General features: G+C 42.3%; 55 protein-coding genes (2 of these 55 cut by a window edge). 44 read left to right on the top strand and 11 right to left on the bottom strand.

The window, feature by feature from the left end:
- Positions 1-397: the 3' portion of a DUF3114 domain-containing protein gene (locus SM123_RS09720; protein ID WP_320909519.1), read on the top strand. 629 nt of this gene lie to the left of the window's left edge; only the last 397 of its 1,026 coding nucleotides appear in the window; its start codon lies beyond the left edge, outside the window; the stop codon is at positions 395-397.
- Positions 398-719: 322 nt separating this feature from the next.
- Here the strand turns inward: SM123_RS09720 and tpx are convergent, their stop codons facing one another.
- The 4 genes from tpx to SM123_RS09700 form a co-directional block, all read right to left on the bottom strand.
- Positions 720-1,214, bottom strand: coding sequence for a thiol peroxidase (gene tpx, locus SM123_RS09715; RefSeq protein WP_003014215.1), 495 nt, complete (start codon positions 1,212-1,214; stop codon positions 720-722).
- Between the two features lie 79 nt (positions 1,215-1,293).
- A complete protein-coding gene (gene fimA / locus SM123_RS09710) occupies positions 1,294-2,223 on the bottom strand; it encodes a metal ABC transporter substrate-binding lipoprotein/fibrin-binding adhesin FimA (protein ID WP_320909518.1) in 930 nt (309 codons plus the stop codon).
- Between the two features lie 11 nt (positions 2,224-2,234).
- Positions 2,235-3,077, bottom strand: a complete 843-nt coding sequence (locus SM123_RS09705; protein ID WP_320909517.1) for a metal ABC transporter permease — start codon at positions 3,075-3,077, stop codon at positions 2,235-2,237.
- Positions 3,074-3,796, bottom strand: a complete 723-nt coding sequence (locus SM123_RS09700; protein ID WP_195487389.1) for a metal ABC transporter ATP-binding protein — start codon at positions 3,794-3,796, stop codon at positions 3,074-3,076. The genes SM123_RS09705 and SM123_RS09700 overlap by 4 nt, the downstream gene beginning before the upstream one ends.
- A 148-nt stretch (positions 3,797-3,944) precedes the next feature.
- Here SM123_RS09700 and SM123_RS09695 point away from each other — a divergent pair, with 148 nt between their 5' ends.
- Positions 3,945-5,840, top strand: coding sequence for a M13 family metallopeptidase (locus SM123_RS09695; RefSeq protein WP_320909516.1), 1,896 nt, complete (start codon positions 3,945-3,947; stop codon positions 5,838-5,840).
- A 166-nt stretch (positions 5,841-6,006) separates the two neighbouring features.
- Here SM123_RS09695 and SM123_RS09690 read toward each other — a convergent pair whose 3' ends face one another.
- The gene (locus tag SM123_RS09690; RefSeq protein WP_048691616.1) at positions 6,007-6,783 is read right to left on the bottom strand and encodes a glycyl-radical enzyme activating protein; all 777 of its coding nucleotides are present in this window, start codon (positions 6,781-6,783) and stop codon (positions 6,007-6,009) included.
- A gap of 130 nt (positions 6,784-6,913) precedes the next feature.
- Between SM123_RS09690 and SM123_RS09685 the strand changes: the two genes are divergently transcribed.
- From SM123_RS09685 to SM123_RS09650, 8 genes are all read left to right on the top strand, one after another.
- Positions 6,914-7,657: a DeoR/GlpR family DNA-binding transcription regulator gene (locus SM123_RS09685; protein WP_048717589.1), complete on the top strand. Its 744-nt coding sequence runs from the start codon at positions 6,914-6,916 to the stop codon at positions 7,655-7,657.
- Between the two features lie 14 nt (positions 7,658-7,671).
- Positions 7,672-8,643 (top strand): sugar-binding transcriptional regulator, encoded by a 972-nt coding sequence (locus tag SM123_RS09680; RefSeq protein ID WP_049486456.1) that lies wholly within the window; start codon positions 7,672-7,674, stop codon positions 8,641-8,643.
- A gap of 166 nt (positions 8,644-8,809) precedes the next feature.
- On the top strand, positions 8,810-9,133 hold the full coding sequence (locus tag SM123_RS09675) for a PTS lactose/cellobiose transporter subunit IIA (RefSeq protein ID WP_049486455.1): 324 nt from the start codon (positions 8,810-8,812) through the stop codon (positions 9,131-9,133).
- Between the two features lie 13 nt (positions 9,134-9,146).
- Positions 9,147-9,455 (top strand): PTS sugar transporter subunit IIB, encoded by a 309-nt coding sequence (locus SM123_RS09670; RefSeq protein WP_013904534.1) that lies wholly within the window; start codon positions 9,147-9,149, stop codon positions 9,453-9,455.
- A gap of 11 nt (positions 9,456-9,466) precedes the next feature.
- Entirely contained in the window at positions 9,467-10,768 is a 1,302-nt protein-coding gene (locus SM123_RS09665; protein WP_320909515.1) for a PTS sugar transporter subunit IIC, read from the top strand.
- A 141-nt stretch (positions 10,769-10,909) separates the two neighbouring features.
- Positions 10,910-13,348 carry a glycyl radical protein gene (locus SM123_RS09660; protein ID WP_023027619.1) on the top strand — a complete coding sequence of 813 codons (2,439 nt, stop codon included), beginning with the start codon at positions 10,910-10,912 and terminating at the stop codon, positions 13,346-13,348.
- A gap of 15 nt (positions 13,349-13,363) precedes the next feature.
- A complete protein-coding gene (locus SM123_RS09655; protein ID WP_049486453.1) occupies positions 13,364-14,032 on the top strand; it encodes a fructose-6-phosphate aldolase in 669 nt (222 codons plus the stop codon).
- A gap of 14 nt (positions 14,033-14,046) precedes the next feature.
- The gene (locus tag SM123_RS09650; RefSeq protein ID WP_320909514.1) at positions 14,047-15,138 is read left to right on the top strand and encodes a glycerol dehydrogenase; all 1,092 of its coding nucleotides are present in this window, start codon (positions 14,047-14,049) and stop codon (positions 15,136-15,138) included.
- A gap of 58 nt (positions 15,139-15,196) precedes the next feature.
- Here the strand turns inward: SM123_RS09650 and SM123_RS09645 are convergent, their stop codons facing one another.
- Complete coding sequence (locus SM123_RS09645) at positions 15,197-16,519, bottom strand: DUF1958 domain-containing protein (protein ID WP_320909513.1); 1,323 nt, start codon at positions 16,517-16,519, stop codon at positions 15,197-15,199.
- A gap of 165 nt (positions 16,520-16,684) precedes the next feature.
- Between SM123_RS09645 and SM123_RS09640 the strand changes: the two genes are divergently transcribed.
- The 3 genes from SM123_RS09640 (at position 16,685) to SM123_RS09630 (ending at position 21,874) form a co-directional block, all read left to right on the top strand.
- Positions 16,685-18,661 carry a peptide ABC transporter substrate-binding protein gene (locus SM123_RS09640; protein WP_320909512.1) on the top strand — a complete coding sequence of 659 codons (1,977 nt, stop codon included), beginning with the start codon at positions 16,685-16,687 and terminating at the stop codon, positions 18,659-18,661.
- 123 nt (positions 18,662-18,784) lie between these two features.
- Positions 18,785-21,286 carry a leucine--tRNA ligase gene (gene leuS, locus SM123_RS09635; RefSeq protein ID WP_320909511.1) on the top strand — a complete coding sequence of 834 codons (2,502 nt, stop codon included), beginning with the start codon at positions 18,785-18,787 and terminating at the stop codon, positions 21,284-21,286.
- A 174-nt stretch (positions 21,287-21,460) separates the two neighbouring features.
- Positions 21,461-21,874 (top strand): YjdF family protein, encoded by a 414-nt coding sequence (locus tag SM123_RS09630; RefSeq protein WP_320909510.1) that lies wholly within the window; start codon positions 21,461-21,463, stop codon positions 21,872-21,874.
- Between the two features lie 55 nt (positions 21,875-21,929).
- Here SM123_RS09630 and SM123_RS09625 read toward each other — a convergent pair whose 3' ends face one another.
- From SM123_RS09625 to cbiM, 3 genes are read right to left on the bottom strand one after another with little or no spacing between them, the layout of a single operon-like run.
- On the bottom strand, positions 21,930-22,655 hold the full coding sequence (locus tag SM123_RS09625; protein ID WP_049473104.1) for an energy-coupling factor ABC transporter ATP-binding protein: 726 nt from the start codon (positions 22,653-22,655) through the stop codon (positions 21,930-21,932).
- A gap of 13 nt (positions 22,656-22,668) precedes the next feature.
- Positions 22,669-23,457, bottom strand: coding sequence for an energy-coupling factor transporter transmembrane component T (locus tag SM123_RS09620; RefSeq protein ID WP_214259377.1), 789 nt, complete (start codon positions 23,455-23,457; stop codon positions 22,669-22,671).
- Positions 23,450-24,433: a cobalt transporter CbiM gene (gene cbiM, locus SM123_RS09615; protein ID WP_320909509.1), complete on the bottom strand. Its 984-nt coding sequence runs from the start codon at positions 24,431-24,433 to the stop codon at positions 23,450-23,452. The genes SM123_RS09620 and cbiM overlap by 8 nt, the downstream gene beginning before the upstream one ends.
- 295 nt (positions 24,434-24,728) lie before the next feature.
- On the opposite strand from cbiM, the gene SM123_RS09610 reads away from it, so the two are divergent.
- From SM123_RS09610 to glmS, 7 genes are all read left to right on the top strand, one after another.
- Positions 24,729-25,178: a MarR family winged helix-turn-helix transcriptional regulator gene (locus SM123_RS09610; RefSeq protein WP_320909508.1), complete on the top strand. Its 450-nt coding sequence runs from the start codon at positions 24,729-24,731 to the stop codon at positions 25,176-25,178.
- A gap of 18 nt (positions 25,179-25,196) precedes the next feature.
- Entirely contained in the window at positions 25,197-26,051 is an 855-nt protein-coding gene (locus SM123_RS09605; protein ID WP_320909507.1) for an SDR family oxidoreductase, read from the top strand.
- On the top strand, positions 26,044-26,772 hold the full coding sequence (locus SM123_RS09600) for an ABC transporter ATP-binding protein (protein ID WP_320909506.1): 729 nt from the start codon (positions 26,044-26,046) through the stop codon (positions 26,770-26,772). The genes SM123_RS09605 and SM123_RS09600 overlap by 8 nt, the downstream gene beginning before the upstream one ends.
- A complete protein-coding gene (locus SM123_RS09595; protein WP_320909505.1) occupies positions 26,765-28,285 on the top strand; it encodes an ABC transporter permease/substrate-binding protein in 1,521 nt (506 codons plus the stop codon). Before SM123_RS09600 ends, SM123_RS09595 begins: the two co-directional genes overlap by 8 nt.
- A gap of 177 nt (positions 28,286-28,462) precedes the next feature.
- A complete protein-coding gene (locus tag SM123_RS09590; RefSeq protein ID WP_320909504.1) occupies positions 28,463-29,158 on the top strand; it encodes a gamma-glutamyl-gamma-aminobutyrate hydrolase family protein in 696 nt (231 codons plus the stop codon).
- Between the two features lie 134 nt (positions 29,159-29,292).
- Positions 29,293-30,678 (top strand): glycoside hydrolase family 1 protein, encoded by a 1,386-nt coding sequence (locus SM123_RS09585; RefSeq protein WP_320909503.1) that lies wholly within the window; start codon positions 29,293-29,295, stop codon positions 30,676-30,678.
- 373 nt (positions 30,679-31,051) lie between these two features.
- Positions 31,052-32,860, top strand: coding sequence for a glutamine--fructose-6-phosphate transaminase (isomerizing) (gene glmS / locus SM123_RS09580; protein WP_320909502.1), 1,809 nt, complete (start codon positions 31,052-31,054; stop codon positions 32,858-32,860).
- A gap of 58 nt (positions 32,861-32,918) precedes the next feature.
- Here glmS and SM123_RS09575 read toward each other — a convergent pair whose 3' ends face one another.
- The gene (locus SM123_RS09575) at positions 32,919-33,776 is read right to left on the bottom strand and encodes a 5'-nucleotidase, lipoprotein e(P4) family (RefSeq protein WP_320909501.1); all 858 of its coding nucleotides are present in this window, start codon (positions 33,774-33,776) and stop codon (positions 32,919-32,921) included.
- A 428-nt stretch (positions 33,777-34,204) separates the two neighbouring features.
- Between SM123_RS09575 and SM123_RS09570 the strand changes: the two genes are divergently transcribed.
- The 19 genes from SM123_RS09570 to SM123_RS09480 all read left to right on the top strand — a co-directional run bounded on the left by SM123_RS09570 (position 34,205) and on the right by SM123_RS09480 (position 51,335).
- On the top strand, positions 34,205-35,215 hold the full coding sequence (locus SM123_RS09570; protein WP_407073123.1) for a uroporphyrinogen decarboxylase family protein: 1,011 nt from the start codon (positions 34,205-34,207) through the stop codon (positions 35,213-35,215).
- A 17-nt stretch (positions 35,216-35,232) separates the two neighbouring features.
- Entirely contained in the window at positions 35,233-35,433 is a 201-nt protein-coding gene (locus tag SM123_RS09565) for a hypothetical protein (RefSeq protein WP_070590392.1), read from the top strand.
- Positions 35,434-35,531: 98 nt separating this feature from the next.
- A complete protein-coding gene (locus SM123_RS09560; RefSeq protein ID WP_070590395.1) occupies positions 35,532-36,533 on the top strand; it encodes a uroporphyrinogen decarboxylase family protein in 1,002 nt (333 codons plus the stop codon).
- Between the two features lie 27 nt (positions 36,534-36,560).
- Positions 36,561-37,439: a transporter substrate-binding domain-containing protein gene (locus SM123_RS09555; protein ID WP_003004175.1), complete on the top strand. Its 879-nt coding sequence runs from the start codon at positions 36,561-36,563 to the stop codon at positions 37,437-37,439.
- 66 nt (positions 37,440-37,505) lie between these two features.
- Positions 37,506-38,198: an amino acid ABC transporter permease gene (locus SM123_RS09550; RefSeq protein ID WP_003004525.1), complete on the top strand. Its 693-nt coding sequence runs from the start codon at positions 37,506-37,508 to the stop codon at positions 38,196-38,198.
- A gap of 3 nt (positions 38,199-38,201) precedes the next feature.
- Complete coding sequence (locus SM123_RS09545; RefSeq protein ID WP_049489359.1) at positions 38,202-38,888, top strand: amino acid ABC transporter permease; 687 nt, start codon at positions 38,202-38,204, stop codon at positions 38,886-38,888.
- A 19-nt stretch (positions 38,889-38,907) separates the two neighbouring features.
- The gene (locus tag SM123_RS09540; RefSeq protein ID WP_320909499.1) at positions 38,908-39,672 is read left to right on the top strand and encodes an amino acid ABC transporter ATP-binding protein; all 765 of its coding nucleotides are present in this window, start codon (positions 38,908-38,910) and stop codon (positions 39,670-39,672) included.
- Between the two features lie 108 nt (positions 39,673-39,780).
- Positions 39,781-40,170 carry a DUF1310 family protein gene (locus SM123_RS09535; RefSeq protein WP_070660953.1) on the top strand — a complete coding sequence of 130 codons (390 nt, stop codon included), beginning with the start codon at positions 39,781-39,783 and terminating at the stop codon, positions 40,168-40,170.
- A 166-nt stretch (positions 40,171-40,336) separates the two neighbouring features.
- A complete protein-coding gene (locus SM123_RS09530) occupies positions 40,337-40,723 on the top strand; it encodes a DUF1310 family protein (protein ID WP_118228553.1) in 387 nt (128 codons plus the stop codon).
- A gap of 2 nt (positions 40,724-40,725) precedes the next feature.
- Positions 40,726-42,342 carry a lipase family protein gene (locus tag SM123_RS09525; protein ID WP_320909498.1) on the top strand — a complete coding sequence of 539 codons (1,617 nt, stop codon included), beginning with the start codon at positions 40,726-40,728 and terminating at the stop codon, positions 42,340-42,342.
- On the top strand, positions 42,321-42,701 hold the full coding sequence (locus tag SM123_RS09520; protein ID WP_118397299.1) for a type III secretion protein: 381 nt from the start codon (positions 42,321-42,323) through the stop codon (positions 42,699-42,701). Before SM123_RS09525 ends, SM123_RS09520 begins: the two co-directional genes overlap by 22 nt.
- 18 nt (positions 42,702-42,719) lie before the next feature.
- A complete protein-coding gene (locus tag SM123_RS09515) occupies positions 42,720-43,019 on the top strand; it encodes a hypothetical protein (protein WP_320909497.1) in 300 nt (99 codons plus the stop codon).
- A gap of 353 nt (positions 43,020-43,372) precedes the next feature.
- Positions 43,373-45,502 (top strand): ATP-dependent Clp protease ATP-binding subunit, encoded by a 2,130-nt coding sequence (locus tag SM123_RS09510; protein WP_320909496.1) that lies wholly within the window; start codon positions 43,373-43,375, stop codon positions 45,500-45,502.
- 225 nt (positions 45,503-45,727) lie between these two features.
- Complete coding sequence (locus SM123_RS09505; protein ID WP_003009969.1) at positions 45,728-45,973, top strand: hypothetical protein; 246 nt, start codon at positions 45,728-45,730, stop codon at positions 45,971-45,973.
- 156 nt (positions 45,974-46,129) lie between these two features.
- Positions 46,130-46,456: a preprotein translocase subunit YajC gene (gene yajC, locus SM123_RS09500; protein WP_003004444.1), complete on the top strand. Its 327-nt coding sequence runs from the start codon at positions 46,130-46,132 to the stop codon at positions 46,454-46,456.
- Between the two features lie 154 nt (positions 46,457-46,610).
- The gene (locus SM123_RS09495; protein ID WP_049474435.1) at positions 46,611-47,360 is read left to right on the top strand and encodes an undecaprenyl pyrophosphate synthase; all 750 of its coding nucleotides are present in this window, start codon (positions 46,611-46,613) and stop codon (positions 47,358-47,360) included.
- Positions 47,361-47,369: 9 nt separating this feature from the next.
- On the top strand, positions 47,370-48,173 hold the full coding sequence (locus SM123_RS09490; RefSeq protein WP_320909495.1) for a phosphatidate cytidylyltransferase: 804 nt from the start codon (positions 47,370-47,372) through the stop codon (positions 48,171-48,173).
- Between the two features lie 36 nt (positions 48,174-48,209).
- Positions 48,210-49,469: an RIP metalloprotease RseP gene (gene rseP, locus SM123_RS09485; RefSeq protein WP_049482393.1), complete on the top strand. Its 1,260-nt coding sequence runs from the start codon at positions 48,210-48,212 to the stop codon at positions 49,467-49,469.
- 15 nt (positions 49,470-49,484) lie between these two features.
- A complete protein-coding gene (locus SM123_RS09480; protein ID WP_227038366.1) occupies positions 49,485-51,335 on the top strand; it encodes a proline--tRNA ligase in 1,851 nt (616 codons plus the stop codon).
- A gap of 54 nt (positions 51,336-51,389) precedes the next feature.
- Here the strand turns inward: SM123_RS09480 and SM123_RS09475 are convergent, their stop codons facing one another.
- The gene (locus SM123_RS09475) at positions 51,390-51,941 is read right to left on the bottom strand and encodes a hypothetical protein (protein WP_023919523.1); all 552 of its coding nucleotides are present in this window, start codon (positions 51,939-51,941) and stop codon (positions 51,390-51,392) included.
- A gap of 477 nt (positions 51,942-52,418) precedes the next feature.
- Here SM123_RS09475 and SM123_RS09470 point away from each other — a divergent pair, with 477 nt between their 5' ends.
- The 5 genes from SM123_RS09470 to essB all read left to right on the top strand — a co-directional run.
- Entirely contained in the window at positions 52,419-52,706 is a 288-nt protein-coding gene (locus SM123_RS09470; protein WP_003016069.1) for a WXG100 family type VII secretion target, read from the top strand.
- Positions 52,707-52,846: 140 nt separating this feature from the next.
- Positions 52,847-55,870: a type VII secretion protein EsaA gene (gene esaA / locus SM123_RS09465; protein WP_320909494.1), complete on the top strand. Its 3,024-nt coding sequence runs from the start codon at positions 52,847-52,849 to the stop codon at positions 55,868-55,870.
- A complete protein-coding gene (gene essA, locus SM123_RS09460; RefSeq protein WP_024054630.1) occupies positions 55,867-56,322 on the top strand; it encodes a type VII secretion protein EssA in 456 nt (151 codons plus the stop codon). The genes esaA and essA overlap by 4 nt, the downstream gene beginning before the upstream one ends.
- Positions 56,323-56,565 carry an EsaB/YukD family protein gene (locus tag SM123_RS09455; protein WP_003013697.1) on the top strand — a complete coding sequence of 81 codons (243 nt, stop codon included), beginning with the start codon at positions 56,323-56,325 and terminating at the stop codon, positions 56,563-56,565.
- Between the two features lies 1 nt (position 56,566).
- On the top strand, positions 56,567-57,671 hold the 5' portion of the coding sequence (gene essB, locus SM123_RS09450) for a type VII secretion protein EssB (protein WP_320909493.1). 185 nt of this gene lie beyond the right edge of the window; 1,105 of the gene's 1,290 nt are visible here — the first part of the coding sequence; the start codon lies at positions 56,567-56,569; its stop codon lies beyond the right edge, outside the window.

The raw sequence follows: 57,671 nt of genomic DNA, 5'->3' as shown, positions 1-57,671 counted from the left end.
CTTGTTAAATTTTCATACGGAGTATATTCTCGATCAAGCTGGGCATTTTCTCAATGAAGTTGATCCAATAGAAGTTTCTGAAAATGGCATTGTCAATGGTGCCAGTTTTAACTACGGCTTGGCTAGGGGCCGGACCCATAAGGACTTGGATATTGCCCCCGTCAAAGCGTGGGATCCAGCCTTTCGCAAGCGGATCCTCTATCAGCAAGGTGTTCGCTATCTAGCTCCGAAGAATGACCGCGGAGAGCAAGGTTATTGGAGTCGAAAAGGAGTTTTTGCACAGGGAGGTAAGAGCTACAAGCAACAAGTAGCAAAGCGCGTGCGAAGTTTCCTCAGAGGCATCCCTCGCTTACGCTGGCGACTTTTACTCAAGAATGGACTCCACCGGATTTTATAGTAGTCCTCTTTCGGATTGAAGAAATAGGACTCTTAGAAACTTTCCTTAGGTGAGTATGGACGTTAGGTGAAATTATCCAGTGGATGATTTCAGCAATCCACGAAGTTCCATGACTTAGTTTTGAACCTAAAGTTTCAAAACTCCCGAGTGCTAGAAACAATCATGTTTCTAGCACTTTTCTCACGGCGGAAAGTTTCAGTATATGTTGAATGAGCCTAATAGTGTCTACCTCATTTTATTTTTTTTTCTGCATCATTTAGGTTCTTTTACGTAAAAGTAGTTTGTTTATATTAAAAAAAGAGGTCGCAGACCTCTTTTTCGTTTACCCAAGTGCCTTGACGGCTTCGATTGCAGCGTCGTAATTGGGTTCGCTGTTGATGTTGTCGAGGTACTCAACGTAAGTCACCTTGTTGTCTGCATCTAAGACCAAGACAGCACGCGCAAGCAAATGCCATTCATTGATCAAGAGGCCGTAGGCTTTCCCGAAGGAATGGTCGAAGTAGTCTGAGAGCATGATGGCATTTTCGATCCCTTCAGCAGCACACCATTTGCCTTGGGCGAAAGGAAGGTCGACGGAAACCGTCAAGACCACAGTGTCCTCCATGTCAGAGAGGGCCTGGTTGAAGTGACGTGTTTGAGTGGAACAGATACCTGTATCAATAGAAGGGATCACACTGAGAACTTTTTTCTTCCCAGCAAAATCAGCTAAAGATTTCTTTTCAAGAGCTGGAGTGATCAATGAAAAATCATGAGCCATTTCCCCTACTTGAAGTTGAGATCCGGTAAAGGTAACAGGGTTTCCTAAAAATGTTGCCATAAAAAGACTCCTTTTTTTGTTTTTATTGTACCGCAATACCGGAGGAGGGGCCACTGATTTGTTTAGAAATCTAAAGGGTCTACTGACTCAATCCTTCTGCGATCTTGTCTAAGTTCCATTTCATCATGCTGTAGTAGCTATCGCCCTTTTCTCCTTCTTTGGCAATGGAATCAGTGAAGATCTTTGCATAGATTGGGATGTCGGTATCTTTAGACACAGTTTTCATAGGACGTTCATCGACACTGGATTCAACAAAGAGGGCCGGCACCTTGGTTTGACGGAGCTTTTCTACCAGCGTTTTGATTTGGTCAGGTGTGCCTTCTTCTTCCGTATTGATTTCCCAGATATAGGCAGATGGGACGCCATAGGCTTTGGAGAAGTACTTGAAGCAGCCTTCGCTGGTTACGATCATCTTCTTGTCTGCTGGGATGTTATTGAATGCTTGCTTGGCTTCTTGGTCTAGCTTGTTGAGTTTTTCAGTGTAGGCTGCTAGATTTTTTTCGTAGAAGTCCTTATTTTTTGGATCTTTTGCGATTAATTGTTTGGCAATGTTTTTAGCGTAGATGATTCCATTTTCGAGATTGAGCCAAGCGTGAGGGTCTTCTTTTCCAGCTTGGTTTTGGCCTTCTAGGTAGATGACATCGACTCCCTCGCTAACTGCGAAATAGTCCTTGTTTTCTACTTTATTGGCATTTTTGACCAATTTAGTGAACCAAGCATTGCCACCGGTTTCAAGGTTGATCCCGTTGTAGAAGATCAGGTCTGCTTGCGAAGTTTTTTTGACATCTTCTGGTAGTGGTTCGTATTCGTGGGGATCTTTGCCGACGGGAACGATACTGTGCAGTTCGATCTTATCCCCAGCAATATTTTTGGTCATATCTGCAAGGATCGAATTGGTGGTGACCACTTTCAATTTACCAGAAGCTCCAGAAGAAGAACCCTTGCTACAGGCTAGAAGGCCAAATAAGAGCGCTACAAAGAGGGCGAGGACAGAAGCGATTTTTTTCATGTGTTTCTCCTTTAATGAGATGAAAGAGCGTGCTTGTTCTTTCTCTGCTTAGGAGCGATAAAAAAGCTGATGAGAAAGAAGACGGCAGAAGTGAGGACAATACAAGACCCAACGGCGATGTTCAAACTATAGCCAATAAAGAGTCCCAGAACGGATGCAAGAGCGCCTAGGCTAGAGGACAGGAGCATCATGGACCAGAGGCTATTGGCATAGAGATAGGCTGTCGCAGCAGGTGTGATGAGCATGGCGACGATGAGAATGGTTCCGACACTTTGCATAGCAGTAACAGAAACCAATGTCAAAAGCACCATAAGGAGGTAGTGGTAGACCTTGACCCGGACGCCCATGGATTGAGCCAAAACCGGATCAAATGAAGTGAGAAGCAAGGGGCGAAAAAGCAGGACAATCACCAGCAAGACTGACACCCCAACACCGATGGTCATCCACATATCTTGGTCTTGCACGGCCAGGATATTCCCAAAGAGGATGTGGAAGAGGTCGGTGGAACTTTTTGCGACTCCAATCAGGATGACTCCTAAGGCAAGGAAAGAAGAAAAGGTAATCCCTATCGCTGTGTCGCTCTTGATGATGGAGTTACTCTTGATATAGGTGATAAGGATGGAAGCTAGAAGCCCAAAGACAATGGCGCCAATAAAGAAATTGATGCCAAGGATAAAGGACAGGGCCACCCCTGGAAGGACTGCGTGCGAGATAGCATCTCCCATGAGAGACATGCCTCGCAAAATAATGAAGCATCCGACAGCTCCAGCGACAATACCAATGGCAATGGCTGTGATCAGGGCATTCTGTAAGAAGTGGAATTGCTGTAATCCATCGATAAATTCTGTAATCATCCGACTCCACCTCCTATAAAGAGTTCATGCCCATAGGCTGCATGCAGATTCTCCTTGGTAAAGGTTTCCTCTGTTTTTCCAAAAGCGATCAGCTTGCGGTGAAGGAGGAGGACCTGGTCGAAATAAGCTGGGACCTTGCTGAGATCGTGATGGACGATCAGAATGGTCTTGCCTTCTTGTTTCAAGGTCTGAAGGGTCTGCATGATAATGTCTTCGCTGACGGAGTCAATCCCTGCGAAGGGCTCATCCAAAAAGATGACATCTGCTTCTTGGACCAAGCAGCGGGCGATTAGCACCCGTTGGAATTGCCCTCCCGAAAGCTGGCCGATCTGGCGATCTGCTAGATCAAGAAGATTGACAAGTTTCAAGGCATTTTCCACTTTTTGGAGATCTTCTTTACTTTTTCGCTTGAAGATAGAAAGATGGGGATAGAGACCCAGTGAGACACACTCCCGCACCGTGATGGGGAAGTGGAAATCAATAGCGGATTTCTGTTCGACGTAGGCCACTCGTTGAAGAGCTTGGCCGAGATCTTTTTGATCGAGCAGGACCTTTCCCGAATGAGGGAGAAGTCCTAGCATGGCCTTGATCAGGGTTGATTTTCCAGCTCCGTTGGGTCCAAGAATGCCTAGGATGGTTGGACCCTGGATGGTGAGGGAAAGATCCTCCAAGGCCAGTGTTTGCTGGTAAGCAACACTTAGATGTTCAATTTGAATCATGATTTTGCTCCTTTACTATTAATATACATAAATAAAAAAATTAAGTCAAGTTAATTTTTAAAATGATTTAGATTAACTTACTTGTAATCATTGAAAAAAGTTCCTATTTTTGATAAGGTTATTAGAAAAGAATGAAAGCGAGAAGATCATGGTACGTTTACAAGATGATTTTTATGATTACGTCAATGGGGAATGGGCTGAGACAGCTGTGATTCCTGATGACAAACCGTCAACTGGTGGTTTTATGGACTTGATCCAAGATATCGAAAACTTGATGTTGGATATCACTGGAAAATGGCAACGGGGAGAAGAACTGCCTGAAGACAGCATTCTGCAAAACTTTGTCAAATACCATAAAATGGTGGCAGATTTTGATGCACGGGAAGCAGCTGGTGTAGCACCAGCCATGCCCTTGATCAATGAAATTAAGGCTCTGTCTTCTTTTGAAGACTATACCAGCAAGTTGGGGACCTATGAACTAGCTGGCAAACCAAATCTCATGCCATTTATGGTGTCACCAGACTATATGAATGCCCAAATGAATGTCTTGTGGGGAGAAGCGCCGGCTCATATCTTGCCAGATACGACCTACTATGAAGAAGGTAACGAAAAAGGCCCAGAATTACTGGCTATCTGGCGCCAAATGATGGAAAAACTTTTACCTAAATTTGAATTCTCAGAGGCAGAAATCAAAGAAATCCTGGATAAGGTCATTGCGTCGGATGCAGAATTGGCCAAATATATCTTGTCAAATGAAGAAAGATCCGAGTACAACAAACTCTACCATCCTTATGAGTGGGCAGATTTCAAGGCCTTGGTTCCAGAATTGCCACTCGATACTTTCTTTACAGAAGTGATCGGACAAACTCCGGATAAAATCATCGTTCCAGAAGAGCGTTTCTGGAAGGAATTCGCACCAACATTCTATTCAGCAGCCAACTGGGAAACTATTCATGCAAGATTGAAACTCGGTGCAGCCGTAGATTGGACTTTATTCTTGACCGAAGAAATCCGTGTCTTGGCTGGTGAATATAGTCGTACGATTGCAGGTGTTCCAGAACCTCGTCCAAAAGAAAAGGCGGCCTTGTCATTAGCAGAAGTACCATATAGCCAAGCGCTTGGACTCTGGTATGCGGGAGAAAAATTTTCACCAGAAGCAAAAGCAGATGTAGAGCATAAAGTAGCGACCATGATTGACGTCTACAAGGAGCGCTTAGAAAAAGCAGACTGGCTCGCTCCTGAAACTCGCGAAAAAGCCATTGTCAAACTCAATGTCATCACACCACATATCGGCTACCCTGAAAAATTACCAGAAACATACGCCAAAAAGATCATCGATGAGAGCAAGACCTTGGTGGAAAATGCTCAAGCCCTTTACGAAATTTCCATTGCCCATACTTGGAGCAAGTGGAACCAACCGGTTGATCGGAGCGAATGGCACATGCCAGCTAATATGGTCAATGCCTACTATGATCCGCAACAGAACCAAATCGTCTTCCCAGCAGCGATTTTACAAGCACCTTTCTATGACCTTCACCAATCATCATCAGCCAACTACGGCGGAATCGGTGCAGTCATTGCCCATGAAATCTCCCACGCCTTTGACACCAATGGTGCTTCCTTTGATGAGCACGGTAGCTTGAAAGACTGGTGGAAGCCAGAAGATTACGAAGCCTTTACCGCTCGGACTCAAAAAGTCATCGATCAGTTTGAAGGACAAGACTCTTACGGTGCCAAGATCAACGGGAAATTGACCGTTTCTGAAAACGTGGCAGACCTCGGCGGTATCGCTGCAGCCCTTGAAGCCGCTAAGAAAGAGGAAGATTTCTCAGCAGAAGAATTCTTCACCAACTTTGCTCGCATCTGGCGCATGAAAGCTCGGACAGAGTACATGCAACTTCTCGCAAGTGTCGATGTCCACGCACCAGGAAAACTCCGCACCAATGTCCAATTACCAAACTTTGACGAATTCTTTGAAACCTTTGATGTCAAAGAAGGCGACGGCATGTGGCGCGCACCAGAAGATCGTGTGATCATTTGGTAAATCAAGATACTAAGCCCGTAAAAAAAGCGAGAAGAAAATAGGAGATTGACCATGTGGGCCATGCCCACCAGGCAATCTCTCTTTTTCTCGACGGTCGTAAAAAAATAAAAATCCCCAAAGCCAAGTTTCAATCTACTGAAACTAGTTTTGGGGATTTTTGAGTGGATTAGAAATAACAGTGAATGTCATGATCTAAAAAAACTTGCTGGTAGTCATATAAATCTTCTGGATGCAGGGCTTTTATTCCTTCCATTTCATAGCGACGTCCTAAAAGCTTGTATTTGTTTTCTCCAAACTGGTGAAATGGGAGAAGTTGTACTTCATCGATGTTGAGAGAATTAAAAAGGGAAGCAAATTCTTCAGCATCAGTTAAAGAGTCATTGAAATTAGGAATGACTGGAATACGTAAAACGATTGTTTTGTTTTGAGCAAAGGCATAATGAATATTTTTAATAATCAGATGATTGTTGACTCCGACAACCTTCTTATGTTTAAGTGTATTGTAATGTTTAAGGTCTGTATAAATAAAATCAACATACTGAATGAGATCGACAAATTTCTCATGTTCAACAAAAGCTGTCGTTTCGATTGCAGTATGAAGTCCAACTTCTTTCGCAGCTTTTAAGATAGCTTTGGCAAATTCAAATTGAGCGAAGATTTCTCCACCAGACAGGGTAAGGCCACCACCAGATTCTTCGTAGAAGTCAACGTCTTTTAAGACATCATCTATGATCTCGGTAACTGTTTTTTCTTCTCCTGTGATGGTTTCCTTTTTAGTAACAGCATCCAACATTTTTTCAGGATTTGCACGCTGGGATTCAGGATTGGAGCACCATGGACAACGTAGGGGACATCCTTTTAAAAATACAGTAGTTCGGATTCCAGGGCCATCATGGATACTAAAGTGTTGGATATTAAAGATTATGCCGCGATTTTGTTCCATATTTTTGCTCTCCTATCAATCTAGTAAGTCCATTATACATTATTTAAGAAACTAATTCAATTACGAACGAAAGTTTATTTTGTTTTGAATTCACTCGAAAATTTGCTAAAATAGAGAAGAGGTAAAAACAATGCAACGTTTAGATGAAATATTGAAATTAGTATCGGAATTTGAAAAGATTGATGTTAATAGTTTGTCTGAGAAATTACAAGTCTCTAAAGTGACCATTCGAAAGGATTTGGACAAGCTAGAATCCAAAGGATTATTGCATAGAGAACACGGCTATGCTGTTTTAAATAGTGGAGATGATATCAATGTTCGACTGTCCTTTCAATATGATACCAAGAAAAGAATAGCCAGGGAAGCTGCTAAATTAATTAAGGATAACGACACGGTTTTGATTGAATCGGGCTCTACATGTGCCTTGCTAGCGGAAGAAATTTGCCAAACAAAAAAGAATGTCAAGATTGTGACAAATTCTTACTTTATTGCAGATTATATTCAGGAATATGATTCTTGTAAAATCATCCTACTTGGTGGTGAATTTCAAAAAGAATCGAGAGTGACTGTAGGTCCGCTTTTGAAAGAATTAATCCGCTCTTTTAGAGTTCCCTTTGCTTTTGTAGGGGTAGACGGATATGATGACGAACTTGGCTTTACTGGGAAAGATATGATGAGAAGTGAAGTTGTTCAAGCTATGTCCGATGTTTCTAAAGAAGTGATTGTCTTAACAGATTCAAGTAAATTTGGGAAATGTGGAACTGTCAGACGATTTGCACTTTCACAAGTTTCGAGAGTCATAACAGATAAGAATATATCTCAAGAAGCGAAAGAAAAACTTGAGGATTCACAAACAATTTTAACTTTAGTATAAGAAGGAGAAGCCAATTGAAAGATGAACGGAAAAAGTTACTTGCTAAATTAGCCTATCTATACTATGTTGAAGACAAAAGTCAATCGCAAATCGCAGCAGAAACTGGAATCTACCGTACAACTGTCAGCAGAATGCTAGCAGAGGCCAAGAAAGAGGGCGTAGTAAAAATTGAAATCGAAAACTTTGATACTCGCCTCTTCCATTTAGAAAATTATATCAAACAAAAATATGGCTTAAAAGCTATCGAGATTATACCGAATCTAGTTGATGAACCTCGAGAAAGCCTTGAAAAGCGACTGGCGCAAGCAAGTGCGGTCATGCTTCGTAATTTGATTGAAGATGGAATGACAGTCGGATTTTCATGGGGCAAGTCTCTCAGATTAATGGTAGAACAAGTTGGAACGAAGCGCTTGGATGGTGTACAGTTTTATCCCCTAGCTGGAGGTCCCAGTCATATTCATGCTCGCTACCATGTCAATACGCTGATCTACAGTATGGCGAGTAAATTTCATGGGGAATGTCATTTTATAAACGCGAGTGTCATTCAAGAAAATTCTGAGGTGACGGAAGGCATCTTATCTTCTAAGTATTTTGAGGATTTGAAAGCTAGTTGGCGTTGTTTGGATGTTGCGGCTGTAGGGATTGGTGGCTATGCAGATAGCAAGAATCCTCAGTGGTTTGATATGCTGACATCAAATGATTTTAAGAAATTGGAGTCAGAACATGCTGTAGGAGAAGTATGCTGTCGTTTCTTTGATCAAGAAGGTATCCCCGTTTATCCTGAATTACAGGAAAGAACAATATCTATCACATTGGAGGAATTGAGAGAGGTACCAAACACCATCTCTTTGGCCTACGGTGATCAGAAAGCAAAAGCACTTTTATCGGTTTTGAAAGCCAACTATATCAATCATTTAGTCACAGATGAAGCAACGATCTTAAAAGTCTTAGAATTAGATGGTGATCAGCAATTTACTAAAAAATAGGACAGCAGGAATGCAGTCCTTATTTTTTTGAGTTGAATAGCACAAATGTGCAAAAAACAAAAACAATAATCAAATGTTGTGATTTTTATTGACCGGCAAAAATATAAATGGTATATTGACAATAGAAAAAGCGCTTTCAGTAGATTGATAAAGGAGTGTAGTGCACATGGAAATAATTGTTGCAGACCAAATTATTATGGGATTGATTTTAAATGCGGGTGATGCTAAACAGCATATTTACCAAGCTTTATCATATGCTAAGGAGGGCGATTTTACATCTTCTGAAGACGAAATTGCGAAAGCAGATGCAGCATTGCTAGAAGCGCATAACTTGCAAACACAATTTTTAGCCCAGGAAGCAGGTGGGACAAAGACAGAGATTACAGCTTTGTTTGTGCACTCACAAGATCACTTAATGACTTCAATCACAGAGATTAACTTGATCAAAGAAATGATTGACTTACGTAAAGAACTTTCAGCGAAACAATAAGGAGGAAAAGAAGATGAAAATTGGATTGTTTTGTGCAGCAGGATTTTCAACAGGAATGTTGGTAAATAATATGAAGGTGGCGGCTAAGGAATTAGGGATTGATGCTGAAATCGATGCCTATTCTCAAGCGAAATTAGCAGATTTTGCTCCTGAAATCGATGTCGCTTTGTTGGGCCCTCAAGTAGCTTATACTTTGGATAAATCAAAAGCGATTTGTGAGGCAAACCATATTCCTATTGCTGTCATCCCTATGGCAGATTATGGGATGTTGGATGGTAAGAAAGTACTAAATCTAGCTCTAGAATTGCTAGGAGAAAAATAAGGAGGCTTCCCATGTCTAATTTTAATTCTCAGAAAATTATCGCTCCAATCATGCGGTTTGTAAACTTGAAAGGAATTATTGCTCTTAAAGATGGGATGTTAGCGATCCTTCCATTAACGGTAGTTGGTAGTTTGTTCCTGATTATTGGGCAATTACCATTTGAAGGCCTTAATCAGGCTATTGCTAGTGTATTTGGCGATACGTGGACAGAGCCATTTATGCAGGTTTATTCAGGAACATTCGCCATCATGGGCTTAATTTCGTGCTTCTCCATTGGTTATTCATATGCTAAAAACAGTGGAGTAGAACCCTTGCCAGCAGGAGTTTTGTCCCTATCTTCATACTTTATCTTGTTAAAATCTTCTTATGTACCAGCTAAGGGAGAACCAATTGGTGATGCCATTGCAAAAGTATGGTTTGGTGGTCAAGGGATTATCGGGGCTATTATTATAGGTCTGATAGTTGGTGCGATTTATACTGTGTTTATCCAAAGACACATTGTTATTAAAATGCCAGAACAAGTACCTCAAGCCATTGCCAAACAATTTGAAGCGATGATTCCTGCTTTCGTGATTTTCTTACTATCAATGATTGTCTATATCGTATCAAAAGTAGTGACAAGTGGCGGTACTTTCATTGAAATGATCTATGATGTCATTCAGGTTCCTCTACAAGGTCTAACAGGATCACTTTACGGAGCGATTGGAATTGCCTTCTTTATTTCGTTCTTGTGGTGGTTTGGTGTGCACGGACAATCAGTTGTCAATGGTGTAGTAACAGCCTTACTACTTTCTAACCTGGATGCCAATAAATCAATGTTGGCAGCTGGGAAGCTATCCGTTGAAAATGGTGCTCACATTGTAACTCAACAATTCCTAGATAGTTTCCTTATTTTGTCTGGATCAGGTATAACCTTTGGTTTGGTTGTTGCTATGTTATTTGCTGCTAAGTCAAAACAATATAAGGCACTTGGGAAAGTTGCAGCTTTTCCTGCAATCTTCAATGTTAATGAACCCGTCGTATTTGGCTTCCCAATTGTAATGAACCCAGTGATGTTCCTTCCATTTATTATCGTTCCAATTTTAGCAGCGATAATTGTTTATACTTCAATTGCTATTGGGTTCATGCATCCATTCTCAGGTGTGACCCTTCCTTGGAGTACACCAGCCATTATTTCTGGATTTATGGTTGGAGGTTGGCAAGGTGCTTTCGTTCAAGTGCTGGTTCTCGCAACCTCGACTGTCGTATATTTCCCATTCTTCAAATTCCAAGATAATCTTGCCTATAACAACGAATTACAAGCTGAAAAATAGTGCGTTTATTAGGAGTGCACAGATGTGCGACTAGAATAGAATTTATAGGTATTATCCATAATTCATTGAAATTCGTAAAATTTAATGCTACTATAGTTACGAAAGAAAACAAAATAATTTCAAAAGAAAGGTTTTGAAAAAATGAAACAAGTAGAAGTAGCAAGTACAAGCATTAAAACAGAATATTTTGGAAGCCTCACTGAACGCATGAATAAGTATCGTGAAGATGTCTTAAACAAGAAGCCTTATATCGACGCTGAACGTGCCGTTCTTGCAACTAAGGCATATGATCGTTATAAGGAACAACCAAATGTTCTTAAACGTGCCTATATGTTGAAAGAGATTCTTGAAAATATGACAATCTATATTGAGGATGAATCCATGATTGCTGGAAACCAAGCATCCTCTAATAAAGATGCTCCGATCTTCCCAGAATATACTTTAGAGTTCGTTCTGAAGGAATTGGATCTTTTTGAAAAGCGGGATGGTGACGTCTTCTATATTACGGAAGAAACGAAAGAGCAGCTCCGTAGTATCGCACCGTTCTGGGAAAATAATAACTTACGTGCAAGAGCTGGAGCTCTTCTACCTGAAGAAGTATCTGTCTATATGGAAACAGGATTCTTCGGTATGGAAGGGAAGATGAATTCAGGAGATGCCCACTTAGCAGTCAATTATCAAAAATTATTGCAATATGGCTTGAAAGGTTTTGAAGAAAGAGCCCGCCAAGCTAAAGCAGCCCTAGATCTAACGGATCCAGCTAGCATTGATAAGTACCATTTTTACGATTCTATCTTTATCGTAGTTGATGCTGTTAAGACCTATGCTCAACGATTTGTTGAACTTGCTAAACAACTTGCTGAGACAGCAACTCCTGAACGTAAGAAGGAATTGCTTGAAATTGCAGAGATTTGCTCAAAAGTTCCATACGAGCCTGCAAGTACATTTGCAGAGGCTGTTCAGTCTGTTTGGTTTATCCAATGTATTCTTCAGATTGAATCAAATGGACACTCACTTTCATATGGCCGTTTTGACCAATATATGTATCCATACGTTAAAGCTGATTTGGAAAGTGGACGGGAAACTGAAGAGAGTATTGTTGAACGCTTGACCAACCTTTGGATTAAGACTATTACAATTAACAAAGTACGTAGTCAAGCACATACCTTCTCATCTGCAGGTAGTCCGCTTTATCAAAATGTTACGATTGGTGGTCAAACGCGTGATAAGAAAGACGCTGTTAACCCATTGTCTTATTTAGTGTTGAAGTCTGTTGCTCAAACTCACCTTCCTCAACCAAACTTAACTGTTCGTTACCATGCTGGTTTGGATGCCCGCTTCATGAACGAATGTATTGAAGTTATGAAGCTCGGATTCGGTATGCCTGCTTTCAATAATGATGAGATCATTATTCCATCCTTTATTTCAAAAGGCGTGCTTGAAGAAGATGCTTATGATTACAGTGCAATTGGTTGTGTAGAAACAGCTGTTCCAGGTAAGTGGGGATATCGCTGTACAGGTATGAGTTATATGAACTTCCCTAAAGTTTTGCTCATTACGATGAATGACGGAATCGATCCTGCTTCTGGCAAGCGCTTTGCACCAAGCTTTGGTCATTTTAAAGACATGAAGAGCTTCGATGAATTGCAAACAGCATGGGACAAGACCTTACGCCACTTAACCCGCATGAGTGTGATCGTAGAAAACTCTATCGACCTATCTCTTGAAAGAGAAGTGCCAGATATCCTCTGTTCAGCTTTGACAGATGACTGTATTGGACGTGGAAAACACCTAAAAGAAGGTGGGGCTGTATACGATTATATTTCTGGTTTACAAGTGGGTATTGCAAACTTATCCGATTCGCTTGCAGCGATCAAGAAACTGGTATTTGAAGAAGGGCGCTTAACACCACAAGAACTATGGCATGCTCTGGAAACCGATTACGAGGGCGAACGTGGAAAAGAAATCCAAGAGATGCTTATCCATGATGCACCGAAGTATGGAAACGATGATGACTATGCAGACAGCTTAGTTCGAGAAGCATACGATATTTATGTGGATGAAATTGCTAAATATCCAAATACTCGCTATGGACGTGGGCCAATCGGTGGTATCCGTTACTCAGGTACATCTTCTATTTCAGCCAATGTAGGACAAGGTCGTGGAACATTAGCTACTCCGGACGGTCGTAATGCTGGAACTCCACTAGCAGAAGGATGCTCTCCATCCCACAATATGGACCAACATGGCCCAACATCTGTTCTAAAATCAGTTTCTAAATTGCCAACAGATGAAATAGTTGGTGGTGTTTTACTGAACCAAAAAGTAAACCCACAAACTTTAGCCAAAGAAGAAGATAAATTAAAACTTATTGCTTTACTCCGTACGTTCTTTAATCGTCTACATGGATACCATATTCAATATAATGTGGTTTCTAGAGAAACGTTATTAGATGCTCAAAAACATCCGGAAAAACACCGTGACTTAATTGTACGTGTTGCAGGCTACTCAGCTTTCTTCAATGTACTATCAAGAGCTACACAAGATGATATTATTGGACGGACAGAGCATACTCTATAGTAAAGAGGTATGTATATGGAATTTATGCTTGATACTTTAAATATAAATGAAATAAAAAAATGGGCTCGAGTGTTACCTCTTGCTGGGGTAACCTCTAACCCAACAATTGCCAAAAAAGAAGGAGAAATCGATTTCTTTAAACGGATTCATGAGGTTCGGGAGATCATTGGTGAAGCTCCTTCTATCCATGTGCAAGTTGTTGCGAAAGATTATGACGGTATTTTAAAAGATGCTGCGAAAATTCGACAAGAATGTGGCGGAAATGTTTTTATTAAAGTTCCGGTTACTCCTGAGGGGTTGGCAGCTATCAAAACATTAAAATCAGAAGGTTATAAAATTACTGCAACCGCAATTTATACTGTATTTCAAGGTCTTTTGGCTATTGAAGCAGGCGCAGATTACCTTGCTCCCTATTATAATCGAATGGAGAACTTGAATATTGATTCAGCACAGGTAATAGCACAATTGGCAGATTCAATCGAAAAAAATCAATCATCAAGCAAAATTCTAGCAGCATCCTTTAAGAATGTCGGTCAAGTCAATCGAGCATTCAAAGAAGGGGCACAAGCCATCACTGCTGGGGCTGATGTCTTTGAAGCGGCTTTTGGAATGCCGTCAATTGAAAAAGCGGTGAATGATTTTGCAAATGATTGGTCAGCTATTCATCATCAGAATATAATTTGATAAAGGAGGAGTATATGAGAAATTTTGCAAGTCCGTCACGTTACATTCAAGGGGAAAATGCCTTATTTGAAAATGCAAAACCTATTTTAGAACTGGGGAGTCATCCTGTATTACTATGCGACTCAGTAGTCTATGAAATCGTAGGAGAACGATTTGAAAAATATCTCCTTCGGTATGGATTTACAGTCTTGCCAGTCTTCTTTAATGGAGAAGCTTCTGATAACGAAATCAATCGTGTGGTTAGTTTGGCAGAAGAAAATGGCTGTGATTTGGTCATTGGACTTGGTGGAGGAAAGACCATCGATAGTGCGAAAGCTATTGCCGATCTTTTAAAATCACCAGTTGTGATTGCTCCTACCATTGCCTCTACAGATGCTCCCGTTTCCGCTTTGTCAGTTATCTACACGGATGAAGGTGCCTTTGCTCGCTATATTTTCTATTCTAAAAACCCAGAATTGGTCTTGGTGGATAGCAAAGTCATCTCTCAAGCACCAAAACGTTTGCTCGCTTCTGGAATCGCAGATGGATTAGCGACTTGGGTCGAAGCGCGTGCGGTAATGCAAGCCAATGGAAAAACCATGTTGGGTCAACGACAAACCTTAGCGGGTGTCGCCATTGCACAACGTTGTGAAGAAACCTTATTTGCAGACGGTCTTCAAGCCATGGCTGCTTGTGAAGCCAAAGTCGTAACCCCTGCTCTTGAAAACATTATTGAAGCTAATACCCTTCTCAGTGGGATTGGATTTGAAAGTGGGGGATTAGCAGCTGCCCATGCCATCCATAATGGCTTTACTGCCCTTACTGGGGACATCCACCATTTGACTCATGGTGAAAAAGTAGCCTATGGAACCTTGGTTCAATTGTTCTTGGAAAACCGTCCGAAGGAAGAATTGAACAAATACATTCGTTTCTATCAACAAATCGGTATGCCAACGACTCTGAAAGAAATGCATCTTGAAACTGCAAGTTATGAAGATCTTCTCAAAGTTGGTCAACAAGCCACCATCGAAGGAGAAACCATCCATCAAATGCCATTTGAAGTGAAGGCTTCTGATATTGCCCAAGCCATCGTAGCAGTAGATGCCTATGTTCAAAGTTTGGCCTAAGATGACTTTGTCGACAAACCAAGAACTCCCATACCTTATGGTAATGGGAGTTCTTTTTCTATTTTCTTCTTTTTGGATCGGTTTGTTTAAAGATCAGGTATAAAATTCCAGCGGGTAGGAAGCAGAAGATCCACATGATATCGAATCCCTTGCTTTTACTGCTAGAGGTCGTTGCTTTAGACTCACTGACGGCCACTCCCGGTTTAATGCTTGGAGATACCTGTTGCAAGCCGTTCTGGACGACTAGGCGGTTATTTTCTAGTTTTAGCGCTGGCTTCGTCCCCTTCTTAACGGTCGCATAGAAGTCTTGCTTCAAGTGAATGGTCTTCCCGTCGATGGTATGATCGCCTGCAGAGAGGATTTTTTTATACTGGTAGTCTGCGAACATTTTCTCAGCCAAGGTATTCCCGATTTGATTGCGGTAGCTTTCGGCGATCTCGACATCGTAGTTCCCAACCCCCAAAATCACTTCGATAATCCGCTGTTTACCCCGCTTGGTTGTCGCGGTGTAGTTGTAGTCAGCAGTCGGGCTGGATCCAGTTTTGAGTCCATCTGTTCCTTTAAGGGCGAATTTCCCACCTTCGAGGGAAGTGTTGTAATTATCGTAGCTTTGCTCGTAAGGGGTTCCTTCCATGATCGTAGTATGAGCTTGCTTGGTGTATTCCAACATTTCTGGCAGGTCGTTTACGATGTGATAAGCCAGAATAGACATGTCCCGCGCTGTGATTTCGTTATTGGCATTGACGTCGTAGCGCTGAGGATTGTAGTAGCCCTGAAGGACCGAGATCATCGCCCCATTTGGATTGTGCCATTTGGTATGGCTCATCCCCATTTCTTGTGAGTACTGATTCATTAAGTCCAAAAACTTATCGGGATCATTGTCAGTAACGGCGTTGGCCAGCATAATCACGGCCGCACTGGAAGATGGAACAAAGAGCATCTTGATCAATTCAGATACTTTGTAGTCAACACCAGCTACAATAGGTGAGTTACTTAACAGATTGTTTTCCGAGATGGCTTGGTCTGCCTCTGTTGCTGTAACCACGGTATCATATTTGATCTTGCCTTCTTTGAGGGCCCGAAAGACTACATAGGCACTCATGAGTTTGGCCATGCTTCCTGAGTCCCGGACCGTGTCGATATTGTCTCCGTACAATATAGCTCCAGTATTGGCGTCGATGACGATGTCAGCCTTAGGCTTGTAAAAATCATCCAATACCAGTCCAGCATCAGCTGCGATTTTCATGACATCTTCTTGCTGGTAGATGTCGTCCGCAAAGGCAGTGGAAATAGGGCCTAATGTCAAGACTCCTACAAGGAGGGACAAGAGGCTGTGTTTTAGTCGTTTGTGTAAATGTCTCACATAATTCATAGATTCCATTATATCATACAGGCCAGGGATTCAACTTGAAAAAATTTTAGAAAAAGTAGAAATTGAAAAAATAAAGGAAAAATAGAATAATTTCGCAGTAAAAGCGTTTACATTTCCCTAGAAAGTGCTATAATTTAAATTGAGTATAACATTTTTTACAATGAGGTGATTTATATGAACAAAGGGAAGGTACTCTTAGCTACCAGCGCTCTGCTTTTATCAGCTGGTGTACTGGCAGCCTGCTCAGGAGGGAAATCTAGTAGCTCTGGTGGTCAGACATTTAGCTATGTCTATACCCAGGATCCGGATACCTTAGACTACTCGATTTCCAATAAAAAATCGACTTCTGAGTTTACAGGAAATGCGATAGATGGCTTGTTGGAAGTGGACAAGTACGGGAACTTGATCCCATCGCTTGCTAAAGACTGGACGGTTTCCAAGGATGGCTTGACCTATACTTATAAACTCCGTAAAGGGGTCAAATGGATGACTTCTGAAGGGGAAGAATATGGAGAAGTCAAGGCCCAAGACTTTGTCACAGGTCTCAAGCACGCAGCAGACAAGAAATCACAAGCAATTTACTTGGTCCAAAAATCTGTCAAAGGCTTGGATGATTATGTTTCAGGGAAGACAACTGATTTTTCAACAGTTGGTGTAAAAGCTATTGACGATTACACCGTTCAATATACCCTGAGCCAACCAGAAAGTTTCTGGAATTCTAAGACTACGATGGGGATCTTGATGCCGGTTAATGGAGAATTCCTGAAATCTAAGGGAGATAACTATGGTCAAGGGACCTCTCCGTCTAGTATCCTATACTGCGGTCCTTATTTGATCAAATCCATCACTTCTAAATCTTCTGCGATATTGGAAAAGAACCCAACATACTGGGATGCGGATAATGTTAAGATCAGTAAAGTGAAGCTGACCTATTATGATGGACAAGACTCCGAGTCTCTGATCCGTGGATTTGATAACGGCGACTATACAGTTGCTCGTGTCTTCCCAAATGGCTCTAACTATAAGAGTGTAGAGAAGAAGCACAAAGACGATATCGTCTTTACTGACCAAGGTTCCTCAACCTATAACCTTTCCTTCAACATTGACCGTCAGGCTTATGAAATCACAAAGAAGACCACGGATGCTCAAAAGACTTCAACTAAGAAAGCAATCTTAAATAAGGACTTCCGTCAAGCCATTATGTTTGCCTTTAACCGCAAGGCTTATGTAGCGCAAACTAACGGGGAAGCGGGTGCCAATAAGGTGATCCGTAATACCTTTACGCCACCAAACTTTGTCCAAATCGATGGCAAACAATTTGGTGATGCAGTAGAAAAAGACTTGGAAGCTTATGGGGATGAATGGAAAGGGGTCTCTGTCGCAGATGGAAAAGACACCCTCTACAATCCAAACAAGGCCAAAGAAGAGTTTGCCAAAGCCAAGGCAGACTTGCAGTCTCAAGGAGTTGAATTCCCAATTCATTTGGACCTTCCAACTTCTTCTACTTATACGGAAGGAATTAAACAGGCCCAATCCTTTAAACAGTCGGTTGAATCTACACTGGGAGCAGAAAATATTGTAATTGATTTGAATATAATTTCTGAGGATGATCTGCAACGGGTTACCTACTTTGCTGAAAGTGCTTCGCAACAAGACTGGGATTTGAACAATAACTTGGGTTGGAGTCCAGACTATACGGACCCATCTTCTTACATCGACATCACTAGTGGTAAATCCGGCGAAAACGCCAATTCTTACTTTGGATTCGATGCTGGTACGGATAATGCAGCCGCAAAAGCAGCTGGTTTTGATAAATACGATCAATTGATCGAAGATGCGCACAATGAAACCAAAGATGTGAACAAGCGTTACGAAAAATATGCTGCCGCTCAAGCTTGGTTGACCGATAGTGCCCTCTTGATTCCGATCCATTCAGATGGAGCTTCTCCAGTCGTTCGTAAGACTGTACCATACTCTGCAGCCTTTGCTTGGACAGGCCACAAGGGTCAATCCTTCAACTATAAATATTTAGAAGTTCAAGACAAGGTCGTATCGGCTAAAGACTACGACAAAGCGCGTGATCAATGGAAGAAAGAAAAAGAAAAATCCAATAAAAAAGCGCAAGAAGAACTTGAAAAGCATGTGAAATAGACTTTTCTTGAAGAAAACAGGAGAGACAGGTCCCGTATGGGACCTGTCTTTTTCTTTGTCTGAACCTTTAAAAATCGCCTAAAAATGGTATAATAGGAGCATCACGAAAATTGGAGAGACGCTATGAGTTTTTACAATCATAAAGAAATCGAGCCTAAGTGGCAAAAATACTGGGCTGACCATCACACCTTTAAGACAGGAACAGATGCTTCAAAACCTAAGTTTTATGCATTGGACATGTTCCCTTACCCATCTGGAGCAGGTCTTCACGTAGGACACCCAGAAGGCTACACAGCGACTGATATCCTTAGCCGTTTCAAACGTGCGCAAGGCTACAATGTCCTTCACCCAATGGGATGGGATGCTTTTGGTTTGCCTGCTGAGCAATACGCTATGGATACAGGGAATGACCCAGCGGAATTTACAGCAGAAAACATTGCTAACTTCAAACGCCAAATCAATGCGCTTGGCTTCTCTTACGACTGGGATCGTGAAGTCAATACGACAGATCCGAACTACTACAAGTGGACGCAATGGATCTTTACTAAGCTTTACGAAAAAGGCTTGGCCTATGAAGCTGAAGTGCCAGTAAACTGGGTTGAAGAATTGGGAACAGCTATCGCTAACGAAGAAGTTCTTCCAGATGGAACCTCTGAGCGTGGTGGCTATCCAGTTGTCCGCAAACCAATGCGCCAATGGATGCTTAAAATCACTGCCTATGCGGAACGTTTGCTCAACGACTTGGATGACCTTGACTGGCCAGAGTCTATCAAGGACATGCAACGCAACTGGATTGGGAAATCAACTGGTGCTAACGTTACTTTCAAAGTAAAAGGGACTGACAAGGAATTCACCGTCTTTACAACTCGTCCGGATACCCTTTTCGGTGCGACCTTCACTGTTTTGGCTCCTGAACATGAACTAGTAGATGCCATCACAACACCTGAACAAGCTGAGGCTGTAGCGGACTACAAACACCAAGCTAGCCTTAAATCAGACTTGGCTCGTACAGACCTTGCCAAGGAAAAAACAGGGGTTTGGACTGGTGCTTATGCTATCAACCCTGTCAATGGTAAAGAAATTCCAATCTGGATTGCCGACTATGTTCTTGCTAGCTACGGAACAGGTGCTGTTATGGCTGTACCTGCCCACGATGAGCGTGACTGGGAATTTGCTAAACAGTTTGGTCTTCCAATCGTAGAAGTCTTGGAAGGTGGCAATGTTGAAGAGGCTGCTTACACAGAAGATGGCCTTCACGTCAACTCTGATTTCTTGAACGGTCTCAACAAAGAAGAAGCGATTGCTAAAATCGTGTCTTGGTTGGAAGAAAAAGGCTTTGGTCAAGAAAAGGTGACCTACCGTCTCCGCGACTGGCTCTTTAGCCGTCAACGTTACTGGGGTGAACCAATCCCAATCATTCATTGGGAAGATGGAACTTCGACAGCTGTTCCAGAAAGTGAACTTCCACTTGTCTTGCCAGTGACCAAGGACATCCGCCCTTCAGGTACTGGGGAAAGCCCATTGGTCAACTTGACAGACTGGCTGGAAGTGACTCGTGAAGATGGTGTCAAGGGTCGTCGTGAAACCAACACCATGCCACAATGGGCCGGTTCAAGCTGGTACTACCTCCGCTATATCGACCCACACAACACAGAGAAATTAGCTGATGAGGACCTCCTCAAGCAATGGTTGCCAGTCGATATCTACGTGGGTGGTGCAGAACACGCTGTGCTTCACTTGCTCTACGCTCGTTTCTGGCATAAATTCCTCTATGACCTTGGTGTTGTACCGACTAAAGAGCCATTCCAAAAACTCTTTAACCAAGGAATGATCTTAGGAACTAGCTACCGTGACCACCGTGGTGCTCTTGTGGCAACTGACAAGGTTGAAAAACGTGACGGTTCTTTCTTCCATGTGGAAACAGGGGAAGAGTTGGAGCAAGCACCAGCTAAGATGTCGAAATCTCTCAAGAACGTGGTCAACCCAGACGATGTGGTGGAACAATACGGTGCGGATACCCTTCGTGTCTATGAAATGTTCATGGGACCACTCGATGCTTCTATCGCTTGGTCTGAAGAAGGTCTGGAAGGAAGCCGTAAATTCCTTGACCGTGTATACCGTTTGATCACAAGTAAAGAAATCGTTGCGGAAAACAATGGCGCTCTAGACAAGGTTTATAACGAAACCGTTAAAGCTGTCACAGAGCAAATCGAGTCGATGAAATTCAACACAGCCATTGCTCAACTCATGGTTTTTGTCAATGCGGCTAACAAGGAAAACAAACTCTATGTGGATTACGCCAAAGGCTTTATCCAATTGATTGCTCCATTTGCGCCTCACTTGGCAGAAGAACTCTGGCAAACAGTCGCAGCAACCGGTGAGTCTATCTCTTATGTAGCTTGGCCAACATGGGACGAAAGCAAATTGGTTGAAGACGAAATCGAAATCGTCGTTCAAATCAAAGGAAAAGTCCGTGCTAAACTCATGGTCGCTAAAGACCTCTCACGCGAAGAATTGCAAGAAATCGCTCTGGCTGATGAAAAAGTCAAGGCAGAAATCGATGGCAAGGACATCGTGAAAGTGATTAGTGTACCGAACAAGCTTGTAAATATTGTTGTGAAATAAAAATAAATCCTTCGGAGCTTAGCTCTGGAGGACTTTTTGTATTGCTATATGCTATAATAGTCCCAACTAAGATAAAAACACAGTTCTGGTTGGTAGTCCAGACGTAGGCAAGCCTATCAGTAACCTTCCTCCTTGGTTGTCCATTCTTAGGGATAGATTTAAGGAGGTGCTGTCGTGGAAACAATTTCAATTGGATTGACAGTTTATTTTGAAGATGGATTTTGGCATGGTTTGTTCGAACAAGTGTATCGAGAAACTTATCAAGTTTGTCGTGTGACATTTGGTCAGGAGCCAAAAGATGATGTAATTCTAGAGATGTTACAGACTCAGTTTACTCAATTATCTTTTAGTCCAGAAGCTACAGTTAAGCAACATGTAAAAATCAAGAATCCTAAACGATTACAGCGAATGGTGAGGAAACAAGTAAAGCAAAAAGTTTCTTCCAAGTCGAAAGAACTATTGCAGTCGCAGTATGAGGAAAGGAAAAAGATTTCAAAACATCAATCTAGTGTCCAAAAGCAATTGCTCAAACAAGAGAAATTCGAACGCAAACAGCAAAAACGAAGAGACAAGCATAAAGGACATTAACCCTTATCTCTTTCATCAAAAAAGCTTCGGTAGGAAGAACCCTACCGAGGCTTTTTTAACATGTCGAAAACGATTGTTGAATATCAGGATGATGTTCCCAATCAGCTCGATCGTAGCTGCCTGTAATGGTGTGTTCCTCTGAAAAGAGCAGAACCCGTTCCACAATCGGAGCGATTTGGTCGAAATGGTGGGAGGAAATCACAATTGTTTTTCCTGCTGTTTTGAGATCTTGGAGTAAGTCGACGATCAGTTTTTGGTATTTGGGGGAGAGGCCGTTAAAGGGCTCATCAAATAGCAAGAGACTAGGATTCATAGTGAGGACACTGGCAATAGCGACTAGCTTCTTTTCCCCTCCGGAGAGATGGTAGGGAATGCGATCTCTCAGGTGTTCAATCTCTAAAAGAGCGAGTGTATCATTGACGCGTTGGTCGATTTCAACGGCAGCTAAGCCGAGTTGACGTGGGCCAAAAGCAAGTTCATCATAGACGCTTGTGTTGAAGAGTTGCGTATCGCTATTTTGAAAAATAAGCCCGACTTGTTGAAATAACTGACCAGCACGATGGGGATCTTTTAAGAAAGTGTCATCTATCGTCCAATCCTTAAAGTGGTAGTGACCAGAAGACAGGGGTAAAAGTCCAACTAGAATTTTAAAAAGTGTGGATTTTCCTGCTCCATTCGGTCCCATCAAAGCGATCGTTTCTCCTTGCTTGATCTGTAGTTGGATATCGTGGATTCCAATCTCATCGGTGTAGTGGTAATTTCCATCTTGAATGGTAATCATTAGGTTATCCTTTCTAACGGAGTAGAGTGGTGACGGCAATAAGGAAGACTAATTCCAGTAGTAAAAGGCCATCTTCTTTTTTCCAACAGAAGGGCTCTTTTTGTTTCCTGTCCATGCCATATCCTCTCAGCAACATGGCCTCGTAGACCTCTTTGGTATGGTTCTTCGTTGATAGATACAAGAGACCCAGCAGAGAGCCAAAAAGATGGAGGCTCACTTTTTGACCCACGGTCCTAAGTTGCACACACTCAATTTGTTGGTGAAGGTGTTTCCCTAAAATATAACTATATTTTAGGGTAATATCAATGGTCTGGACAAAGGTCTTTGGGACATGCAACTGCCTTAGGGCCTCCACCAGTTGGATGCTTGTGGTAGTGGCTAAAAAGAGAGAAATATTGAGGACAATGATCCCTGCACGTAACAAAAAGAGTCCACCATTTTGAAATCCTTGAAATAAGATACTCGGTAAAATCACAATGGTAGAGAAGAGAAGGACCTTGACGAGGACTTTAAACAGGTGAAGAAGGGTTTCTCCCGGCAGCATGGCAATGTGAAGTAGTAAGAGGATACCGAGGATCCAGAGCTGGATCGTATGGTGGGCTGTTGTAATAAGAATGGCTAGGGTTAAAAAGTAAACAAGCCGCATCCAAGAGGAAGTTTTGGCCTTGAATGCGGGTGTCGTTTGTTTCATTTTGCCAAGAAAATGGCGCAATGTGTGAAGGTTCATTTGTAAATAGTGATGGCTTTTTGAAGCTTCTAGAGTCGCTTGCTCTTGAAGGAGCCAGTCAGGAAGTTTACGCATGAGAAGTTTTTGCTCCGTTTATTGATCGAATCATTTTGCTAATGATATAGAAAATGAGAACAGCTGTAATGGCTGATAGAATATAGCCAATCGCAATTTTAGTTCCAGGAATGGTGTAATCACTGAACAAGGCTTCAAAAGAAAAACCATTTTTGATACCAGCTGGAACTTTCCCTTTGAGCAAGGATCCTAATTCTTCAGAAGACCATTCTCCGAAAGCTGTACCATCTGCCAGGAGACCGAGAGGGCTCAAAACGATCAGCCCCAAGAGGACCCAGCGGATTTTTTTGACAAATGAAGTCGTATTTTTGCTACTTGGTGTATACAATTCAGCTGGGGCTACTTGTTTGACAAAGCGGTAAATCACATAGGTGAAGAAGGCTTCGACCCAGCCAGCTACCACAAGATGGGCAGCCATCATGGCAGGAATCGTGACTTCTAATCCATAAGGATTGTAGAGAGGTTGTCCAGCTTCGGATGCAATCAAAGGTTGCAGTCCAAGTTCTATCCCTGTTAAGAGAGCTGCGGCGTTGATAGCGACATAGGACCCCACGATCACTCCAAGAGATTCATGATGGTGTTTGCGGAACCAACTGTAAATCCCATAGCCGATAAAAGGCATGGCAACGGCCATATTGAAGATATTGGCTCCAAGGGCTAAGATTCCTCCATCTCCAAATAAGAAGGCCTGGAGGATCAAGGCAACAGATAAGGCAAGGGAAGCTGCATAGGGACCAATCAGGATGGCCAGAAGAGCACCACCGACAGCGTGTGCTGTTGTCCCCCCTGGAACTGGAACATTAAACATCATTAACAAGAAGGATAAAGAGGCTGCGACGCCAAGCATAGGGGCCAACTCTTTATTTTCCTTTAATTGAACTTTGACTTTGGCAATGGATAGGCCAATCGCAGGGGCAGCCGCTACAGCTAAGAGGGCACAACTTGCAGGACTCAAATAATTATCTGGGATATGCATCACAAATACTCCGATCTTTCTATAGTACAGTTAACAGATTACCACATCGTAAAACCAAGTGTCGTTACAAAAGGAGTTTAACATTTGTTACTATTATTATAGCGAATTTTTGACCGTATTCCAAAGAAGTTTGTGTAAAAGGGGTAAAAAAGTCTGGTCATTTGGAGCTGTGCAAGAATCCTTTGAAGAGTATCTTAGAAAAAAATGTTATTTCTATATCGAAGCAGTTGACAGATGTAACGAACAGTGATACAATGGCTGTGATATTTCGATATAGAAATAAAAAGGAGACGAAATGGACAAGATGCAAGGGGGCTACCAAGCTTTACAAATACGCTTGTTAAATGGGCGTATCTTTCAAAAACTGCTGAGCAAGGAACCAGATGCCCTATACCGAAGTGAACAAGGGAAAATTTTAACGATTTTGTGGAAGCAAGAGTTGGAGTGCGCTACTGCGACCGATATCGCTCTTGCGACGGGTCTAGCCAACAATACATTGACCAGCATGGTTAAGAAATTGGAAGAACAAGGCTTGGTCACGATTCAACCTTGCACGCAGGATAAAAGGAAAAAATATATTTCTTTGACAGACCTCGGTTGGGCGCAAAAAGAAATCGGTGACCGCGTTAGTAAAGAGTTGGGTGAAATTTTCTACCAAGGCTTTTCGGATCAAGAGATCCGAGAATTTGAAGCCTATCAAGAGCGTATTATTGACAATTTAAAAGCTAAAGAAAATGACATCTAGGGAAAGGAAGAAACAGTTATGATTGGAATAACAGGTGTAACAGGGAAATTAGGTTCTTATGTGGCTAATCTTGTCGATAAGAAAGGAATGGTTTCCGTACACTTAGCACGAAGTCCAGAGCGTGCAAAAGTCTACGCGTCTGCGGAAATCCGTAAAATGGTGTATACCAATACTCCAGAGGTGGTTGAGGCCTTAAAGGGTATCGATACTTTGTTGATGGTCTCTGCTCGGGAAAATCCAGAGCGTGTCAAGGAGCACAAGGACTTTTTAGATGCTGCAAAACTAGCAGGGGTGCAACATATTGTTTATACCTCCTTTTATGGGGCAGATGAGAAGGCAACGTTCACTTTGTCTCGAGATCATGCCCAGACGGAAGCCTATATCAAGGAGTTAGGGTTTACCTATACATTTTTGAGAGATAATTTTTACTTGGACTTCTTGTTAGATATTGCTCTTGAAAATGGAGAAATTCGTGGTCCGGCTGGCAGTGGGCAGGTGTCAGCTGTTGCCCGTAAGGACACTTCTAGGGTCGCAGCAGAGATTCTCTTACATGCTAAGAAATGGAAAAATCAAACCTTGAATCTAACAGGACCTGAGGAACTTTCTATGGAGGAAATCGTAGCGCTTCTCTCAAAAGAGACCGGTAACGCCATCACGTATGTAGATGAATCGGTAGAAGAAGCTTATGAGTCACGGAAAAAATGGCCAGCACAAACATGGGAGTACGATGCCTGGGTCAGCACCTATACAGCGATTAAAGCTGGAGAACAAGCTGGGGTTTCTACAGATGTCGAAAAAGTCCTAGGGCATCCAGCAAGTAGCTTATTGGATATTCTTAGAGACAGAAAACTTATTGAGGAAGAACATGATTGAATACAAACATGTAGCCTTGCGCTACACGGAAAAGGACATTTTGAAAGATGTCAATCTCCGCATTGAAAATGGAGAATTCATGGTGCTAGTGGGTCCTTCAGGATCTGGTAAGACCACCATGATCAAGATGATTAACCGTCTTTTGGAGCCGACAGATGGCAATATCTATATGGATGGGAAACGTATCAAGGACTATGATGAACGGGAGTTACGTCTCAGTACCGGCTATGTCCTTCAAGCCATTGCCTTATTTCCTAACTTGACCGTTGCTGAAAATATAGCATTGATTCCTGAGATGAAGGGCTGGACTAAAGAACAAATCACTTCTAAGACAGAAGAACTCTTGGATAAGGTGGGGCTCCCTGCTGCAGAGTATGCAAAGCGCATGCCTAGTGAATTATCTGGTGGGGAGCAACAGCGGATTGGCATTGTGCGCGCTATCATTGGAGAACCAAAAATTCTATTGATGGACGAACCTTTTTCAGCCTTGGATGCCATCTCTCGCAAGCAGTTGCAGGCTCTTACAAAAGATTTACATAAAGAATTCGGCATGACGACCATCTTCGTAACTCATGATACGGATGAGGCCTTAAAATTAGGGGATCGCATTGCGGTGCTACAGGAAGGAGAAATTCGTCAGGTGGCAGACCCTGAAACAATTTTACAAGCGCCTGCGACAGACTTTGTCGCAGATTTGTTTGGAGGTGCTCACCATGTCTAAACTACTTACAACTTTTCAAGAACGTTTTGGGGACTGGCTTACAGCCCTTGGACAACACTTACAATTGTCTCTCTTGACCTTATTGGTCGCTATTTTTCTGACGATTCCGCTGGCAGTTTATCTAAATAGCCATAAAAAAGCAGCGAACTGGGTGTTACAAGTTGCGGGTATCTTCCAGACCATTCCCTCAATGGCTTTGTTGGGTCTCTTTATTCCTTTCATGGGGATTGGAACCTTACCAGCCCTTACAGCTCTAGTCATTTATGCTATTTTCCCGATTTTGGAAAATACAATCACAGCCTTGAACGGCATTGATCCTAGTCTTGAGGAGGCAGGGATTGCTTTTGGAATGACCAAGTGGGAGCGACTCAAGAAGTTTGAAATTCCACTGGCCATGCCTGTCATTGTATCGGGGGTTCGTACAGCAACCGTTATGATCATTGGGACAGCGACTTTAGCCGCTCTTGTTGGAGCTGGAGGATTGGGTTCCTTTATCCTTTTGGGGATTGACCGTCGGAATGCCAGTCTCATTTTAATCGGCGCCATATCTTCTGCCTTCTTAGCCATCGCCTTTAACCTTCTTCTCAAATGGATGGAAAAGGCCAAATTGCGGACCATCTTTGCGGCTTTTGCTGTGATGGTTATTGGATTAGGAGCTTCTTATACGCCAAGTCTTCTTCCCAAACCGAAAAAAGAAAACCTGGTCATTGCTGGGAAGTTGGGTCCTGAACCTGAAATTCTCGCCAATATGTACAAGATCTTGATCGAAGAAAACACGGATATGACAGTGACCGTCAAACCGAATTTTGGGAAGACCACCTTCCTCTATGAAGCCCTGAAAAAAGGGGATATCGCTATCTATCCAGAGTTTACCGGGACCGTGACCGAAAGTCTCCTCAAGCCGGCACCACAAGTCAGTCATGATCCAGAAGCGGTCTACAAAGCTGCCCGAGATGGGATCAAGCGACAAGACGACCTGGCCTTGCTCAAACCCATGGCTTATCAAAATACCTATGCTGTAGCAGTGCCTAAGAAGATTGCCCAAGAATATGGACTCAAGACCATTTCAGATTTGAAAAAGGTGGAAGGACAACTCAAGGCAGGCTTTACGCTTGAGTTTAACGACCGCGAAGACGGAAACAAGGGCTTGCAGAAGGTCTATGGTCTCCACTTACAAGTCTCCACCATGGAGCCAGCCCTTCGCTACCAGGCGATCCAGTCTGGGGATATTCAAATAACGGATGCCTACTCAACAGATGCTGAACTTGCTCGCTATGACCTGGTGGTCCTCGAAGATGACAAACAACTCTTCCCACCTTATCAAGGGGCGCCCCTCATGAAAGAAGCTCTTCTTAAGAAACATCCCGAATTGGAAGGTGTGCTTAATAAGCTAGCTGGTAAAATCACTGAAAGCCAGATGAGCCAGATGAACTACCAAGTCGGAGTAGAAGGCAAGCCTGCTGCTAAAGTAGCGCGTGACTTTTTGGTAAAAGAAGGGTTGATGAAAAATTAACAAACCATTCTCAAGTCTTTGCACTTGAGAATTTTTTAATAGAAAGCAATTTCATATCTTTTCAGCAAGCTTTTGGGTTAGAAGGGGAGACCTTCTCTTCAAAAAAACTCCATTGAGTCTGGCTTAAAATTGTGTTACAATAAGCCTTGAAAATGAATGAAAGTATATGGAAAAAGTATGAAAAAACGACCAGTAATTGGAATTACAGGAAATGAAAGACCCTTCCCGGATGATCCAGACGCGAATATGAGTTATGCGGCGACTGGTTTTGTCGAAGCGGTCAAAGAGGCAGGAGGGATTCCCTTGATCTTGCCAATTGGAGATGCAGCCTTGGCCAAAGACTACATATCGATGATTGATAAGCTCATCATTACCGGTGGGCAAAATGTCTTGCCCAAGTTTTATGGAGAAGAAATCACCATCGACAGTGAGGACTATCTCTTGAAACGCGATCTCTTTGAGTTGGCCTTGATTGAAGAAGCGCGTGCGGCTAAAAAAGCGATCTTTACCGTCTGCCGTGGGACCCAGCTCTATAATGTCGCTCTAGGGGGAACTCTGTATCAAGACATTGAACACCACTGGCAGGACAATCCAGGTCAGTACACCAGCCAAGAGTTGGTGACCAAGGATCAGACGATCCTGCAAGAGATCTATGGTAAGACCAGTCGCATCAATTCTTTTCATCATCAAAGTATTAAAGACTTGGCAGATGGTTTAGAAGTGATCGCGCGGGATCCTAAAGATGACGTCATAGAAGCCGTTCAATCCACAGATGAGAGTCGTTTCCTCGGCGTTCAGTGGCATCCGGAACTGCGTTTTGACAAGAGTCCAGCAGATCGCAAGCTCTTTGAATATGTCGTGACTCAATTGTAAAGAGGACCAGCTTCCTTAGGAATTTTTCCTAAGGGGCTTTTTCTTTAATCTGCGTAAGAAAGACTGTAAATTGTGCCTAGGTTTTGGGGGAGGATGCGCTACAATAGAGCTAGTAGAATGAGGAGGATTAGGACATGTATCAATTTCCAAAGGATTTTTTATGGGGGAGTTCGACCTCGGGCCCTCAAACAGAAGGGCGTCTAGCCCAGGATGGAAAGGGAGACAATCTCTGGGATTACTGGTATAGGATCGAGCCCAACCGCTTTTATCAAGGGCAAGGACCAGAGAAAACATCGACTTTTTATGAACACTGGGAAGAAGATCTGGACCTCTTGTTAGAAACCGGCCACACGGCCTTTCGAACCTCTATCCAGTGGTCACGTATTTTCCCAGAAGGACGAGGGGAAATCAATCAAGCAGGTGTTGATTTCTACCGCCGTGTCTTTGAAAAGATTAAAGAAAAAGGGATTCACCTTTTGGTCAACCTCTATCATTTTGATTTACCGATGGCTCTTCAAGAGCAAGGGGATGGTTGGGAAAATAAAGAAACCGCCTATGCTTACCAGGAATATGCGCGTTTTTGTTTCAAGACCTATGGGGATCTGGTTGATCAGTGGATCACCTTTAATGAACCCATTGTCCCTGTGGAGTTTGGTTATTTTTATGATGCCCATTTTCCTCATAAGGTAGACGCAGTAGCAGCTGTAAAAGTAGCCTACCACACCCAGTTAGCAAGCTCTCTAGCAGTCAAGGCCTGTCACGAGGTGGATCCTAATTACCGTATCGGGATTGTACTCAATTTGACACCAGCCTATCCTCGGAGCCAGCATCCAGAAGATGTGAAAGCTGCGCGTATTGCCGAGCTCTTTCAAGCCAAATCTTTCTTAGATCCATCTGTTCTTGGTTATTATCCTGAAGAATTAGTGGAGATCCTACGGGAGCGTGATCTCTTGCCGGATTATGATCCCTTTGAATTGCGCTTGATCGAGGAAAATACGGTGGATTACCTAGGGGTTAACTATTACCAACCACTCCGTGTAGCAGCTCCTCGTTATGCTCCAAATCCAGCATCTCCCCTACTCTTTGAGCAATTTTATGAACCTTACGTTATGCCAGGGCGCAAGATCAATCCCCACCGTGGTTGGGAAATCTATGAGCAAGGTTTGTATGACATTGCCCAAAATATCAAGGAAAACTATGGCAATATCGAGTGGATCCTGACAGAAAATGGAATGGGAGTTGAAGGAGAGGAAAAATTCCGCAAGGATGGCGTGATCCAAGACGACTACCGGATTGACTTTGTCAAAGACCATCTTCGTGAGCTCCACCGGGCTATTCAAGATGGTGCCAACTGTAAAGGCTATTTGATCTGGACCTTTATTGACTGCTGGTCATGGCTCAATGGCTACAAGAACCGCTATGGCTTGGTTGAGTTGGACCTCGAAAGTCAAAAACGAACCCTCAAAAAATCCGGCCATTGGTTTAAAGAACTAAGCCAAGCCAATGGATTTGAAGACTAAATCAAAATCCGCAGCCTGTGTTCTGTTCAATTTGAGCCTCCTCACATTGTCGTTTTAAAGATTGGAGTCAAACAGTTTCCCAAACGGTTTGACTCTCAATCATTCCGAATGTCTGAAACCATTCTGTTTCAGGCATTTTTCTTGCAGTAGAAATTTTCTCAAATGACTTTGCCTTCAATCTTAACGCTAACTTAACTAGACCAATTTTCTTGAATTTCCTAGTTGACAAACTAGAAGAAGCATTGTATACTGACTCCGCTGGTTGCTTTTTGGTCAAATTAGACTAGACCAATTTTAAAGTAACTGAGAAATCGACCATGGGTCGTTTGACTAAGTAAAGGGGAAAGTATAGCAAGGCTATATCGTAAAAACTATGTGCGGAATCGTTGGTGTTGTAGGAAATACAAATGCTACTGATATTTTGATTCAAGGACTTGAAAAACTCGAATACCGAGGCTATGACTCTGCGGGTGTTTTTCTGGCTAGTGAAGGCAAGAGCCAATTGGTAAAGGCAGTTGGCCGTATTGCAGAATTGTCATCTAAGGCAGAAGGTGTCGAAGGGACAGCTGGGATTGGACATACCCGTTGGGCCACTCATGGAAAACCAACTGAGGACAATGCTCACCCACACTGCTCTGAAACAGGTCGCTTTGTTTTGGTCCACAATGGGGTGATTGAAAACTACCTTGAAATCAAGGAAGAATACCTAGCAGGTCACCATTTCAAGGGGCAAACAGATACAGAAATCGCCGCCCACTTGATCGGAAAATTTGCTGAAGAAGATGGCTTGTCTACGCTTGAAGCTTTCAAAAAAGCCCTCCACATCATCCGTGGGGCCTATGCTTTTGCTTTGATGGATGCGGAAGATCCAAGCACCATCTATGTGGCAAAAAATAAATCACCACTCTTGATCGGTCTTGGAGATGGCTACAATATGGTCTGCTCAGATGCCATGGCTATGATTCGTGAAACCAACCAATACATGGAAATCCATGACCAAGAGTTGGTCATTGTCAAGGCTGATAGCGTTGAAGTGCAAGACTATGATGGCAACGTCAAAGAACGGGCTAGCTATACAGCTGAACTCGACCTTTCTGATATTGGAAAAGGGACTTACCCATACTACATGCTCAAGGAAATCGATGAGCAACCAACTGTCATGCGTAAGTTGATCCAAGCCTATACATATGAATCTGGTCAAGTAGTAGTAGACCCAGCTATTATCAAGGCTGTTCAAGAAGCAGACCGCATCTATATCCTTGCGGCTGGTACCTCTTACCATGCTGGATTTGCGTCTAAAAAAATGTTGGAAGAGTTGACGGATACCCCAGTAGAACTCGGTATTTCATCTGAGTGGGGGTATGGTATGCCACTTCTCAGCAAGAAACCACTCTTCATCTTTATCAGCCAATCTGGTGAAACAGCTGATAGCCGCCAAGTATTGGTTAAAGCCAATGAAATGGGCATTCCAAGCTTGACAGTGACCAATGTTCCAGGTTCAACTCTTTCACGTGAAGCAGACATGACCATGTTGCTCCATGCTGGTCCTGAAATTGCGGTAGCTTCTACTAAGGCTTATACGGCTCAAATCGCAGCCCTTGCCTTTCTGGCTAAAGCTGTTGGGGAAGCCAATGGCAATGAGAAGGCCAAAGCCTTTGATTTGGTGCACGAATTGTCTATCGTTGCCCAATCGATCGAATCAACCCTTTCAGAAAAAGAAGTGATCGATGAAAAAGTTCGTGGCTTGTTGGAAACAACCCGCAATGCTTTCTATATCGGACGTGGTCAAGATTACTATGTTGCCATGGAAGCCAGTCTGAAATTAAAAGAAATTTCTTACATCCAATGTGAAGGCTTCGCTGCGGGTGAGTTGAAACACGGTACTATCGCTCTGATCGAAGAGGGTACACCGGTTATCGCCCTCTTGTCTGATCCAGTCCTAGCCAGCCACACACGTGGAAACATCCAAGAAGTGGCAGCACGTGGGGCTCATGTTTTAACCATTGCAGAGGAAAATGTCGCTAAAGAGACAGATGATTTGGTCTTGACAGCGGTTCACCCTTACCTCTCTCCAATCTCAATGGTGGTGCCAACCCAATTGATTGCCTACTTTGCAACCCTTCATCGTGGGCTCGATGTTGATAAACCACGGAACCTTGCTAAGTCTGTAACCGTTGAATAAATTTGTTTATATAGAAAAAAACATCCTCGTTAGGTTTTTCCTAGCGAGGATGTTTGCTTTATTTATCAAAACCTTGCAAGGCTTTGAGGCGTTCTTCTGTTTGTTCCTTGGCATCTAGTTTTTTACCTTGGTAAACAGCAGATTCCCATGATCCATACATTGGATTTGGGAAGATGATGAATTTTTCACCAAATTCTTTTTGCAATTCGTCCAATTTCTTGTCGCGATCAGCTTCAGAGGTCTTAGAGAAGTCTGCAAAGTCGACCAGGTTGTCCCCAAAGAGCAAGACAAGATTGGTCTTTTCTTGTACAGCTTGGCGACGGCCTTCTTTTGATTTGACGCCATCTTCTAAGAACATGAGGTGGTCACGTCCTTGAACAGGAATGCCTTCTTTTTCAAGGTTCTTGATGGTATCATCTACTTGAGAGGTTGTACGGTCAGAAATGTAGTAGATTTGAACCCCGTTTTGATCCGCATATTGAAGAAAATCTTTGGCACCTGGCACCGCTTTTGCGGCTGCTTTTTTCACCCAAACATCCCAGTCTTTAGGATTGAAGGCCATACCATCTTTGACGTTTTGAACTTGGTAAGGGCTGTTGTCTAAAACAGTTTCGTCCAAATCCAAGACGATGGAATAAGGCTTATCAGAAGGAGTTTGGAGGATCTCTTTCAAACGGTCAGTAGCGACATTGTAGCCTTGTAAATACAAAGCCTTGGTTTCTGCTGCCTTTTGGTACCAGAGAACAGACATGGTATTTTCTTGTGAGCGCTGTTGATCATAGGTCATCGTCACCTGATTTTTAGTGCTGCTTGCTTTTGTCTCTTGCGTTTTAGTGGTGTTGCTTCCACAACTCGTCAGTAAAATGACAGAAGCAAGAGCAGAAACGATGGTAAAGGTGGTTTTTGTTGTTTTCATAAACCGTACACTCCTTAAAATTATTCTACAAAAATTATACTCCTTTCAATCTTGCCTGACAAGAAAGAGGAGAAGGGGATCCAGGGAATGGTAAAATGAATAGGAAAGAAAGAAATGTTGATATGAAGGGCTTTTTCACCTCAATAGATGCCATTTTTCAGCTTAAAAGAAGGGGTATAGTTTTATGCTATAACCGGATCAAGAAAAGATCAAAGCGGTCCTTTTCTTCTAAAATGAAAGAATAAAGAAAGATACCCGCAAGTCCCTATTTTCAAGGACTTGCGTTTTTTTGATACCTTTCTTAATAAAGAAATTTTAAGGCCTTGATAGGGAAAATATATTAGTCAGCCACTTTTCGAGGTGATATCATGGTTACAAATTCCAGAAGGGAAGCAGTCAATCTTTCTGTTGGAGAAATATTGAGGAGGATGTACAGTATGAGTAAAAAAGAATTGGTTCTTCGTGCCATTCGAGGCGAAGCAGTAGAGCGAATCCCTGTAGGATTTTGGCTCCATTATGTGACCCAAGAAGAAAAAGAATTGGGGCTAGATAATCCGGCTGTAGTAGAAAAAAGTATTAAAGGACACCAACACTATGTTGAAGAAATTTCACCTGATTTTGTCAAGATCATGAGCGATGGCTTCTTCCGCTATCCGAGTGCACTTTATTCGAGAGAGATCCAATCAATCCAAGAATTGAAGGATATTCAACCGATTGGAGAGCATCATCCTTGGATTGAAAAACAAATTGAAGTGGTCAAGGAGATTCGTTCCCATTTCCATGAAGAAATTGCTTCTTTCTACAATATCTTCTCGCCCATTTCTTATTTGAAACGCTGGTTCCGTACGGATCAATCCCGTGGAGACCAAGTGATTGCAGACTTTATTAAGGAAGATCCAGAAACTTTAGCTCATGTCCTTGACGTGATTGCAGGAGACATCGCTAGTTTAAGTCGCCGCTTGATCCAAGAAGCAGGTGTTGAAGGGATTTACTTCTCAACCCAGCAGGTCCAAGATGAGCGTGTGACTGATGAAGAATACCGCAAGTTCATTGAGCCTAGCAGCATCGCTGTCCTAGAAGCAGCCAATGAAGCTGGAGGCATCAATATCCTTCATATCTGTGGTTTTGAAGGGGCCAGCAATGAAGTGGAACTCTTCAAGGATTATCCAGCTCAAGTCATTAACTGGGCGACCCATCATGAAGGCCTTAGCCTAGCCGCAGGTCGCAAACTTTTCGGCGATCGTGCCGTTTTGGGTGGTTTTGTCAATGGCAAGAAAGGCTTGCTCTACCAAGGGGAACGAGATGCTATTGAGCAAGAAACGCGTCGCTTGGTGGCAGAAGCTGGAAGCCGCGGTTTGATCCTTGGAGCAGACTGTACTGTGCCAGATGATTTCCAATTGGAACGCTTAGATTGGGTACGTCAAGCAGCTGTGTTGTAAGAAGAAAGGAGAGGGAGATGAAAAAGATCAATGTATGGTGTATCGTGGTAACCGTTTTGTTTTTGCTTCTAGGGCTTAGTAAAGCTGCTCTAGCAAGTAGTCAGGGGAAAGCAAAAAAAGATCCAGATATGGCAAGACTGGAGAAGATTCCAGCTCATAGCCTCTCCCTCCTTCGCCCGTCTGATCTAGCAGGAATTCTTCTTCTCGAAGATCAGTGATAAAAAAAGATGAAGAGCTTGATAAAAAATATATATTAGTCAAAGCATCATTGAAGTGATAAGATAACAAACAAGAAAAGATAGAACGAGGTAAGAACATGTCATCAAAAAGAGAATTAGTCTTAAAAGCTTTTAAAGGAGAAGCAGTCGACCGTGTGCCAGTTGGATTTTGGCATCATTTTACAACAGAAGAAGAATGGTTGAAAGGATTTTCAAATCCGGAAATTATTGAAAAAAACCTCAATGGCCATAAAAACTTCCTTCACAAGGTCAAACCAGACTTTGTCAAACTCATGAGTGATGGTTACTTTGCTTATCCAAATCCAGCCATTCACAAAGGCCTTGAAAATATCTCTGACTTAGCAGGGATTGAACCACTCGGAGCAGATCATCCATGGATCACAGAGCAAGTAGAGCTCGTTAAAAAAATCCGTGCCGGTTTTGAAGAAGACATTGTGGCTATCTACAATATCTTTGCTCCAGTGACCTACTTCAAATGGTTGGTCGGAGAAGTTTCAGGAGGAGATGACTTGATCGCCAACTTTATCGATCAAGATGCAGCAACTCTTAAAAAAGTATTGGATACAATTGGCCAAGATATTGCAAGTTTGAGCCAACGAATTATTAAAGAAGCAGGAGCAGACGGGATCTACCTCAGTGTTCAAAGTATCCAAGATGCGCGGGTTACACAAGAAGTCTATAAAAACATTATTGCACCGAGTGAACTCCATGTCTTAGAGGCGGCCAATGAAGCCGGTGGCGTAAATATTCTTCATATCTGTGGCTACGAAGGAGCTCGCAATGATATCCATCTCTTCACAGACTACCCAGCCCAAGTCATTAACTGGGCAGTCGGACCAGAAGGAATCAGCCTAGCAGAAGGACGCGAAATCTTCGGTGGACGCACGGTTCTTGGTGGCTTTGAAAATGGTAAAAATGGTCTTCTCTACACAGGAGATAAGGCTGCGATCCAAACAGAAACCAAACGCATCATCGAAGAAACAGGAACCACAGGCTTGGTCATCGGTGCCGATTGTACCATTCCAAGTGACATTGATGAAGAACGAATCGAATGGGTTCGTGAAGCTGCAGCAGAATAAGGAAAATAGAAAGAGGGAGAACAGAGTATGAGTAAAAAAACATGGATTATCGGTGGGGTGGCAGTACTTGCCATTGCAGGAGCAACCATTCTTGGACGGAGCTTGAACCATGCAAACGACAGCAAGGGCTCAACAGGATCGAACAAGGTGACAACCTTGAAAGTAGCCCACACTCAAAACTATGTACCGTATGATTTCGTTGATGAAAAAGGAGAATCAGATGGCTATGAAGTAGCCGTTCTCAAAGCCATTGACGAAAAACTACCAGACTACAAGTTTGAGTACACTGGAACAAGTGATGACGATCTCTTGATCGGTCTAGAATCTGGTAAATACGATATCGGAACCAAAGGAGCTTGGTATACCGAAGAACGTGCCAAGAAATTTATCATTCCAAAAGAACCAATCGGAGCAAGTATCATCGGATTTACCGTACGGAAAGAAGATGCGAATAAATACAAGAACATCGATGACTTCGCTAAAGAAAAAGGAAAATTGGTTCCAATTTCACCACAAAATGCGCAGTGGAATGTTATTAAAGAATACAATGAAAAGCATAAGGACCAACAAATCGAATTAACAGCTGCGGAATCTTTCAAAGTCGCAGATGCCTATGCTTGGGTTCTTGAAGGACGTTACGATGCCTTCTTTGACATCAAACTTTCCTTTGAAAAAGCTGTCACAGATAAAGATGGTTCTTACCACCAATATGCGGACAAACTGAGCTGGTTTGCCTACAAAGGAATTCCAACTTACCCATTGATCCATAAGGATAAGAAAAACGAAAAATTTGCGGAAGCATACAGCAAGGCTATCAAAGAATTAGAAAAAGATGGCACACTTGCTAAATTGTCGAAAAAATATTTCGGTGAAGATGTCTTCAGTTATGTAGATAAAGAGAAATAAGATGAAACTGGGTGCGTATAGCCCCAGCTTCCTTATTTCTATACGGATACAGAAAGGAAAAGAAACATGGTCTCATACGACATTTCCAAGGTCTGGTCATTTCTTCCAACCTTGGTCCAAGCTCTACCAGCGACCCTAGCTTTGATGGTGTTAACGACGGTTCTCGGTTCTGCATTTGGCTTGGTTTTGACCTGGGCACAAGTATCAGAAGATAAGGTAGGAGCAGGTCTGGCAAAAGGTTATGTCTTTACTTTGCGTTGTACCCCTCCGATTGTCTTGCTCTTTTTGGTCTTTTATGGACTTCCCCAATTTTTGAACTGGTGGTTGGGCATTGACATTGACCACTGGTCCAAGTTTGTCTTTGTCCTTGTTGCCATGTTTCTTCTCTTTGCCGCTATGATCTCTGAGGTCTTCAAGGCAGCCTATTTGGCCATTCCAAAAGGTCAGATGGAAGCGGGCTTGAGTATCGGCTTGACGCCAGCTCAAACCATTTGGCGAATTGTCCTTCCCCAAGCCTTTCGCGTGGCTCTTCCCAATATGACGACTGCCATCTTGAACCTCATGCGCGATGCCGCTTTGGCTTATACCATTGGCTTTATCGATATCATGGGAGCAGGCAACAACTTGATCAGCCGCAATCTTGGGAATTATTCCCTCGAAACGTATACAGCCGTCGCAGTGATCTACTGGGGAATTGCCCTTGTGATCTCCTTCTCCGCTCAACTCCTTGAGAAACGACTCAGTGTAACAGAAAGGTAGCTTATGGATTTCAATTTTATTAGTAAAGCATTTCTAGCCACCTTGGGTGGTGTTCCAGTGACCCTTCTGATCATGGTCGTATCGATTCTCTTGAGTTTTTTTCCGGCCCTCTTTTTAGCACTCGGTCAGATTTATAAGGTCAAAGGTGTTCGCAGTTTCTCAGTGATTTACTTAGCCTTTATCCGCGCGACGCCTCCGATTCTCTTGATTCTCTTCTTTTATAGTCTCTTTCCCAGCCTCTTAAATAGCTTTTTTAAGAGTATTGGCAGTCACTTTAATGTCTTTGAGATCAATCCCATTTACTATGCCTTTATCATCTTTAGCTTGATGACAACAGGGAGTCTGGCTGAAATTCTCCGGTCAGCCATTCTGACGGTGGATAAGGGCCAGCTAGAAGCAGCGCAAGCCATTGGTTTGACCAATCGCCAAGCCTATATCCGCATTGTTTTTCCACAAGCCTTGCGTTCAGCCCTTCCCAATTTGTGTAACTTGGTTATCAACTTGGTCAAAGGAACCTCCCTTGTCTTTGTCATGACCATCAAGGATATCACCGCCATTGCCAAGGTCGAAGCCTCTTATGGCTATCAATATTTTGAATCCTATCTAGTGATTTTTATTCTTTATATTGTCATTTGTGGGGTGATTCAGTGGGGATTCAATCACTTAGAAAAACGCCTGACACTCGCATAGAAGAAGGAGAAATAAGAAGATGTTAGAAGTAGAACACGTATCGAAAAAATTTAAGGACCACCAGGTCCTGGTAGATGTTAATCTCAAGGTCAACCAAGGGGATGTGGTCGTTATTTTGGGGCCATCTGGATCAGGAAAAACAACCTTCCTTCGTTGCCTTAACCACTTGGAAAAGGCAGATACAGGGCACCTCACCCTAGGTGGAAAAGAGTATGACCTCTCAAAACTCAGCAAAAAAGAGATTCTAGAAATCCGCCAAAAGACAGCCTTTGTCTTCCAGCATTACAATCTCTTTGCCAACAAAACAGCGCTTGAAAATATCTTAGAAGGCCTGGTTGTAGCCCGTAAGATTCCAAAAGAAGAAGCCATCCAACGGGCAGAATCAGCCCTTGAAAAAGTTGGTCTCCTCGCTTATAAGGATTACTATCCTTCTCAATTGTCAGGGGGCCAGCAGCAGCGGATCGGAATCGCGCGTGCCATTGCAGTGAAACCAGACGTGATCTTGCTAGACGAGCCGACTTCAGCGCTAGACCCAGAGTTGGTCGGTGACGTCTTAGATGTCATGAAGCAATTGGCCCAAGAAGGAGTGACCATGGTTGTCGTAACCCATGAGATGGGCTTTGCGCGTGATGTGGCCAACCACGTTATCTTTATGGATGGTGGACTCATCATCGAAGAAAACGAACCCCATGAATTCTTCAACAGTCCAAAAGAAGAACGAACCAAACAATTCCTTTCACGGATTTTATCCGATGCCACTTATAGCGTCGAATATATGATTTAACAGGAGACACACCCAGTAAGGGTGTGTTTTTTGGATTCTGGAAAAAATTTTTAAAAATTGGCTCATTTTTTAAAAATCATTACGAATAATATAAGTGAGAGGGAACATATGACTGATAAAAAACAACGATTAATGCTACTATTCTTACTGACTTTGTTTCTAGGAGGCTGCAGTCTTTTTACAGATAAAGCTGCTGAGAGAAGGGAAATGATTCAGATTGCAGAGAGTCAGAAGATGAAAGTGGCAATTGAAACCTATTTAAAAAATCTGGATCCAGAGGCATTAACTCCAAATGGGAAAATAAAGTCTTATAGAATTTTAAAAGATAAATTAAAATATAATCCAATGGAAGGAATTATTGTCGAAATTGTCATTAATAGGGATGATCGGTTGACGATTGATATGACGGTCATAGAAGAGGATTCAGGAGAATATCTTGTTGCCACATCAGGAACGCCTAAAGAATTAACGAAATTAATAGAAAGAGACAAGCAATAGCAACCTCATCTATTTTATAGAATTTATTGATTGGGCCAAGTATGTTACATCAATATGTAGTGCTTGTAACCTTTTGGCAATGTTTTTTAACAAAAGTAACATTTCAGGTATGGATGGAATTTTGTATAATAAATTCTAAGAAACCTGAAGAAAGAATGGGAAGAAGATGAAAAAAAGTAAATTTATTGTGTTGATAATGGTAGCATTTAGCCTGAGCTTAGGGGGATGTAGCTTTTTTAATGGACAATCTGCCAAGAAACAAGAAATGATTCAAATTGCAGAGAGTAAGAAGATGAAAGTAGCGATTGAAAATATGTTGAAAAAATTAGATCCTAAAGCTCTTACTCCAGAAGGAAAAATAAAATCATATAAAATTTCTAAAGATGATTTAGATTATAATCCGATGGGAGGGCTATTAGTAAAAATAGTTATAAATAATGATGAAAAATTAGTTTTAAGCACAACTATACAAGAGGATGCTACAACAGGGAAATATGAAGAGACCTATTTTGGGGAAACAGAGGAGTTAAGTGATTTATTAGATAAGGAGTGATAATGGCTAATAATTTAAATTTCAATGATCAACAAAATGTTAAAGCTGCTCTACTTGAATACGAAAAAGATGTCAAAATAAATGGAAAGTTTAAAATTGGGACGAAGAAAGACGAATACATTGGTAATGTTGCCCATATTTATGATAACGTAAATGACAATGAGGAGCAGGTCTTCGTTCTTACTAATAATGGCCAAGGCGCGCAACAAAATGCAGTCCCCTATACTGCTTCTGATGAAGCGCGTGCCCAAATCCATGACGTGACAGTCTTGATGAAGGGATCTGAAACTGAAACAAGTACACAAAAATTACTCCATGATACATTTACGGATTGGGTAAAGACAGATTTGCCTGCTGCTTCTAACATTCTTGGTCCCAATGGAGCGGCGAACTATGCGACAGATTATGCGAAAAGATTCACCAGAGATAAGATTAAGGAGAATTTGAAAAAAAGGGATGAAACTGCCGATTATAATATTTCGGAGCTTATTAGTTATCCGTTTAGTTTACTCGATAAAAATGTTGGAAATAATGTAAAAAGCTTTGTCAAGAGTATTAGAAGTAATCCAATAACAAATGCTTATCGTGAGGCGAAAGCAAATCTATATGGTATGGGAACGGATATTCTAATTGATAGTCAAGCAAAGTTTCCAGTATTTATTGGGGCTACCATTTTAAAAGAGTACAACAAAGATAGAGGTACTTTCCCGCCTCCGCAATTTAAAGATGCTGCAGCTCATTTGAAAGAGGTGATCCGAAAATACCCTAATGCCAAGATCGATCTATACGGTCACTCTCTGGGGTCTATGAATATTCAGTATGCGCTTGCCTGCTTGACGGAAGAAGAAGCGTCTCATATTGGGACTGTCCATCTATACAATGGTCCTAATGCCTATTCCATCTTAACACCCGAGCAAAAAGCGCGTATAGATTCGCTGAAGTACAAAATCTACAATCACATTGACCATAAAGATTTGGTTAGCTTGGGCTATCAGGATTCTGGAAGCAAGGAATCCAGTGGGATTGTCAAGCACCTCAAAACTAAGAATTTGAAAAATACTGGCCTGCAGCACATGATGCATGGTTATATCTATGATAAGGATGGGAATTTGGTTCTTGAAAAGGGAACGGAAGCCATCACTCGCAAGGAAATCATTGAAGAGCGGATGAAGGTTTACTATCGCCTAAAGGATAAATTGCAAAAAACAGGTGGTGGACTGAGCTCAAGTGAACGGATCTATCTGGATGCTTTGCAGGCGCGCTTGGCTTCTGATGAGCTGATTCGAGTAGTGGATGAAGGGCTGGAGCAAGCTCAGAAATCTAAGGCACAACTGGATACAGATTTAGAAGCTTTGGAGAAAGTATTACATACCGTTCCGAAAGGCTTCATTCTCAATCTTGCGGAAGTAGAAGAGGCCTATGCACAGGCTGGTGCAACAAAGCAAACAATTGTCACTGAAGTAAGAGAAAAGTTTGACAATCGTTTGGCTGCATATCAGTCCTTATCGAATGAATTCCATGCTTTAAACGAGCAAGTGAATGCAGGAATTGAACTCTTAAAAACAAAAGATCAAGAAATAGCAGGAGAAATGAACCAGTGGGAACAACTAGCTTATTAATTTCATCTACTCTTTCAAAAAAGGAAAAGAAACTAGATCACTTGGAAAGAGAGTTCCAAAAAGCGCGCTTGGAGTTAGATGAAAAGCGTTGCTTAGTGGAAAGAAAACAGCAGCTCTTCACCCAGATGCTGGAAGAAGAGTTTGCGATGGCAGCTTCCTTCTTACAAGAGCAGGAAGTTGATGTCAGTTGTGGATGGGAGTCCCTCCATCGCTGTATCGAAGAGTATGATCTCGAAGCTAGAGAAGCTGCACAAGTAGCCTTAAAACAGATCGAAATCGAGGAAGAGAATTTATGGCAATCCTACCGGAAAGATAGACGTCAACTGGAAGAGGAGTTTGCACAAGATAAAGTTTCATAGTATAGAAGAGGAGGAAGTATGGGTGATAGTCCAGTTAAAGATTTTTTTGATTTAGATATGAAAGATAAGATGAGGATCATCGAAAGTCGCAAGAAACTTGAAAAAGAATTAATACGGGTTGTCTATGCGCCCGTTTTATTGACCTGCAAGGCAGGAGTTGAGAAGCGTTACAATGATGGATTGACTGCGATTGCAACAGTAGCCGAAGAAGACGTCCAGGTAGTTGGAAAACAACTGGATCAGGCCATGGTGGGGCAATTTGCTAAAAATGTACAGACAGTTATTCAAGAAAAAGCTGGGAAATTTAAATCTATCTAGCCGAGAACTTCTATTTAAATATGGAATCTGGAGTGACTCCAGATTTTTTTAATAAATTTAAAAAATTATGTAAAAAAGCGTTGACAAAAGAATCAGTCTGCGTTATAATAATTTATGTAAACAAAAAGAGGTTGAAAAACTTACTGGTTTACAAGATCAATAGTGGAAAGGAGATGGTAATATGCTATTTCCAGAATTAAGACAACTAATTGATAAAAGGAAAATAGAACTGTTAGCCTGTAGGGCTATTATTAAATAAATGAATTAAAATTATGTAAACAATCGAATGGCAGCCAATTGGTCTGCTAATTTTCAAGAATGAATTAAAATTATGTAAATTAGAGGTATACAATATGAATAACAACTTTAACAATATGGATGATCTTTTCAATCAACTAATGGGAAATATGGGTGGTTTTCGTTCTGAAAGCCGTCGTTACATGATCAACGGTCGTGAAGTGACACCTGAAGAATTCGCTATTTACCGCCAAACTGGTCAACTTCCAAATGAAGGAAGCGAGCAAGTGCAACACCATCAAGGTAAAGGAATGAAACAAGATGGGATCCTTGCAAAACTCGGTCGCAACTTGACCGAAGAAGCTCGTGAAGGAAAATTGGATCCGGTCATCGGACGTAATAAAGAAATTCAAGAAACTGCTGAAATCTTGTCTCGTCGTACCAAGAACAACCCTGTCCTTGTAGGGGATGCCGGTGTTGGTAAAACAGCAGTTGTAGAAGGTTTGGCACAAGCTATTGTGAACGGAGATGTTCCAGCTGCTATCAAGAACAAAGAAATCATCTCGATTGATATTTCTGGTCTAGAAGCTGGTACGCAATACCGTGGTAGCTTTGAAGAAAATATTCAAAATCTGATCCAAGAAGTCAAAGCTATGGGAAATGTCATTCTCTTCTTTGATGAAATCCATCAAATCCTTGGTGCAGGTAGCACAGGTGATGGTCAAGGATCTAAAGGTCTTGCGGATATCATCAAACCGGCTCTTTCACGTGGGGAATTGACAGTCATTGGTGCAACTACTCAAGATGAATACCGTAACACCATCTTGAAGAATGCGGCTCTTGCTCGTCGTTTCAATGAAGTGAAGGTTAATGCTCCATCAGCTGAAGATACGTTCAAGATTCTTCAAGGGATCCGTGATCTTTATGAAAAACACCACAATGTCATCTTGCCAGATGAAGTTTTGAAAGCAGCGGTTGATTATTCGATCCAATACATTCCACAACGTAGCTTGCCTGATAAGGCCATTGACTTGCTCGATGTAACAGCTGCTCACTTGGCAGCCCAACATCCAGTAACAGATGTTCATGCTGTGGAACATGAAATTGAAGAAGAAAAAACCAAACAAGAAGAAGCTGCGGCTAAAGAAGATTACGAAGCAGCTTTGAAAGCAAAAGTTCGTATCGAAGAACTTGAAAAGAAAATTGAAAACCATACAGAAGACCATAAGGTAACTGCAACAATCAACGATGTGGCTGAATCAGTAGAACGGATGACTGGTATTCCAGTGTCACAAATGGGTGCAACTGATATCGAACGTTTGAAAGATATGGGTCACCGTTTGCAAACCAAGGTTATCGGTCAAGACAAGGCTGTTGAAGCAGTGGCACGTGCTATCCGTCGGAACCGTGCAGGATTTGATGAAGGAAACCGCCCAATTGGGAGCTTCCTCTTTGTAGGTCCGACTGGTGTCGGTAAGACTGAGTTGGCTAAACAATTGGCTCTTGATATGTTCGGAACCAAAGATGCCATCATCCGTTTGGACATGTCAGAATACAGCGACCGTACAGCTGTTTCTAAATTGATTGGTACAACAGCTGGTTATGTTGGTTATGATGACAACAGCAATACTTTGACAGAACGTGTTCGCCGTAACCCATACTCAATCGTTCTTCTTGACGAAATTGAAAAGGCGGATCCTCAAGTGATCACCCTTCTCCTCCAAGTTTTGGACGATGGTCGTTTGACAGATGGTCAAGGGAATACGGTCAACTTCAAGAACACTGTAATTATCGCTACTTCAAACGCTGGATTTGGTTACGAAGCTAACTTGACAGAAGATGCGGATAAACCAGAACTCATGGATCGTTTGAAACCTTACTTCCGTCCAGAATTCTTGAACCGTTTCAACGCTGTCATTGAATTCTCACACTTGAGCAAGGAAGACCTTTCTAAGATTGTTGATTTGATGTTGGTAGATGTCAATAAGACCCTTTCTAAGAAAGAAATCGACTTGGCAGTGAGCGATGCAGCTAAAGAATACATGACTGAAGAAGGTTATGATGAAGTGATGGGTGTTCGTCCACTCCGTCGGGTAGTTGAACAACAAATCCGTGACAAAGTCACAGACTTCCACTTGGATAACTTGGATGCCAAACATCTCGAAGCAGACATGGAAGATGGTGTGCTTGTGATCAGAGAAAAAGACACAAAGAAGGAAGAAAACGCTGATAAACAAGCAGATTAAGGCGAATTAGTTTGTGAAAAATAGAGACTGCTATCATATAGCAGTCTTTATTTTTTCTTCCCACCTGGGGGAAATTATTCGCCGTATAAGGCCAAAATCCTCCTATTTGGGGCAAAAAAACATCAATAATTAGTGAAATTAATCCAATTTGAGCAAAATTATTAATAAATAAAGAAAATAAGTATATAATCTATACAAGAATAAAATTTGAGGAATGGAAGTAAGATGAGCAATACAATTGATATCTACTCAACTCCCGAATACAGAAAAGTGGAAGCCGTTGTTCAACTGATGGTTGACGGTCGCTTGACGAGCTATCGTGTCGCAACTGAAACAAACATCAGCAAAATGAGCCTAGCGACTTTGACGAAGGGAACGAGTAAAATCAAAAATATTACCTATCAAACGGCTTTGGCCTTGATTGATTGGTATGATGAGAATCATGAAAAGTATGGCATTACGATTGACTAGTCAGTAGCCCACTTTTCGTGGTTTTTTTCTTTTTCATCAAAACGTGCCTCTTCTCTGAGACTGGAGTCTGATTTTACTTGAAGAGGATGGGAAAACTTGAAAAGACGGGCGAAATTTGATATAGTATAGCATATATGAAAATTAAAGGAGAAACATATGCAAGGCGGAAGTTTGCTAATTATGCTCGTTCTTATGGTCGGTTTGATGTACTTCATGAGCCGTAGCCAAAAGAAACAGTATCAAAAACGGATGGAAAGTTTGAATAAACTTCAAAAAGGAAATGAAGTCATCACGATTGGTGGCTTGTACGGAACCATCGATGAAGTCGATACAGATCGCAAGACCGTTGTCTTGGATGTTGATGGTGTCTACCTGACCTTTGAATTGGGAGCGATCAAAACAGTTCTTCCTGTATCAGAAGGAATCTCAGCTACTGCTACAGAAGGCGCTAGCTCAGATGCCGATTCAGCCATCGAAGAATAATCATCAAAGAAGAGGCAAAGGCCTCTTTTTTGGTGGGCAAATAGGACGATGTGATGAAGGAAAGCCTTGCTGGTTCAAAAAAGAGGCCAGAGTCCCTATTTTATGGGGATTTATGGTATAATGAAGCGATAAATATTGAAATAGGTAGAAAAACATGTTTCGTTTTAAGAAAAAAGAAAAAATCGAGATACCTTTAGAAGTCCCGAAACACATTGGGATCATTATGGATGGCAATGGTCGCTGGGCGAAAAAACGGATGCAACCGCGCGTCTTCGGTCATAAGGCGGGGATGGAAGCTCTCCAAGAAGTGACGATTGCAGCAAAAAATATGGGGGTTCAGGTCCTGACTGTCTATGCCTTTTCGACCGAAAACTGGACACGCCCTGAAGATGAAGTCAAGTTCATCATGCACTTGCCGGTCGAGTTTTATGATCGTTTCGTCCCCGAATTGCATCGCAACAATGTCAAGATTCAAATGATCGGTGATACCAAGAAATTACCAAAAGAAACGCTGGAGGCTTTGGAAAGAGCAGAAGCGATGACCCATCTCAATACAGGCTTGATCCTGAATTTCGCGCTCAATTATGGTGGGCGTGCTGAGATCACTCAGGCTGTGAAGCAGATCGCCCAAGAGGTCTTGGATGCGAAGTTCAGTCCAGAAGATATCACAGAAGAGATGATCGCAGATTCTCTCTATACTGAGAGTTTGCCACGCGTCCTAAGGGATCCGGATTTGATTATCCGTACCAGCGGAGAGATCCGTTTGAGTAATTTCCTTCCTTGGCAGGCTGCTTATAGTGAGTTGTATTTCACGGATGTGATGTGGCCAGATTTTGGAGAGGAAGCACTACGAAGTGCCATAGTAGAATATAGCCATCGCCATCGGAGATTTGGTGGTATTTAGGAGAAGATGATGACGAAAGATTTACAAAAACGTGTGATTTTTGGAGGAATTGCCCTGCTCTTTTTCATTCCAACAGTAATGGTTGGAGGGGTGTTCTTCCAGATTGTGATTGGCTTGATCGCCATGCTTGGGGTTCATGAATTGCTCAAAATGAAGGGGCTTGAGACAGCGATCTTTGAAGGAGCGCTAGCCATGTTAGCGGCCTTCGTCCTGACTTTGCCGATCGAGGACTACCTTCCTTACCTTCCAGCAGATGGCAATATGATTGCCTATGGTCTGGTTGTCTTGATTCTCATGGGGACAACTGTTCTTGCTCAGAATTACAATTATGAAGATGTGGTCTATCCCATTGCCTCTAGCTTTTATGTTGGACTTGGTTTCCATTCTTTAGTGGATGCGCGAATCGCTGGTATTGATAAGGTCTTATTGGCCCTCTTTATTGTCTGGGCTACTGATTCAGGTGCTTATCTGGTAGGAAGTCGGTTTGGGAAACGCAAGCTCATGCCTGCGGTTTCTCCTAATAAAACGATTGAAGGCAGTCTTGGGGGAATCTTGTCTGCAGTTGCGGTAACTGTGATCTATATGATCGTGGATCGTTCTGTGGCGGGTGGACATGGTTTTCTTGCGATGATCTTCTTTACCATCCTCTTTAGTATTGCAGGTCAGTTTGGAGATCTGGTAGAGAGTGCGATTAAACGCCACTTCGGTGTGAAAGATTCTGGGAAATTTATTCCAGGACATGGTGGTGTTCTAGACCGCTTTGATAGTTTGATTTTTGTCTTTCCCTTGATGCATTTCTTGGGCTTGTTCTAAGACAGAAGAGATAGAAAGGAAACCACGTATAGAACGATGCAGTTTATTGCCTTTATTGTTATTTTTGGAGTGATCGTTCTCGTTCACGAGTTTGGTCATTTCTATTTTGCAAAAAAATCGGGCATCCTGGTGCGAGAATTCTCGATCGGGATGGGTCCAAAGATCTTTGCCCATATTGGTCAAGATGGAACAGCTTATACCATTCGCATTCTACCTTTAGGTGGCTATGTGCGTATGGCTGGCTGGGGTGAGGACACAACTGAGATTAAAACCGGAACGCCTGTCAGCTTGACGCTAAATGAGGCTGGTAAGGTCGTCCGGATCAATCTTTCAGGAAAGAATCTGGATCAGACAGCCCTTCCTATGAATGTCACCCAGTTTGACTTTGAAGACAAACTGGAAATTACGGGCTTGGTTCTCGATGAGACCAAGACCTATAGTGTTGATCATGATGCGACCATCGTTGAGGAAGATGGGACGGAAGTGCGGATTGCACCGAGAGATGTTCAGTATCAGAATGCCAGCATTTGGGGACGGTTGATCACCAACTTTGCGGGTCCTATGAACAACTTTATCCTCAGTATTGTCGTCTATTCACTCTTAGCCTTTATGCGCGGTGGTGCGATTGACTACTACAGCAACAATGTTCAGGTGGCACCTGATGGGGCGTTGGCTAAGGTCGGTGTCAAAAGCAATGTTCAGATCCTTCAAGTCAACAACGACACCGTTAGCAACTGGGATGAGCTGACAGACGCTGTTGAGAAAGCAACCAAGGACAGCAAGACGGCTCCTGAATTGACCCTGAAGGTCAAGACAGACGGCCAAGAAAAAGAAGTCAAAGTGAAGCCAACTAAGTCAGGGAATCGTTACTATTTGGGTGTGACAAATGGCCTCAAGACAGGATTTGTGGATAAACTCTTGTCTGGTTTTACAGATACCTGGAATACAGCGACACGGATTTTGGGAGCTTTGAAAGATATCATTTTCCACTTTAGTCTCAATAAACTGGGTGGACCGGTTGCTATCTACAATGCCAGCTCACAAGCTGCTCAATTAGGGATTCCAGCAGTCTTGTCTCTTATGGCCATGCTCTCTATTAATATTGGGATCTTCAATCTAATCCCGATTCCAGCTTTGGATGGAGGAAAAATCTTGATCAATTTGATCGAGGTCGTCCGGAGAAAGCCATTGAAACAAGAAGTAGAAACCTATATGACACTTGCAGGTGTAGCTGTAATGGTTATTTTGATGATTGCTGTCACCTGGAATGATATTATGAAATTATTTTTGAAATAGAAAAGGATATTGTCCATGAAACAAAGTAAAATGTTGATTCCAACGCTTCGCGAAATGCCAAGCGATGCTCAAGTCATTAGCCATGCTTTGATGTTGCGTGCAGGTTATGTTCGCCAAGTATCAGCTGGTGTCTATTCGTATTTGCCACTAGCTAATCGAGTGATTGAAAAAGCAAAAGGCATCATGCGCCAAGAATTTGAAAAAATTGGAGCAGTAGAAATGCTTGCTCCAGCCCTTTTGAGTGCGGATCTCTGGCGTGAATCTGGTCGTTACGAAACTTACGGGGAAGACCTCTATAAGTTGAAAAACCGTGAAGGCTCTGACTTTATCTTGGGTCCAACCCATGAAGAAACCTTTACAGCTATTGTGCGCGACTCAGTGAAATCTTACAAACAATTGCCATTGAATCTCTACCAAATCCAACCAAAATACCGCGATGAAAAACGTCCACGGAATGGTCTTCTTCGGACCCGTGAGTTCATCATGAAAGATGGTTACAGTTTCCATGCTAACTATGATAGCTTGGACGTAACTTATGATGAGTATAAGGCAGCTTATGAGCGGATCTTCACCCGCAGTGGCATCGACTACAAAGCCATCATCGGTGATGGTGGTGCCATGGGCGGAAAAGATAGCCAAGAGTTTATGGCTGTTACACCTGCTCGTACAGACTTGGACCGTTGGGTTGTTTTAGACAAATCGGTGGCTTCCTTTGATGAGATCCCAGCAGAAGTCCAAGAAGAAATCAAAGCAGAATTGTTCAAATGGATGGTTTCTGGTGAAGATACCATTGCCTATTCAAGTGAATCGACCTATGCTGCCAACTTGGAAATGGCTACCAATGAATACAAGCCAAGTAACCGTGTCGTAGCAGAAGAAGAAGTGAAACGCGTGGAAACGCCAGGTGTCAAATCCATTGATGAAGTGGCGGCCTTCTTGAATGTTCCAGAAGAAGCGACTATCAAGACTTTGGTTTACATTGCAGATGAAGAGCCAGTTGTTGCCCTTCTCGTAGGTAATGATCAGCTCAATGAAGTGAAGTTGAAAAATCACCTCGGAGCAGATTTCTTTGAACCTGCAACCGAAGTGGAAGTGAAAGAATTATTGGGAGCTGATTTTGGATCTCTCGGTCCAGTTGATCTTCCTGAAAATGTTAAGATTATCGCAGACCGCAAGGTCCAAGACAGCCGTAATGCAGTAGTCGGTGCCAATGAAACAGGCTACCACTTAACTGGTGTCAACCCAGGACGTGACTTTACTGCAGAATACGTCGATATCCGTGAAGTTCGTGAAGGCGAAATCTCACCAGATGGGAAAGGGGTCTTGAACTTTGCACGCGGGATCGAAATCGGTCACATTTTCAAACTCGGCACACGCTACTCCGCTAGCATGGGAGCAGATGTCTTGGACGAAAACGGTCGTGCAGTTCCAATCATCATGGGCTGCTACGGAATCGGTGTCAGCCGTCTTCTTTCAGCTGTTATGGAGCAACATGCACGCCTCTTTGTCAATAAGACTCCAAAAGGGGAATACCGTTACGCTTGGGGGATTAACTTCCCTAAAGAATTGGCGCCATTTGATGTGCATTTGATTCCAGTCAATGTCAAGGATGAAGCAAGCCTTGCTTTGACCGATCGGATCGAAGAAGCTTTGGTGAATAAAGGCTACGAAGTCTTGGTGGATGACCGAAATGAACGCGCTGGTGTCAAATTCAGCGATAGTGATTTGATTGGACTTCCAATCCGCGTAACAGTTGGTAAGAAAGCAGCTGAAGGCATCGTTGAAGTGAAAATCAAAGCGACAGGAGATACCATTGAAGTTCATGCGGACAATCTCCTTGAAACTCTTTCAATCTTGAACAAATAAGAAAAAGCTTTCTGAGCTCTCACCAGTGTGGTGATGAAACTCAGGAAGCTCTTTTTATTTTTCTTCTTTGAGGCCTTGATCTTTGAAATAGGTAAAGAGATCTTGAGGTTTGCCATTGAGGTATTTCTTGAACTCGGCTCTTTCTTCCTCCCCTTGATCCCCGTAGATGGAAGCAAACTCATCTTTCTTGATTTTTGAGAAGTCAGCTTGTAAGACCTTGGCATAGGATTGTTTATCTTTCGAAATTTGAATGCGGAAGCTAAGACCAGGCTTGCCATTTAAGCTTTTATAGATATCGCTATGTTCTAATTCTTCTTGGTAGATTTCCTTTAACTCGGAAAGATCCATGTCTTGCAAATCTGAGGAAATGGGTTCAAAACTAAGAAAAGTAAAAGAGACAATTTCATCTTTTTTGTAGCCGATTTGAATTTTGTTTTGGTGGTGATCGCCGAGGTCACTAACAAAGGTCTTGTTTTGGACTTGCTCCTTTTTGGTTTGAGTGGCCTCTTGCTTGGAAGAAGCGTTAGTAGTCCCTTTGCCTTGTTGGCCTTGGCTACAAGCGGTAAGAGCTAGTAGACAGACAGAGACAAGTAGAAATTTTTTCATATATACTCCTTATAGGTTAATGGTGTTCGATCTTGTATGAAACAAGTTTTGAACAGGTTTCATTATACCATAAAAGTTTTAAAAATGAAAAAATATACAAAAGTCATCGAAATTTGCTTTTAAAAACACCTAAAATCAACAACTTTTATCTATGTGTTGAGTTAATATAAAAGGACAGAGTGTCTTCTTTTCTTTCCATAAATAATACTAGTTGGAGACTACTGGGGCAAGGAATTCGGGAAATATATTACAGTTTTATGACAAAATGTTACACAATTGTAACAAAGTTACAATGTTTTATCAGTTAGTCCTCTAAACTTGACATTCTGGCAATATTTCATTAAGATATTTTTAAGTAAATAATACAAACAGGGAGAAAAAGGTAAAATATACAGTTATCTGGCATTTTACTAATTCGTACTAAAATGTATTGTTTATGAAAAAAATATAAGGGTATCAGCCCAAAAGGAGAAACATATGGCTCAAATTAAATTAACTCCAGAAGACCTACGTGCTTCAGCACAACGTTATGCACAAGGTTCTCAAGAAATCGATCAAATCCTTACTACTTTGACTCATGAACAACAAGTCATCGACGCAAACTGGGATGGATCTGCATTTGATAGCTTTGAAGCACAATTCAACGAATTGTCTCCAAAAATCAAACAATTCGCTCAATTGTTGGAAGACATCAACGGTCAATTGATCAAAGTTGCTGATATCGTTGAACAAACTGACCAAGATATCGCTGCACAAATCCACTAAGATAACTAAGATAGTCTTGGAGGTGATCTTACTTCTTGTAGGTAGATCACCCTTTTGTCTTTTGATATATAGAAAATAGGGGTTAGATTCTTAATTCCTAACCCCTATTTTGTATCTATGAATTAGAAAAAGGAAAAGGTATGGAAGTTAAAAATAAAAAATGGTTAAAATACATCGGTCAGAGTGCGGTTGTGCTCCTTTTGATGGGATCTGTCGTGGGTCTTTATACGACGGTTCAAAAGGACCAAAAGCAAAATGAAGCCAAGACCGTGCAAACAACGGAAAACACTAAGCTCAACATTGCGGTTGTCAATGAAGACAAGGCGGTCAAGCTGAATGATAAAGAATATAACCTTGGGGCTAGCTATGTAAAGAATATCGAACGGGATAATTCACAAAACTGGTCTGTACTCCCTCGTGGAGCCGCTGAGTCAGGGCTTGCAGATGGCAAGTACCAATTGATGATTGTCATTCCAAGTGACTTCTCAGAGAAGGTCTTGGAAGTGAACGCGGTTAATGCAGAGAAGACAACGGTGACGTATAAGGTCAATGCGGCTGGAAATTCTCAGGTTGAAAACGAGGCCAATAAAGTCGCTAAAGATATCGTTTCAGACTTGAATAGCCAGTTGGTTGATATGTATATGGTCAGCATTTTGAGCAACCTTTATACAGCTCAGAAGAACGTGGAAACAAGTAACAAGATCCAATCGACCAACATTGGTTCTTACCGGAGCAACTTGCTGGATTCGGCCTTAGATTCCAAGAATATCTTCCCAAGTCTCTATAGCTTGTCTACGTCATCTGTTGAGTCGAACAATGCCTTGAAGACAGTCCTTGAGTCTTATACACAGGCTTTTGATCAATTGACCCAATCTCAGGATCAGTACGGTCAAAACTTCGACACATTGATCAAGCAACGCTCTGAGGATAAAATTAGCCATGAAGAGTTCATGAACCAGCTGATGTCTATGAACCAGTCTGTTGTCAGTGAAAAGACCCAAGAGTTGTATAAGAATCTACAACAAAACCAAGAAGCAATTACCAAACAATTGAGTCAACCAACTGAAACAGAAGGAGATGCTTCAGGTACTAAGACCTATGCTGGCTTGACAAAAGATGTGAATGATCGTGTGGCAGACCTCGAAAAAGGGATCAAGGCAGAACGCGACAAATTAGATGAGCACGAAAAGAACATCGAGTCTTCTGTAAAAGCGAAGATCTTTGACTACTATGGGCTAAAAGAAGGAGACAAAGTCACACTTCGTACCTTGCTTGGAAAGAAAAATATAGAAACCATCAGTAAGGCACGTGATAAGGCAGATGCGGACATTCGTCAAGCAATTGAAAAACTTCCGTCTTTAGATCCATCTAGTCTTAATCTGAATAAGTATGGAAATCTCAACGCAGCGATTAATTTTGATAGTGCTTTTGCTGGAACGAAGGGGCAAGCAAAAGGGAACGCCGATGACTTAAAACGATTGGCTGCAGAAGTGGATGCCAAATCAACGGCAGTTGCGGATGTCCTTAATGCTAAATCTGGAAAACAGAAAGTTAGTATTCATGTCCCTGCAGGGGTCAAGGTTGATACTTGGACCTATGATGGACAGACTTATGCAGGCAGTGGCGAGCAGGAAGTCGAACTGAAAGATGGCAAACAAATTCAAATTCACCTCGCTGAAGATGGGGGAACTATGCCAAGCACGATTGATGTTGAAGTTCTTGTGAATGGAGTTTCTTCAACCAGTGTGACCGTATCTGCAGAAGATTTGAAAACAGCTGTCGCTAACTATGCATCGAAAGCTAGTGAAATCGCCTTGGATTATCAACGCGCAGGAGCATTGATCGATGCCTACTATCCAAAAGATGAAAAGGGAGATCGTCATTCGCTCTATGATCCGATCGAAGATATGGATTTGACAAACGCTTTGGTTGATATCGTGAAGGCTGCTGTTTCAAGTAACCTAAAGGACTACCGTAAGAGTATTGAAACGGATGAATCTGGGGATGCAACGAAGAGTGTGAAAGCCCAGTTAGATGGTACACTCCAACAGTTGCAAGACTTGGGACCACAATTGCAGGCCAATCTTCAAGCAATCGAAAATACTAACAAAGATCTAACCCAAAATATCAACGATCAATTGGCACAGTATGCTGATCTTCAAAAACGCTTAGAAGCTATCTCATCTGCACAAGAAACAGTGACACAGGCTCAAACCAAGACCGATGCAGATTTGACAGCCCTTGGTTCTGAATACACGTCATTATTGAGCTCGACAGAAGGTGTTAAGAGCTCATCTCGTAGCAATGTAGAAGCTGCTAACTCTACCAATGAAATCTTTAGCCAATTGAACAAAGAATTGGAAAAAGCCCAAGGCAATACAGAGAAATTGTCTAGCAATGCAGAGAGCTTGATGGGTGAATTCGACAAGGAATTGTCTGAAAATGGGAACTTCGTCGAAGCCTTCCGTAAGGTCTTCAACAATGCCTATGAAAACGGAGTGCCGAATGAAGTCTTGCTCGACTTCTTGTCAAATCCAGTTGCAGAGAAATCTTCTTCTGTGAAAGCGACTATCAACGTCTACCGTCCATTTATCTGGATCTTTATGTTGGAAGTCTTGAGTCTCTTTACAGCTTATCTCTTTGCGACTCAACCAATCATTCGCAAGGTTAAGGATCGTTTCAAATTGGATCGTTTGCAAGAATCAGATCTCTTGTCTGTCGGTGTCCTTGTGGGACTTTCTCTCATCCTTGGACTGGTGATCGGAATGATTTCAAGTATTCAACTCTCTGTTGGTCGTGAATATGTACCTTCATGGGTGTTCTTAGCGGTTCTAGCAAGCTTTGTCTTGGTACAACTACAATACCTTCTCTTGAAACACTTCCGTGTGATTGGAATGGGACTGGCCTTCTTCATGTTGATCAGCTATGTCTACCTATCAAGCGCGATCGGAACGACCGCGACCTTGTCAGGCCTTCCAGCACTGGTGAAAAATGTCAACCTCCTTTCTATTTTAGAAGGACAGTTTGCGGGTTACTTTGATGGACAAACAGCCGGTATCGGCGTCTTCTTCGGATTGTTGGTCTTCTTCGGACTTTTGGCGGTTGCCAATATCTTCATTCCTAAGAAGTTTACTCAAACAAAGGAAATTGAATCAAGCTTATGAAAAAAATGATGTATCTTCTCTTTGTCTTAAGTCTCTTGCCAGCGGTTGTTGTTTCTGCAGATGATTTTATTGATAATCGTCTGCAGGTCAACAACTCACGTCTTGAGACAGAGCAGGAAAAGACACTTGGGGGCCAATTGGATGCGACTGAGTCTCTTTTCAATGAGAAGGATCAGAAAAAATTAGCAGATGAAAAACGCAAGCAAGAGAAACAATTGACCGATTCAGACGGCCAGTTGTTTTCTGCTATAAAGGGAAAGAAAAAAACGGGGCCTGAAGCGGACCTGTTCCAGCCTGAAAATCAAAAATTATCTAAATTCGAGTCCAATGTGGAGGACAATTCGGCCAGCTTGTCGGATTTTATTCCAGCCTTGCAAATGCTGGCTTGGAGTGCCCTTCTCTTTGGGATTGCTGGCTATATTTCCTATCGAATCTATAGAAAAGAGGCCTAGATGGACCAACATATCAATGTCACCTTCCGTATGAATGGTGCAAGCCATGACCTCCGAATCCCAACACGGATGGAGGTGCGACGCTTGATTCGGGAATTGGATCAGATCTTTGGGTCTGCCATGGAACCTAGAAGCAAGTATCAGTTGCGCGTGGTAAATAAGGGCATCTTGCTAGATGAAGGCAAGGTGGTACAAGAGTATCCGATCACGAGTGGTGATCTGATCGAGATTGAGGAGTGGTAAGGTGAAAGAAGAACAATTTACACTGGAAGAACAAGTCTTCCGTTTTGAAAAAGAAGAAACGAGCTGGCGGCTGGACCTTAAGCGTTCAGAAGTGGATAGCCAGGATTTACGCAATTTATGGATTTTGGATCTCCATCATCCCTTGTTTTTAGAGCAAAGCATGACAGCTGATCAAGACCAGATTCATCTGACCTATCAGACAGATGCGCTAGGATTGAGTGCTGAAGAAATCCAAGAATTACCCGTGTCAGACCGTCTGCGTCTAGCTATCAATGTCTTGGATTTGGCGCCAGCCTTGGAGCTTCCGGTGACCTTTATGTTGCATCCTATCAATTTGTTTGTGACCAAGGATGCGCAAGTCAAGATCGCTTATCGCGGAGTGCCGGGGATGATGGTGCCACGCAAGTGGGATCAGGTTGAATTCTTGCGTCAGGCCAAGTGCTATGCGGTCACTCTTTTTGGGGACTGGGATTTCATGGAACTCTATCAAGGGACACTCGAATTAGAAGATCTACCTGATTTCTTGGTGGAAATCCGTGATGCTGCTAGCTTAGAAGAGATGAAAGCCCTCTTAGAGAAAGCGTACAAAGAGCGCAAAGAAGAGGAAGAAAAGACCTTGACCTTGGTTTCAAGCCGTCAACACCGAATCTTTAAGTTGGCAACCGTATGGCTTTCCGCTGTAGTGGCTCTCTTACTCTTGCCTTGGATCTATTTGGTCTTTTTCCAAGCACCCTTTAAAGAAAAGTTACTTCAAGCGGATACTGCTTTTCTTAAAGTAGACTACACCGGTGTGATCGATGAGTTGGAAGGAGTGGCTCCAAGCAGTCTTCCGATGACGCAGAAATATGAGTTGGCAACGTCTTATTTGCAAGGCTTGAATTTCTCAGAGGATCAAAAGAAGGTCATCCTCAATAACGTCACGCTCAAGTCAGACAGTCTCTATCTCCACTACTGGATCTATATCGGCCGTCATGACTTTACCCAAGCGCTGGATACAGCCAAGCGGATCGACGATTCAGACTTGATTATCTATGCCCTTCGTAAAGAAATCAAGGCGACACGTGATAGCGAAAAACTCTCTGGTGAACAGCGCGAGAAGAAACTCT

Source organism: Streptococcus sp. S5, from assembly GCF_034134805.1.
GTDB classification, from domain to species: domain Bacteria; phylum Bacillota; class Bacilli; order Lactobacillales; family Streptococcaceae; genus Streptococcus; species Streptococcus lingualis.
Note: the sequence above shows the minus strand (reverse complement) of the source record. Positions and strands in the feature narration are given on the sequence as shown.

What these genes read in the sequence shown, in the direction of transcription:
- SM123_RS09565 (WP_070590392.1), top strand. Translation starts at nt 35,233, where the DNA reads ATGAAAAAGATCAATGTATGGTGTATCGTGGTAACCGTTTTGTTTTTG.
- fimA (WP_320909518.1), bottom strand. Translation starts at nt 2,223, where the DNA reads ATGAAAAAAATCGCTTCTGTCCTCGCCCTCTTTGTAGCGCTCTTATTT.
- SM123_RS09560 (WP_070590395.1), top strand. Translation starts at nt 35,532, where the DNA reads ATGTCATCAAAAAGAGAATTAGTCTTAAAAGCTTTTAAAGGAGAAGCA.
- glmS (WP_320909502.1), top strand. Translation starts at nt 31,052, where the DNA reads ATGTGCGGAATCGTTGGTGTTGTAGGAAATACAAATGCTACTGATATT.
- SM123_RS09690 (WP_048691616.1), bottom strand. Translation starts at nt 6,783, where the DNA reads ATGGAACAAAATCGCGGCATAATCTTTAATATCCAACACTTTAGTATC.
- SM123_RS09660 (WP_023027619.1), top strand. Translation starts at nt 10,910, where the DNA reads ATGAAACAAGTAGAAGTAGCAAGTACAAGCATTAAAACAGAATATTTT.
- SM123_RS09470 (WP_003016069.1), top strand. Translation starts at nt 52,419, where the DNA reads ATGGCTCAAATTAAATTAACTCCAGAAGACCTACGTGCTTCAGCACAA.
- SM123_RS09640 (WP_320909512.1), top strand. Translation starts at nt 16,685, where the DNA reads ATGAACAAAGGGAAGGTACTCTTAGCTACCAGCGCTCTGCTTTTATCA.
- SM123_RS09610 (WP_320909508.1), top strand. Translation starts at nt 24,729, where the DNA reads ATGGACAAGATGCAAGGGGGCTACCAAGCTTTACAAATACGCTTGTTA.
- SM123_RS09620 (WP_214259377.1), bottom strand. Translation starts at nt 23,457, where the DNA reads ATGCGTAAACTTCCTGACTGGCTCCTTCAAGAGCAAGCGACTCTAGAA.
- SM123_RS09530 (WP_118228553.1), top strand. Translation starts at nt 40,337, where the DNA reads ATGAAAAAAAGTAAATTTATTGTGTTGATAATGGTAGCATTTAGCCTG.
- SM123_RS09600 (WP_320909506.1), top strand. Translation starts at nt 26,044, where the DNA reads ATGATTGAATACAAACATGTAGCCTTGCGCTACACGGAAAAGGACATT.
- SM123_RS09645 (WP_320909513.1), bottom strand. Translation starts at nt 16,519, where the DNA reads ATGGAATCTATGAATTATGTGAGACATTTACACAAACGACTAAAACAC.
- SM123_RS09665 (WP_320909515.1), top strand. Translation starts at nt 9,467, where the DNA reads ATGTCTAATTTTAATTCTCAGAAAATTATCGCTCCAATCATGCGGTTT.
- SM123_RS09675 (WP_049486455.1), top strand. Translation starts at nt 8,810, where the DNA reads ATGGAAATAATTGTTGCAGACCAAATTATTATGGGATTGATTTTAAAT.
- rseP (WP_049482393.1), top strand. Translation starts at nt 48,210, where the DNA reads ATGCAGTTTATTGCCTTTATTGTTATTTTTGGAGTGATCGTTCTCGTT.
- esaA (WP_320909494.1), top strand. Translation starts at nt 52,847, where the DNA reads ATGGAAGTTAAAAATAAAAAATGGTTAAAATACATCGGTCAGAGTGCG.
- tpx (WP_003014215.1), bottom strand. Translation starts at nt 1,214, where the DNA reads ATGGCAACATTTTTAGGAAACCCTGTTACCTTTACCGGATCTCAACTT.
- yajC (WP_003004444.1), top strand. Translation starts at nt 46,130, where the DNA reads ATGCAAGGCGGAAGTTTGCTAATTATGCTCGTTCTTATGGTCGGTTTG.
- leuS (WP_320909511.1), top strand. Translation starts at nt 18,785, where the DNA reads ATGAGTTTTTACAATCATAAAGAAATCGAGCCTAAGTGGCAAAAATAC.
- SM123_RS09575 (WP_320909501.1), bottom strand. Translation starts at nt 33,776, where the DNA reads ATGAAAACAACAAAAACCACCTTTACCATCGTTTCTGCTCTTGCTTCT.
- SM123_RS09705 (WP_320909517.1), bottom strand. Translation starts at nt 3,077, where the DNA reads ATGATTACAGAATTTATCGATGGATTACAGCAATTCCACTTCTTACAG.
- SM123_RS09540 (WP_320909499.1), top strand. Translation starts at nt 38,908, where the DNA reads ATGTTAGAAGTAGAACACGTATCGAAAAAATTTAAGGACCACCAGGTC.
- SM123_RS09545 (WP_049489359.1), top strand. Translation starts at nt 38,202, where the DNA reads ATGGATTTCAATTTTATTAGTAAAGCATTTCTAGCCACCTTGGGTGGT.
- SM123_RS09505 (WP_003009969.1), top strand. Translation starts at nt 45,728, where the DNA reads ATGAGCAATACAATTGATATCTACTCAACTCCCGAATACAGAAAAGTG.
- SM123_RS09585 (WP_320909503.1), top strand. Translation starts at nt 29,293, where the DNA reads ATGTATCAATTTCCAAAGGATTTTTTATGGGGGAGTTCGACCTCGGGC.
- SM123_RS09515 (WP_320909497.1), top strand. Translation starts at nt 42,720, where the DNA reads ATGGGTGATAGTCCAGTTAAAGATTTTTTTGATTTAGATATGAAAGAT.
- SM123_RS09625 (WP_049473104.1), bottom strand. Translation starts at nt 22,655, where the DNA reads ATGATTACCATTCAAGATGGAAATTACCACTACACCGATGAGATTGGA.
- SM123_RS09475 (WP_023919523.1), bottom strand. Translation starts at nt 51,941, where the DNA reads ATGAAAAAATTTCTACTTGTCTCTGTCTGTCTACTAGCTCTTACCGCT.
- SM123_RS09535 (WP_070660953.1), top strand. Translation starts at nt 39,781, where the DNA reads ATGACTGATAAAAAACAACGATTAATGCTACTATTCTTACTGACTTTG.
- SM123_RS09685 (WP_048717589.1), top strand. Translation starts at nt 6,914, where the DNA reads ATGCAACGTTTAGATGAAATATTGAAATTAGTATCGGAATTTGAAAAG.
- essA (WP_024054630.1), top strand. Translation starts at nt 55,867, where the DNA reads ATGAAAAAAATGATGTATCTTCTCTTTGTCTTAAGTCTCTTGCCAGCG.
- cbiM (WP_320909509.1), bottom strand. Translation starts at nt 24,433, where the DNA reads ATGCATATCCCAGATAATTATTTGAGTCCTGCAAGTTGTGCCCTCTTA.
- SM123_RS09595 (WP_320909505.1), top strand. Translation starts at nt 26,765, where the DNA reads ATGTCTAAACTACTTACAACTTTTCAAGAACGTTTTGGGGACTGGCTT.
- SM123_RS09550 (WP_003004525.1), top strand. Translation starts at nt 37,506, where the DNA reads ATGGTCTCATACGACATTTCCAAGGTCTGGTCATTTCTTCCAACCTTG.
- SM123_RS09555 (WP_003004175.1), top strand. Translation starts at nt 36,561, where the DNA reads ATGAGTAAAAAAACATGGATTATCGGTGGGGTGGCAGTACTTGCCATT.
- SM123_RS09510 (WP_320909496.1), top strand. Translation starts at nt 43,373, where the DNA reads ATGAATAACAACTTTAACAATATGGATGATCTTTTCAATCAACTAATG.
- SM123_RS09490 (WP_320909495.1), top strand. Translation starts at nt 47,370, where the DNA reads ATGACGAAAGATTTACAAAAACGTGTGATTTTTGGAGGAATTGCCCTG.
- SM123_RS09495 (WP_049474435.1), top strand. Translation starts at nt 46,611, where the DNA reads ATGTTTCGTTTTAAGAAAAAAGAAAAAATCGAGATACCTTTAGAAGTC.
- SM123_RS09455 (WP_003013697.1), top strand. Translation starts at nt 56,323, where the DNA reads ATGGACCAACATATCAATGTCACCTTCCGTATGAATGGTGCAAGCCAT.
- SM123_RS09605 (WP_320909507.1), top strand. Translation starts at nt 25,197, where the DNA reads ATGATTGGAATAACAGGTGTAACAGGGAAATTAGGTTCTTATGTGGCT.
- SM123_RS09650 (WP_320909514.1), top strand. Translation starts at nt 14,047, where the DNA reads ATGAGAAATTTTGCAAGTCCGTCACGTTACATTCAAGGGGAAAATGCC.
- SM123_RS09570 (WP_407073123.1), top strand. Translation starts at nt 34,205, where the DNA reads ATGTACAGTATGAGTAAAAAAGAATTGGTTCTTCGTGCCATTCGAGGC.
- SM123_RS09670 (WP_013904534.1), top strand. Translation starts at nt 9,147, where the DNA reads ATGAAAATTGGATTGTTTTGTGCAGCAGGATTTTCAACAGGAATGTTG.
- SM123_RS09695 (WP_320909516.1), top strand. Translation starts at nt 3,945, where the DNA reads ATGGTACGTTTACAAGATGATTTTTATGATTACGTCAATGGGGAATGG.
- SM123_RS09525 (WP_320909498.1), top strand. Translation starts at nt 40,726, where the DNA reads ATGGCTAATAATTTAAATTTCAATGATCAACAAAATGTTAAAGCTGCT.
- SM123_RS09655 (WP_049486453.1), top strand. Translation starts at nt 13,364, where the DNA reads ATGGAATTTATGCTTGATACTTTAAATATAAATGAAATAAAAAAATGG.
- SM123_RS09590 (WP_320909504.1), top strand. Translation starts at nt 28,463, where the DNA reads ATGAAAAAACGACCAGTAATTGGAATTACAGGAAATGAAAGACCCTTC.
- SM123_RS09480 (WP_227038366.1), top strand. Translation starts at nt 49,485, where the DNA reads ATGAAACAAAGTAAAATGTTGATTCCAACGCTTCGCGAAATGCCAAGC.
- SM123_RS09700 (WP_195487389.1), bottom strand. Translation starts at nt 3,796, where the DNA reads ATGATTCAAATTGAACATCTAAGTGTTGCTTACCAGCAAACACTGGCC.